At 43.6% G+C, this 57,671-nt stretch carries 54 protein-coding genes and 2 tRNA genes (1 of these 56 only partly in view); 50 read left to right on the top strand and 6 right to left on the bottom strand.

Annotated features, from left to right (window positions below; translation table 11 throughout):
- From pheS to D8797_RS05975, 8 genes are all read left to right on the top strand, one after another.
- Positions 1 to 837, top strand: the 3' portion of a protein-coding gene (pheS, locus tag D8797_RS06010) for a phenylalanine--tRNA ligase subunit alpha (RefSeq protein ID WP_125373518.1). Its footprint begins 210 nt before the window's first position; the window shows 837 of its 1,047 coding nt (coding positions 211-1,047); the start codon falls outside the window, past its left edge; its stop codon occupies positions 835 to 837.
- Positions 838 to 1,004: 167 nt separating this feature from the next.
- Positions 1,005 to 1,517 (top strand): GNAT family N-acetyltransferase, encoded by a 513-nt coding sequence (locus D8797_RS06005; protein ID WP_125373517.1) that lies wholly within the window; start codon positions 1,005 to 1,007, stop codon positions 1,515 to 1,517.
- Positions 1,518 to 1,665: 148 nt separating this feature from the next.
- Positions 1,666 to 4,071, top strand: coding sequence for a phenylalanine--tRNA ligase subunit beta (gene pheT / locus D8797_RS06000; protein ID WP_125379682.1), 2,406 nt, complete (start codon positions 1,666 to 1,668; stop codon positions 4,069 to 4,071).
- A gap of 114 nt (positions 4,072 to 4,185) precedes the next feature.
- Positions 4,186 to 4,908 (top strand): hypothetical protein, encoded by a 723-nt coding sequence (locus tag D8797_RS05995; protein WP_125379649.1) that lies wholly within the window; start codon positions 4,186 to 4,188, stop codon positions 4,906 to 4,908.
- Between the two features lie 26 nt (positions 4,909 to 4,934).
- Positions 4,935 to 5,327 (top strand): YbgA family protein, encoded by a 393-nt coding sequence (locus tag D8797_RS05990; protein ID WP_125379648.1) that lies wholly within the window; start codon positions 4,935 to 4,937, stop codon positions 5,325 to 5,327.
- A 184-nt stretch (positions 5,328 to 5,511) separates the two neighbouring features.
- Positions 5,512 to 5,943 (top strand): SP_0198 family lipoprotein, encoded by a 432-nt coding sequence (locus D8797_RS05985; RefSeq protein WP_125379647.1) that lies wholly within the window; start codon positions 5,512 to 5,514, stop codon positions 5,941 to 5,943.
- Positions 5,944 to 6,214: 271 nt separating this feature from the next.
- A complete protein-coding gene (locus D8797_RS05980) occupies positions 6,215 to 7,276 on the top strand; it encodes an ABC transporter permease (protein WP_185780852.1) in 1,062 nt (353 codons plus the stop codon).
- Positions 7,277 to 7,942 (top strand): ABC transporter ATP-binding protein, encoded by a 666-nt coding sequence (locus tag D8797_RS05975; RefSeq protein ID WP_125379646.1) that lies wholly within the window; start codon positions 7,277 to 7,279, stop codon positions 7,940 to 7,942.
- 106 nt (positions 7,943 to 8,048) lie between these two features.
- Here the strand turns inward: D8797_RS05975 and D8797_RS05970 are convergent, their stop codons facing one another.
- The 3 genes from D8797_RS05970 to D8797_RS05960 all read right to left on the bottom strand — a co-directional run bounded on the left by D8797_RS05970 (position 8,049) and on the right by D8797_RS05960 (position 10,446).
- Entirely contained in the window at positions 8,049 to 8,234 is a 186-nt protein-coding gene (locus D8797_RS05970) for a hypothetical protein (protein WP_125379645.1), read from the bottom strand.
- A gap of 1 nt (position 8,235) precedes the next feature.
- Positions 8,236 to 9,609, bottom strand: a complete 1,374-nt coding sequence (mnmE, locus tag D8797_RS05965) for a tRNA uridine-5-carboxymethylaminomethyl(34) synthesis GTPase MnmE (protein ID WP_125379644.1) — start codon at positions 9,607 to 9,609, stop codon at positions 8,236 to 8,238.
- Positions 9,610 to 9,828: 219 nt separating this feature from the next.
- A complete protein-coding gene (locus D8797_RS05960; RefSeq protein WP_185780851.1) occupies positions 9,829 to 10,446 on the bottom strand; it encodes a CD20-like domain-containing protein in 618 nt (205 codons plus the stop codon).
- A gap of 226 nt (positions 10,447 to 10,672) precedes the next feature.
- Here D8797_RS05960 and rpiA point away from each other — a divergent pair, with 226 nt between their 5' ends.
- From rpiA to cas6, 9 genes are all read left to right on the top strand, one after another.
- Entirely contained in the window at positions 10,673 to 11,350 is a 678-nt protein-coding gene (gene rpiA / locus D8797_RS05955) for a ribose-5-phosphate isomerase RpiA (protein ID WP_125379643.1), read from the top strand.
- A 13-nt stretch (positions 11,351 to 11,363) separates the two neighbouring features.
- A complete protein-coding gene (locus D8797_RS05950) occupies positions 11,364 to 12,575 on the top strand; it encodes a phosphopentomutase (protein WP_125379642.1) in 1,212 nt (403 codons plus the stop codon).
- A gap of 26 nt (positions 12,576 to 12,601) precedes the next feature.
- Positions 12,602 to 13,414 (top strand): purine-nucleoside phosphorylase, encoded by an 813-nt coding sequence (locus tag D8797_RS05945; protein WP_125379641.1) that lies wholly within the window; start codon positions 12,602 to 12,604, stop codon positions 13,412 to 13,414.
- Between the two features lie 361 nt (positions 13,415 to 13,775).
- Complete coding sequence (gene deoD, locus D8797_RS05935) at positions 13,776 to 14,483, top strand: purine-nucleoside phosphorylase (protein WP_125379639.1); 708 nt, start codon at positions 13,776 to 13,778, stop codon at positions 14,481 to 14,483.
- Positions 14,484 to 14,485: 2 nt separating this feature from the next.
- Positions 14,486 to 15,262, top strand: coding sequence for a Gbs1250 family HEPN protein (locus D8797_RS05930; RefSeq protein WP_125379638.1), 777 nt, complete (start codon positions 14,486 to 14,488; stop codon positions 15,260 to 15,262).
- The gene (locus D8797_RS05925; RefSeq protein WP_125379637.1) at positions 15,255 to 15,992 is read left to right on the top strand and encodes an NAD-dependent protein deacylase; all 738 of its coding nucleotides are present in this window, start codon (positions 15,255 to 15,257) and stop codon (positions 15,990 to 15,992) included. The genes D8797_RS05930 and D8797_RS05925 overlap by 8 nt, the downstream gene beginning before the upstream one ends.
- A gap of 50 nt (positions 15,993 to 16,042) precedes the next feature.
- Positions 16,043 to 17,062 (top strand): CRISPR-associated endonuclease Cas1, encoded by a 1,020-nt coding sequence (gene cas1 / locus D8797_RS05920; protein WP_125379636.1) that lies wholly within the window; start codon positions 16,043 to 16,045, stop codon positions 17,060 to 17,062.
- Entirely contained in the window at positions 17,049 to 17,375 is a 327-nt protein-coding gene (gene cas2 / locus D8797_RS05915) for a CRISPR-associated endonuclease Cas2 (RefSeq protein ID WP_125379635.1), read from the top strand. Before cas1 ends, cas2 begins: the two co-directional genes overlap by 14 nt.
- Before the next feature lie 514 nt (positions 17,376 to 17,889).
- Positions 17,890 to 18,624, top strand: coding sequence for a CRISPR-associated endoribonuclease Cas6 (gene cas6 / locus D8797_RS05910; RefSeq protein WP_125379634.1), 735 nt, complete (start codon positions 17,890 to 17,892; stop codon positions 18,622 to 18,624).
- 108 nt (positions 18,625 to 18,732) lie between these two features.
- Here cas6 and D8797_RS05900 read toward each other — a convergent pair whose 3' ends face one another.
- Positions 18,733 to 19,641 (bottom strand): LysR family transcriptional regulator, encoded by a 909-nt coding sequence (locus D8797_RS05900; RefSeq protein ID WP_005589634.1) that lies wholly within the window; start codon positions 19,639 to 19,641, stop codon positions 18,733 to 18,735.
- A gap of 110 nt (positions 19,642 to 19,751) precedes the next feature.
- On the opposite strand from D8797_RS05900, the gene D8797_RS05895 reads away from it, so the two are divergent.
- The 5 genes from D8797_RS05895 to D8797_RS05875 all read left to right on the top strand — a co-directional run bounded on the left by D8797_RS05895 (position 19,752) and on the right by D8797_RS05875 (position 24,530).
- On the top strand, positions 19,752 to 20,567 hold the full coding sequence (locus D8797_RS05895; protein ID WP_125379632.1) for a hypothetical protein: 816 nt from the start codon (positions 19,752 to 19,754) through the stop codon (positions 20,565 to 20,567).
- 144 nt (positions 20,568 to 20,711) lie between these two features.
- On the top strand, positions 20,712 to 21,557 hold the full coding sequence (locus D8797_RS05890) for a hypothetical protein (protein WP_125379631.1): 846 nt from the start codon (positions 20,712 to 20,714) through the stop codon (positions 21,555 to 21,557).
- A gap of 27 nt (positions 21,558 to 21,584) precedes the next feature.
- Positions 21,585 to 22,559: a hypothetical protein gene (locus tag D8797_RS05885; protein WP_125379630.1), complete on the top strand. Its 975-nt coding sequence runs from the start codon at positions 21,585 to 21,587 to the stop codon at positions 22,557 to 22,559.
- 213 nt (positions 22,560 to 22,772) lie between these two features.
- On the top strand, positions 22,773 to 23,579 hold the full coding sequence (locus D8797_RS05880; RefSeq protein WP_125379629.1) for a dihydroorotate dehydrogenase electron transfer subunit: 807 nt from the start codon (positions 22,773 to 22,775) through the stop codon (positions 23,577 to 23,579).
- 12 nt (positions 23,580 to 23,591) lie between these two features.
- The gene (locus D8797_RS05875) at positions 23,592 to 24,530 is read left to right on the top strand and encodes a dihydroorotate dehydrogenase (protein WP_125379628.1); all 939 of its coding nucleotides are present in this window, start codon (positions 23,592 to 23,594) and stop codon (positions 24,528 to 24,530) included.
- A 448-nt stretch (positions 24,531 to 24,978) separates the two neighbouring features.
- Here the strand turns inward: D8797_RS05875 and D8797_RS05870 are convergent, their stop codons facing one another.
- Positions 24,979 to 25,257, bottom strand: a complete 279-nt coding sequence (locus tag D8797_RS05870; protein ID WP_125379627.1) for a hypothetical protein — start codon at positions 25,255 to 25,257, stop codon at positions 24,979 to 24,981.
- Positions 25,258 to 25,694: 437 nt separating this feature from the next.
- On the opposite strand from D8797_RS05870, the gene pyrF reads away from it, so the two are divergent.
- The 7 genes from pyrF to nt5e all read left to right on the top strand — a co-directional run bounded on the left by pyrF (position 25,695) and on the right by nt5e (position 33,582).
- Positions 25,695 to 26,387 (top strand): orotidine-5'-phosphate decarboxylase, encoded by a 693-nt coding sequence (pyrF, locus tag D8797_RS05865; RefSeq protein ID WP_125379626.1) that lies wholly within the window; start codon positions 25,695 to 25,697, stop codon positions 26,385 to 26,387.
- A 68-nt stretch (positions 26,388 to 26,455) separates the two neighbouring features.
- Positions 26,456 to 27,085: an orotate phosphoribosyltransferase gene (gene pyrE / locus D8797_RS05860; protein ID WP_125379625.1), complete on the top strand. Its 630-nt coding sequence runs from the start codon at positions 26,456 to 26,458 to the stop codon at positions 27,083 to 27,085.
- 112 nt (positions 27,086 to 27,197) lie between these two features.
- Positions 27,198 to 28,724 carry a glycosyltransferase-like membrane protein gene (locus D8797_RS05855; RefSeq protein WP_125379624.1) on the top strand — a complete coding sequence of 509 codons (1,527 nt, stop codon included), beginning with the start codon at positions 27,198 to 27,200 and terminating at the stop codon, positions 28,722 to 28,724.
- Between the two features lie 59 nt (positions 28,725 to 28,783).
- A complete protein-coding gene (locus D8797_RS05850; RefSeq protein WP_125379623.1) occupies positions 28,784 to 29,437 on the top strand; it encodes a uracil-DNA glycosylase in 654 nt (217 codons plus the stop codon).
- An 8-nt stretch (positions 29,438 to 29,445) separates the two neighbouring features.
- On the top strand, positions 29,446 to 29,910 hold the full coding sequence (locus tag D8797_RS05845) for an NUDIX hydrolase (protein WP_002904550.1): 465 nt from the start codon (positions 29,446 to 29,448) through the stop codon (positions 29,908 to 29,910).
- 12 nt (positions 29,911 to 29,922) lie between these two features.
- Positions 29,923 to 31,191, top strand: a complete 1,269-nt coding sequence (locus D8797_RS05840) for a dihydroorotase (RefSeq protein WP_125379622.1) — start codon at positions 29,923 to 29,925, stop codon at positions 31,189 to 31,191.
- 141 nt (positions 31,192 to 31,332) lie between these two features.
- Complete coding sequence (nt5e, locus tag D8797_RS05835) at positions 31,333 to 33,582, top strand: cell surface ecto-5'-nucleotidase Nt5e (protein WP_125379621.1); 2,250 nt, start codon at positions 31,333 to 31,335, stop codon at positions 33,580 to 33,582.
- Between the two features lie 181 nt (positions 33,583 to 33,763).
- On the opposite strand, the gene plsY is transcribed toward nt5e, so the two are convergent.
- Complete coding sequence (gene plsY / locus D8797_RS05825; RefSeq protein WP_125379620.1) at positions 33,764 to 34,408, bottom strand: glycerol-3-phosphate 1-O-acyltransferase PlsY; 645 nt, start codon at positions 34,406 to 34,408, stop codon at positions 33,764 to 33,766.
- 222 nt (positions 34,409 to 34,630) lie between these two features.
- Between plsY and parE the strand changes: the two genes are divergently transcribed.
- The 21 genes from parE to D8797_RS05710 all read left to right on the top strand — a co-directional run bounded on the left by parE (position 34,631) and on the right by D8797_RS05710 (position 57,529).
- On the top strand, positions 34,631 to 36,574 hold the full coding sequence (gene parE, locus D8797_RS05820; RefSeq protein WP_125379619.1) for a DNA topoisomerase IV subunit B: 1,944 nt from the start codon (positions 34,631 to 34,633) through the stop codon (positions 36,572 to 36,574).
- Positions 36,575 to 36,678: 104 nt separating this feature from the next.
- Entirely contained in the window at positions 36,679 to 37,497 is an 819-nt protein-coding gene (locus D8797_RS05815; protein WP_125379618.1) for an aminoglycoside 6-adenylyltransferase, read from the top strand.
- A 335-nt stretch (positions 37,498 to 37,832) separates the two neighbouring features.
- Complete coding sequence (gene parC, locus D8797_RS05810; RefSeq protein ID WP_125379617.1) at positions 37,833 to 40,283, top strand: DNA topoisomerase IV subunit A; 2,451 nt, start codon at positions 37,833 to 37,835, stop codon at positions 40,281 to 40,283.
- A gap of 139 nt (positions 40,284 to 40,422) precedes the next feature.
- The gene (locus D8797_RS05805) at positions 40,423 to 41,448 is read left to right on the top strand and encodes a branched-chain amino acid aminotransferase (protein WP_125379616.1); all 1,026 of its coding nucleotides are present in this window, start codon (positions 40,423 to 40,425) and stop codon (positions 41,446 to 41,448) included.
- Positions 41,449 to 41,541: 93 nt separating this feature from the next.
- Positions 41,542 to 41,772 (top strand): DUF2969 domain-containing protein, encoded by a 231-nt coding sequence (locus D8797_RS05800; protein ID WP_015604623.1) that lies wholly within the window; start codon positions 41,542 to 41,544, stop codon positions 41,770 to 41,772.
- Positions 41,773 to 41,822: 50 nt separating this feature from the next.
- Positions 41,823 to 41,903, top strand: a tRNA-Tyr gene (locus D8797_RS05795).
- A gap of 9 nt (positions 41,904 to 41,912) precedes the next feature.
- A tRNA-Gln gene (locus D8797_RS05790) sits at positions 41,913 to 41,984 on the top strand.
- A 163-nt stretch (positions 41,985 to 42,147) separates the two neighbouring features.
- Positions 42,148 to 43,350: a 30S ribosomal protein S1 gene (gene rpsA / locus D8797_RS05785; RefSeq protein WP_015604624.1), complete on the top strand. Its 1,203-nt coding sequence runs from the start codon at positions 42,148 to 42,150 to the stop codon at positions 43,348 to 43,350.
- A 151-nt stretch (positions 43,351 to 43,501) separates the two neighbouring features.
- Positions 43,502 to 44,239 (top strand): matrixin family metalloprotease, encoded by a 738-nt coding sequence (locus D8797_RS05780; RefSeq protein WP_185780849.1) that lies wholly within the window; start codon positions 43,502 to 43,504, stop codon positions 44,237 to 44,239.
- Between the two features lie 4 nt (positions 44,240 to 44,243).
- A complete protein-coding gene (locus D8797_RS05775; protein WP_125379614.1) occupies positions 44,244 to 44,609 on the top strand; it encodes a hypothetical protein in 366 nt (121 codons plus the stop codon).
- Positions 44,610 to 45,034: 425 nt separating this feature from the next.
- Positions 45,035 to 45,868, top strand: a complete 834-nt coding sequence (locus D8797_RS05770; RefSeq protein ID WP_125379613.1) for a PRD domain-containing protein — start codon at positions 45,035 to 45,037, stop codon at positions 45,866 to 45,868.
- Positions 45,869 to 45,892: 24 nt separating this feature from the next.
- On the top strand, positions 45,893 to 46,210 hold the full coding sequence (lacF, locus tag D8797_RS05765; protein ID WP_125371058.1) for a PTS lactose transporter subunit IIA: 318 nt from the start codon (positions 45,893 to 45,895) through the stop codon (positions 46,208 to 46,210).
- The gene (locus D8797_RS05760) at positions 46,210 to 47,916 is read left to right on the top strand and encodes a lactose-specific PTS transporter subunit EIIC (protein ID WP_125379612.1); all 1,707 of its coding nucleotides are present in this window, start codon (positions 46,210 to 46,212) and stop codon (positions 47,914 to 47,916) included. The genes lacF and D8797_RS05760 overlap by 1 nt, the downstream gene beginning before the upstream one ends.
- A gap of 231 nt (positions 47,917 to 48,147) precedes the next feature.
- The gene (gene lacG / locus D8797_RS05750) at positions 48,148 to 49,554 is read left to right on the top strand and encodes a 6-phospho-beta-galactosidase (protein WP_125373480.1); all 1,407 of its coding nucleotides are present in this window, start codon (positions 48,148 to 48,150) and stop codon (positions 49,552 to 49,554) included.
- 237 nt (positions 49,555 to 49,791) lie between these two features.
- A complete protein-coding gene (locus D8797_RS05745) occupies positions 49,792 to 51,687 on the top strand; it encodes an ABC-F family ATP-binding cassette domain-containing protein (RefSeq protein ID WP_125379679.1) in 1,896 nt (631 codons plus the stop codon).
- 267 nt (positions 51,688 to 51,954) lie between these two features.
- Complete coding sequence (locus D8797_RS05740; RefSeq protein ID WP_125379611.1) at positions 51,955 to 52,836, top strand: hypothetical protein; 882 nt, start codon at positions 51,955 to 51,957, stop codon at positions 52,834 to 52,836.
- 16 nt (positions 52,837 to 52,852) lie between these two features.
- Positions 52,853 to 53,737 carry a hypothetical protein gene (locus D8797_RS05735; protein ID WP_125379610.1) on the top strand — a complete coding sequence of 295 codons (885 nt, stop codon included), beginning with the start codon at positions 52,853 to 52,855 and terminating at the stop codon, positions 53,735 to 53,737.
- An 83-nt stretch (positions 53,738 to 53,820) separates the two neighbouring features.
- Complete coding sequence (locus D8797_RS05730; protein WP_125379609.1) at positions 53,821 to 54,684, top strand: Rgg family transcriptional regulator; 864 nt, start codon at positions 53,821 to 53,823, stop codon at positions 54,682 to 54,684.
- Positions 54,685 to 54,762: 78 nt separating this feature from the next.
- Positions 54,763 to 55,965, top strand: a complete 1,203-nt coding sequence (locus D8797_RS05725; RefSeq protein ID WP_125379608.1) for an MFS transporter — start codon at positions 54,763 to 54,765, stop codon at positions 55,963 to 55,965.
- Between the two features lie 417 nt (positions 55,966 to 56,382).
- Positions 56,383 to 56,787, top strand: coding sequence for a PaaI family thioesterase (locus D8797_RS05715; RefSeq protein ID WP_125379607.1), 405 nt, complete (start codon positions 56,383 to 56,385; stop codon positions 56,785 to 56,787).
- Complete coding sequence (locus tag D8797_RS05710; RefSeq protein WP_125379606.1) at positions 56,768 to 57,529, top strand: HAD family hydrolase; 762 nt, start codon at positions 56,768 to 56,770, stop codon at positions 57,527 to 57,529. Before D8797_RS05715 ends, D8797_RS05710 begins: the two co-directional genes overlap by 20 nt.
- The last annotated feature ends 142 nt before the right edge of the window (positions 57,530 to 57,671 follow it).

Genomic DNA, 57,671 nt, shown 5'->3' with positions numbered 1-57,671 from the left:
GATGTGCTGAATGCGGCCTTTGAAGAAGCAGCTCAAATCTTGGAAGAGCAGAAAGTCGCAGCCCAGCTGACCAATGATGCCTTGGATGTGACCCTGCCTGGCCGTAAGATTCCAGCTGGAAATCGCCATATTTTGACCCAAACGAGTGAAGAAATCGAAGATATTTTTATCGGTATGGGCTATCAGGTCGTGGATGGTTTCGAGGTTGAGTCAGACTACTACAACTTTGAGCGGATGAACCTGCCTAAAGACCACCCTGCGCGGGATATGCAGGATACCTTCTACATCACAGAAGAGATCCTCTTGCGTACTCACACATCTCCTGTCCAAGCTCGTGCGATGGATGCCCATGATTTTAGCCAAGGGCCACTTAAGATGATCTCTCCGGGACGTGTTTTCCGTCGCGATACAGACGATGCGACTCACTCTCACCAGTTTCACCAGATTGAAGGTCTGGTCGTAGGGGAAAATATCTCTATGGCTGATTTGCAAGGAACCTTGCAGCTGATTATTCAAAAAATGTTTGGTGCGGATCGTAAGATTCGTCTGCGTCCATCTTACTTCCCATTCACAGAGCCATCTGTCGAAGTGGATGTCTCTTGCTTTAAGTGTGGTGGTGCCGGCTGTAATGTCTGCAAGAAGACTGGCTGGATCGAAATCATGGGAGCTGGAATGGTGCACCCAAGTGTCTTGGAAATGAGTGGCATTGATTCAGAGAAATATTCTGGCTTTGCCTTTGGGCTTGGTCAAGAGCGGGTGGCTATGCTTCGCTATGGTATCAACGATATCCGTGGCTTCTACCAAGGCGATGTGCGTTTTTCAGAGCAATTTAAGTAAGAAGCTTAGAATAGAACTTATTTTGAACAATCCCATCACGAAAAGCCTGATTAGCAATGTTTGCGGACTTGAAATGCATGGGAAAGAGGCTCATCAGTATTACTAGCTTATAAGACAATTTTAGCTAGGAATATCGCTCACAGCCGCTTCTGAGAAAGGAGTGCCCTATGTTAGTTAGAGTTCAGCCAGAAGATCTGGATATTTTGCGGGAGTTACAAGTACAGACCTACCAAGAAACTTTTGGTCCTTTCATCAAGCAAGAAGATTTGGAACATTATTTTTCCCATGAGCTGGCGCGTGAAAGGCTGGCGCGGGAGTTGGCGAATCCTGAGTCTGAGCATTATTTTGTACTGGACAAGGAGCAAAAGATCGCTGGTTTTCTCAAGTGTAACTGGGGGCAGGCTCAGACAGAGCAAGAGTTGGAAGATTCCTTTGAAATTCAACGGATTTATGTGCTTGCCTCTCATCAGGGCCTCGGCTTGGGCAAGGAAATGTTTGAATTCGCCCTAGCAGAAGCTGAGAAACGTGGTTTTAGCTGGGCTTGGCTAGGCGTTTGGGAAAGAAATTTCAAGGCGCAGAACTTTTACTTTAAATATGGCTTTGAGAGGTTTAGCCAGCATGAATATATCACTGGTGACACGGTCGATATTGACTGGCTTTTAAGGAAGAAATTAAATTAAAAAGACGATAACATCGCTGTTTGCTGTTTATTGGGCTTTTAGTGGAAACAGAAATTTATAGAGAGGAATCAAATACGACCGAAAATTGAATGGACTGGCTTTGTCTATGAAGTCAGAGTTGGTTCTGGTTGGTCGTAAAATCATACATATGTTAGTTAGTTATAAATGGTTAAAAGAACTGGTTGATTTGGATGTGACGAGCGCCGAGCTGGCGGAGAAAATGTCCACAACTGGTATTGAAGTAGAAGGAGTCAGCTCGCCAGCCGAAGGTCTTTCGAAAATTGTTGTCGGAGAAGTTCTGAGCTGTGAGGATGTACCTGAAACTCACCTGCACCTCTGTCAGGTCAATGTCGGAGAAGAGGAGCCTCGTCAGATTGTCTGTGGAGCACCGAATGTTCGCGCAGGTATCAAAGTTATGGTAGCTGTACCAGGCGCTCGAATTGCAGATAATTATAAGATTAAAAAAGGAAAAATCCGTGGGCTAGAGTCACTGGGTATGATTTGTTCACTCGGTGAGCTGGGAATTTCGGATTCTGTTGTGCCAAAGGAATTTGCGGATGGCATTCAAATTTTGCCAGATAATGCTGTACCAGGAGATGAGGTTTTCCCTTATCTGGATTTGGACGATGAGATTATCGAGCTTTCTATCACGCCAAACCGGGCTGATGCTCTGTCTATGCGTGGGGTGGCTCATGAAGTGGCAGCTATCTACGATAAGCCTGTTCATTTCAAAGAATTTCCTTTCACTGAAGGGGATAAAGAGGCTGCGGCTAGCTTGTCTGTTTCCATTGGGAGCGAAAAAGCACCGTTTTATGCAGCTCGTATTTTGGACAATGTGACCATTGCTCCGAGTCCTCAGTGGCTGCAAAATCTCCTCATGAACGAAGGGATTCGTCCGATTAACAACGTAGTGGACGTGACCAACTACATCTTGCTCTACTTTGGTCAGCCCATGCATGCCTTTGATTTGGACACATTTGAGGGTGACCAGATTATCGTGCGGGAAGCGCGTGCTGGTGAGAAATTAGTGATGCTGGACGGCGAAGAGCGTGAGCTGGAAGTCGGTGATTTAGTTATCACTGTGGCAGATAAGCCAGTGGCTTTGGCTGGTGTCATGGGCGGAGCAGCCACCGAAATCTCTGATAAGTCGACTCGTGTCGTTCTGGAAGCGGCTGTCTTTGATGGCAAGTCAATCCGTAAGACAAGCAGCCGTCTGGGCTTGCGTTCCGAGTCTTCTTCACGCTTTGAAAAAGGGATTAACCTGGCAACAGTAACCGAAGCTCTGGATGCTGCTGCGAGCATGATTGCTGACTTGGCAGGTGCAATTGTTCATGCTGGCATTGTCCAAGCAGGACACTTAGATACGACTGACAAGCAGGTTTCGACTAGCCTTTCTGATGTCAACCGAGTTCTGGGAACAGATTTGACTTATGCAAATATTGAAGATATTTTTCGTCGTCTAGGCTTTGGTCTTAGCGGATCTGCGGACTTATTCACAGTCAGCGTGCCTGCTCGTCGTTGGGATATCAGTATTCCAGCAGATCTTTACGAGGAAATTGCTCGTATTTATGGCTATGACCGCTTGTCAGTTTCCCTACCTCAAGATGCTGGAACGGCTGGCGAATTGACGGCCACTCAGAAGCTACGTCGCAAGGTTCGGACGGTGGCTGAAGGAGCAGGTCTGACAGAGATTATTTCCTATGCCTTGACCACGCCAGAAAAAGCTGTCGAATTTACGCTTAATCCTACGAATCTGACTGAGCTTATGTGGCCTATGACAAGGGAGCGCAGTGTTCTTCGCCAAAATATGCTCTCAGGCATGTTGGATACTGTCAGCTACAATGTTGCTCGTAAAAATAAGGATTTGGCCCTTTATGAAATTGGGAAAATCTTTGAACAAACAGGCAATCCGAAGGAAGAATTGCCTAACGAAATCAATAGCTTTGCCTTTGCCCTAACTGGCTTGGTAAGTGAAAAAGATTTCCAAACGCCAGCGACTCCTGTGGACTTCTTCTACGCTAAGGGAGTGGTTGAAGCGCTCTTTGACCGTCTAGGATTAGAAGCTGATTATCAAGCAACTGACCAGCTTAAGAGTCTGCATCCAGGTCGGACAGCGCTGATTTCGATCAAGGGTCAGCCAGTGGGCTATGTTGGGCAGGTTCATCCAGTGACGGCCAAGGCTTATGATATCCCAGAAACCTATGTGGCAGAGCTTAATCTGACGGCTATTGAGGCGAGTCTTGAGCCAGAACAGCCTTTTGTAGAAATCACCAAATTCCCAGCTGTTACTCGCGATGTGGCCTTGTTGCTCAAAGCAGAGATCAGCCACAGACAGGTGGTGGAAGCGATTCAAGCTGCCGGAGTGAAACGTTTGACGGATATCAAGCTCTTCGATATCTTCTCAGGTGAAAAGCTGGGTGTCGGCCTCAAATCTATGGCTTACACACTGACCTTCCAAAATCCAGAAGACAGCCTAACCGATGATGAAGTAGCTAAATATATGGACAAAATCCAAAAATCCTTGGAAGAAAATGTCGGCGCAGAAGTGCGCTAGTATATACAAAGAGAAGCAGTCCTTTGGGCTGCTTTTGACTATAAAAGAGCTTTATAAAAGTCTTGATTTATGGTATTCTAGTCTCAATAAAGATTTTACAGAAAGAATATTTTAATGGAATATAAAAGAAGTTATGCAGCTGAAATTGTAGCTATTATTATTGTTATTATTGGAACCTTCATATTCATTGGAGTAATGCAATCACCAAATAGTAGTGGTGGGAACCACAGTGATCGCTTAGAACAGCTAGAGTCTGAACGAAAAGATGCAAAGTTGAATGAAAGCCCGATGACTATTGAAAAAGCCAAAACCTTGGTTAATTCGGATTTTGCACCTGAGAATGAAACACCAGAAGAGGAAGAAAAAAGGCTACAAGCTTTTGTAGAGACCTATAATAAACAATTAAAGTCCGAACAAGCTTCTATCCGAAGAGAAAAGGAATCTGAGCAAGAAATTCTCAATCAAAATAATGAATATGTGGGCCCAATTCTAATTGGTGCAGGTATTATAGTTACTATTTTAGGTGTTTCGGCTTATAAGAAAGCTCATGAGCCTGCAGCTTTTACTATTTCTGATGATAAGATTGATGTTAAACCCTCTGTTTTCCAAGATATAAATCACATTAATTTAACAAATATTAAGCAAATCGAGTATGAAATTAGACGTGCTTATTCTAAAAATTCGAGATCAACTTATCGCATACTTTATTTTAAAGACGAAGAAGGAAAAATACTGGAAGAGATTGACTTAAATAATCTTGCTGATGCTGATTTCAATACCATTCATAGAGAAATTAGTAAGCGAGCTCCACATATTGAATGGATTTTTCCGGAATAAAAGGAAAGATTGTAGGAAAAGTAATCATGGAAAATGTAAGACAAATCTCCCAATGTCAGACTCTTTGGGCTAAAAATAAGTATCTGGTGCTCAGTCATTCCAGTAAGATCTATCTGGAAATCCGTCAGTATCTGAAAAGCGATTTGGTGGAAGCAGCACATGTTCAAGACTTGATTGATCAGGCGGTAGCCCTGCCTGAAAATCGCGGTCAGGTCTGCAATGCCTTTCAGCATGTTTGGGGCTATTTTAAGAAAAAAGCCAGCCCAGCTGAAAAAGAAAACTTTATGCTATTTTTAGAGCGATACCAAGCAGGTCAGGTGGAGCAGGAGGTTTTGGTAGAAGCTGTAAAAGATTTGCTTCGAAAGTACCCCAATCCCTATCTGCAGAATTCTACTCTGTTATTTGGTGATAAGGCATAAGGCTCGGCCATCAAGGATGACTAGCTTTGATCCTCTAGAAGAAGCAAGAAATTCTACATCTCCAGTCAAGTTAGGCTGGAGAATTTTCTATTTTTAGATAAAAAAATGCTATATGATTGACAAACAAAACAGACAATTGTAGAATATAATTATAAACTACAAATGTAGAAAATGAGAAAGCAATATGACTGTTTCAAAAAAGGCGTTTATCGGTATTCTATCTCTGACAGCAGCAGTTTTATTGACTGCTTGTTCAGGCAATGCTAATCAGGGAGGAAATGCTAACTCATCACAAAATACCCAAAGCCAAACATCACAGCCTGCGCAAGAACAGAATTCTTCATCCAATGCAGGTCAGACCAGCAATCTAGACGGACGCTACCAAGCAACTGACCATGATGGAGACCAGCATGTCCTAGAAATCAATGGTTCGACTGGTACTTGGACTGAAACTGAGGTCGATGGCAGTAAGGAAATCAAGCAGATACAAGTAGATGCAGCGAAGCAGAGACTAATTGTCGGTGACGATGTCAAAAGCTATCGTCAAAATGGCAATCAGCTGATTGTGGACGAATTGGATGATGATCCAGACACTCTGACCTTTAGCAAGCAATAAGGCGATTTTCAATCTGCTCTGGGAAAGAGAAAGTGCAAGTCAGATAGCGGTCGAAACCTAGAGAAAAGAAACAAGGCAAGCTTCGGTATATGAACTGAAGCCCTTGTTTCTTTTTATTTTATGAATTTCTTTCAAGGAATGTTTCTTACTTAGGGAATCGCTATACGACTTAGTGATTTTCGCCTGAATCTAGTCATTATTAGTCTCATATGTTTTTCTAGCTTGCTTCTTTATGATATAATGATCTTTAATATCTCAAAGGAGGACAGCTTTGTTTTTAGCTTTTAAAGAGATTGTCTACAGCCGTGGACGCTATCGTTTAGTGGTTGCTGTGGTCTTTCTCATTACCTATATGGTTTTCTTTTTGTCTAGTCTTTCTGTCGGTTTGGCTAGGCTCAATCGCTTGGCTTTGGACCAATGGCAGGCTGAGTCAATCGTCTTGTCAGAGTATGCCAATAAGAATCTGGTTGCTTCGACTCTAAAGGAAGAGGAGTATAGTAGCCTGCTTCAAGGGGACTCAATTGCGGCTTTGGGACAGACGGCAGCAGTGGCCAATTATGAAGATGGGACGGATAAACTCAACGCTCAGGTTTTCGGTCTTTCTTGGGATAGTTTTCTGGCACCAGATATTATTGAGGGACGTCCTGTTGAGAATGCTCATGAAGTCATTGCGGATAAGCGTCTGCAGCAAAAAGGTGTCAAACTAGGCGACCAGCTTCAGCTCAATGGCAGTGAGCGCCTCTATCAGGTTGTTGGTTTCACAGAGGATAATAGCTTCTTTACGCAACCTGTAATTTTTATGGATCTAGATGATTTCAGGGAATTAAAGTACGGCTCTAGTCAGGTTAAGAATATCAGCGCACTTGTGGTCAAAGATAGTCAAAAGATTGAAGAAACTGGGCTTAGTCAGCTTTCTATGAGTGATTTTATAGAAAATATCCCTGGTTATCAGCCTCAGGTTCTGACTTTTTCCTTTATGATTGGGGCCATGGTTCTGATTACCTTTTTAGTATTGGGAATTTTCATGTACATTATCACCATTCAGAAGACCCAACTTTACGGTATTATGCGTGCCCAAGGGATTGCCAGTGGGAAGATTATTGCTTCTATTTTCTGGCAGATTTTCATCCTATCCACTCTGGGAATCAGCTTAGCTGTCTTGGCTCTCTTGGGAACCCAGCTAGTCTTGCCGGCTTCTATGCCTTTTTATAGTGACTGGCGAGCTTATGCTGGATTGATTGTCCTGATTGTTTTCATGTCGCTGGCCGGCGGGCTCTTGTCCATTCACCGGGTTCTGAAAATTGACCCTATCACAGCGATCGGAGGTGAGTAAATGTCAATCATAGAACTAAAAGGAGTTACAAAAGAATATGGCCAGGGGCATACGCTGGTCCAAGCCCTGAAACCAACTGATTTCCAACTGGAAGCAGGGCAGTTTGTAGCTATTATTGGGCCCTCAGGCTCGGGTAAAACAACTTTTCTGACCTTGCTGGGGCATTTGCAAACTCCTTCAAAAGGACAGATTCTGCTGCATGGGAAAGATACTTCCCAGCTCAAGGAAAAGGAACGAGCTGCTCTACGCTTCAATGATTTTGGCTTTATTTTGCAGGCTTCCAATCTCATACCTTTTTTGAAAATCGAAGACCAGTTCCAGCTGATTGACCGCTTATCTAAAAAGGAAAGGACAGATCTGGACAGTCTGATTGAGCTGCTAGACCTAAAAGACACGCTCAAGCAGTATCCCAAAGAATTGTCCGGCGGAGAACGGCAGCGGGCTGCTATCGCTAGAGCGCTTTACAATAGCCCTGATATTATCTTGGCTGATGAGCCGACAGCTAGTCTGGATACAGAGCGGGCTAAGCGCGTGGTTCATCTGCTCAAAGAAGTGACTCAAAAATTCAACAAGAGCGTGGTCATGATTACCCATGATACCCGCCTACTGGACGAGGTTGACAAGGTCTATGAAATGCAAGACGGAGTGCTGACTCAAGTCCGATGAAGATGTAGCCAAACAAAAAATAGTTTGGGACAAGGAGAGTGCCTCGCTTCATGATTAGGCAAATATTCAGTTAGATTAAATAGACAAACAAACACGGTTCTGTTTTTCAAGAACCGTGTTTCATTTTCTTCGCTTTTTGGTGATTTTCAGGATTTATTTTGGTGGTTCGGGCTTTGTGGAGGAGAAGCTCCAGCCAGCTACGTTCTTGGATGCGTTCTCTGACCTGTCCATTTTTTCGACTTTCTAAGTATTCGCCCAGATTTTTTGCTTTGATAAACTCTGTGATTCCCATATTATTTTCCTAGGCAGAATTGGCTGAAGAGCTGGGTGATGAGTTCGTCTGGTGCGGCGTCACCAGTGATTTCGCCAAGGATTTCCCAAGTGCGGGTCAGATCGACTTGGAGGAGATCCACAGGCATGCCTAGTTCCAGTCCCTGATTGACGGCTTGCAGGCTTTCGACTGCCTTTTCGATGAGAGAGATGTGGCGGGCATTGGACAGATAGGTGGCGTCTTGCTCGACAATTCCAGCATTCTCAAAGAAGAGCTGATTGATGCGATCCTCGATTTTATCAATATTTTGGTTGTGGAGGACGGAAATCTTGATGGCATTTGCTGGCAGCTGATCCAGTTCAATCCTCTCTTCAAGGTCAGTTTTGTTAAGCAGGACGATGCGATTGCTGTCTTGGCTGATTTCAAGCAATTGTTTGTCTTGGTCAGTTAGTTGCTCGCTGGCATTGAGAACCAAGAGAACCAAGTCAGCTTCCTGCAAGGCTTTTTTAGAGCGCTCAACGCCAATCTGTTCCACAAGGTCATCCGTTTCCCGAATCCCTGCAGTATCAATGAGCTTAAGCGGTACGCCGTTGATATTGACATACTCCTCGATCACATCACGAGTCGTCCCCTCGATATCGGTCACAATGGCCTTGTCCTCACGCAAAAGATTGTTGAGGAGGCTGGATTTGCCAACATTAGGTCGACCGATGATAGCAGTCGAAATCCCTTCGCGAAGAATCTTGCCGCGTCGAGCAGTTTTGAGGAGATGGGTCAGAAGTTGCTCGAATTCAAGTGTTTTTTCACGAATGATTTCCGTCGTTGCTTCCTCAACATCGTCGTATTCAGGATAATCAATATTGACCTCTACCTGAGCCAGTGTATTGAGGATTTCCTGACGGGTGCTATTGATAAGGTCGGAAAGAGAGCCGTCCAACTGCTTGACAGCATTGTTCATAGCTTTATCTGTCTTGGCCCGGATGATATCCATGACAGCCTCAGCCTGAGTCAAATCCACGCGCCCATTGAGAAAGGCCCGCTTGGTAAACTCGCCAGGCTCTGCCAGTCTAGCCCCCTCGCGGATAGCCAGCTGCAGTATTTCATTAGTCACTGCAATCCCGCCGTGGGTGTTGATCTCGATGATATCCTCGCGCGTGAAGGTTTTAGGAGAGCGCATAGCGCCTACCATGACCTCATCCAGAATCTCCTGATTTTGAGGGTCAACGATATGGCCGTAGTTGAGTGTGTGGCTGGCCACTTTGCTTAGGTCCTTGCCTTTAAAGATTTTTTTGGCAATAGCAAAGCTGTCCGTCCCGCTTAGTCTGACGATACCGATGGCTCCTTCCCCAAGAGGGGTCGAAATCGCAGCGATGGTATCAAATTCTCGTGTTATCATGTATATCCTTTCTGAAAATCTATTTTGCAAACATCTGTCCCAAATTCATCCAAAAAGTTTTTGAGATTTGTGCATCATTTTGTCCTTGCTTTGCATGGATTAATAAGTATAGTGGGAAAGTGGTAGTTAAATCCTTGTGTCTTAGTAAAATGCGATTGATGGCTAGAGTTCTTTCCAATATTGGTAGAAGATAAATAGCTGTCGGGTAGGAAATTTATGTTATTCTAAACCTGTTCCTATCTTGCTAGTCAGTAGGAAAGAACCATCTTCGTTTTTTGAAAAAGTTAGGATGACAGCTTGATATTTGCTTCCTCCTGGTAAGTAGGTGATGGTTTTTATTTCAGAGCCGCTGACAGTGGAAGTGGTTTCGTCAGTTGGTTTGCCGTGGTCGCGAATGACGTCGTCGTATTTTGTTCCGCCTGCACCTCTTTTCAAAATATCACCCTCTTTGAGTGCATCAAATTCTGCTTTTGTCCATGTAAACTTCGTGTTTTCTTCTTTTTCCTTTTCTTCTTCTCTTTCTGACGAATCAATATAGGAACGATAAGAGCTCGAAAGAGTATCAAACCTTTTTCCCATCTCATTGAACATACGGGAATAGAATGATAGAGTGACCAGTGCGATGATTAAGGAGAAAAAGGAAATGACAGAGCCAATTATAGCCAAAGTTTTCGGTTTCTTTTGGTTAACAATGAGACCGATAATAGCCAGGATAAGAGCAATAGTACCGATAAAAAAAGATAGATAATTGATGATTGGTATCCAGGAGCCAAGTAAAGCGATTGCTCCAAAGACAATGGCTAAAATACCTAAAACTTTATTTTCTTGCTGCATCATAACAACCTCCTCAGATTTTCTATAGCTTACTACTTGAAATATGTATTTCTTTTAGTAATTTACCTATCTTCATTGTAGCGTAAAATAGAACTAGGAGCAAGATTTTAAGGAGATTTTCGTAAAATGAAGCACTGTTAAAATGCGATGAACCGTTTAAAGAGCTGAAAACACTTTCAAATTTCAAAGAATTGTGATATACTAAACATAGTTGATTTGAGGAGGTGCTATGGAAACTCTAAAGAAACTAGCAGGCATCAAGGCTGCTGAATTTGTCGAAGACGGGATGGTGGTCGGTCTGGGAACAGGTTCGACTGCTTACTATTTTGTCGAGGAAATTGGTCGACGTATCAAAGAGGAAGGCTTGCAGCTTACTGCAGTCACAACCTCTAGCGTGACTAGCAAGCAAGCAGAAGGCTTGGGCATTCCGCTGAAATCCATTGATGAAGTGGATCAGGTCGATGTGACCGTTGATGGAGCTGATGAAGTGGATCCTCAGTTCAACGGCATCAAAGGCGGAGGCGGAGCCCTGCTGATGGAGAAAGTTGTCGCGACCCCTACCAAGGACTACATCTGGGTGGTTGATGAAAGCAAATTGGTTCAAAAGCTAGGTGCTTTCAAGTTACCAGTCGAAGTAGTGCAGTATGGTGCGGAGCAAGTTTTCCGTCGCTTTGCTGAGGCAGGCTACAAGCCAAGTTTCCGTGAAAAAAATGGTCAACGTTTTATCACGGATATGCAGAACTTCATTATTGATCTAGATTTAGGTGTAATCGAAAACCCAGTCGAATTTGGCCGAGAATTAGATCATATTGTGGGCGTTGTTGAGCATGGACTTTTCACCAAAATGGTCAACAAGGTGATCGTCGCCGGTCAAGGTGGCGTAAACATTTTAGAAGCAAATAACTAGAAAAGAGGTTTTCATGTCAAAATTTAATCGTATTCACTTAGTCGTTATGGACTCAGTCGGAATTGGGGCAGCACCAGATGCTAACAATTTTGTTAATGCAGGGGTGCCAGATGGAGCTTCCGATACGCTGGGACACATTTCTAAAGCAGTCGGTCTAGACGTGCCAAATATGGCTAAGCTGGGCTTGGGCAATATCGAGCGTGAGCAAGCGCTGAAAACTGTACCAGCTGAGGAAAATCCAAGTGGTTACTATACTAAATTAGAAGAAGTTTCTTTAGGTAAAGATACCATGACAGGCCACTGGGAAATCATGGGCCTGAACATTACCGAGCCTTTTGATACTTTCTGGAATGGCTTCCCAGAGGAAATCTTGACTAAAATTGAAGAATTTTCTGGACGTAAGGTTATTCGTGAGGCTAACAAACCTTATTCTGGCACGGCAGTTATTGACGACTTCGGGCCTCGTCAGATGGAAACTGGCGAATTGATTATCTATACTTCTGCAGATCCAGTGCTTCAAATCGCAGCTCATGAGGAGATTATTCCTTTAGATGAGCTCTATCGTATCTGCGAATACGCTCGCTCTATCACCTTGGAACGACCTGCGCTTCTGGGACGGATCATCGCTCGCCCTTATGTGGGTGAGCCAGGTAACTTCACTCGTACAGCCAATCGCCATGACTATGCAGTTTCTCCATTTGAGCCAACTGTTTTGGATAAGCTCAATGAAGCTGGTATTGATACATATTCAGTTGGTAAGATTAACGACATCTTCAACGGTGCAGGTATCAACCACGACATGGGCCACAACCAGTCCAATAATCATGGTGTAGACAATTTGGTTAAGGCTATCCAGTCTGATGACTTCAAGTATGGCTTCTCATTTACCAACTTGGTAGACTTCGATGCTCTTTATGGTCACCGTCGTGATCCGCATGGTTATCGTGATTGTCTGCAGGAGTTTGACGCTCGCTTGCCAGAAATCATTGAAAACATGCGTGAAGACGACTTGCTCATGATTACCGCTGACCACGGTAACGATCCGACCTATGCCGGAACGGACCATACTCGTGAGTACATTCCGCTCTTGGTCTTTGGTAAATCCCTCAAGGGGAACGGTCACTTGCCTGTCGGACATTTTGCGGACATTTCAGCCACCATCGCTGACAACTTCGGTGTGGATAAGGCCATGATTGGTGAAAGCTTCTTGGACAAATTGGTATAAGCATAAGAGAGTGAGGAAAATATTTTATGACAACATTATCTGAGAAAATCAAAGCAACGGCCGCCTTCTTGAAAGAAAAAGGTATGACAGAGCCTGAATTCGGCTTGATCCTGGGATCTGGTTTGGGAGAATTGGCTTCTGAAATTGAAAATGCCGTTAGTCTTGACTATGCGGATATTCCAAACTGGGGTCGCTCAACTGTCGTTGGCCACGCTGGAAAATTAGTCTATGGAGACTTGGCAGGCCGTAAAGTCTTGGCACTGCAAGGTCGTTTCCATTTCTATGAAGGAAATCCATTAGAAGTCGTTACTTTCCCAGTGCGTGTGATGAAGGCTCTTGGTGCGACTGGTGTTATTGTGACCAATGCTGCCGGTGGTATCGGCTATGGCCCTGGTACGCTTATGGCGATTACTGACCACATCAATATGACGGGTCAAAATCCTTTGATTGGTGAAAATTTGGATGAATTTGGTCCACGTTTTCCTGACATGTCTAAATCTTATACACCAGAATATCGTGCAACTGCTCATCAAGTCGCTGATAAGCTTGGCATTAAGCTGGATGACGGTGTCTATATTGGTGTTACCGGTCCAACTTACGAAACGCCAGCAGAAATCCGTGCTTATAAGACACTCGGAGCAGATGCAGTTGGCATGTCTACTGTTCCAGAAGTCATCGTGGCTGCCCACTCAGGCTTGAAAGTGCTTGGAATTTCATGCATTACCAATCATGCTGCTGGGTTCCAAGAAGAGCTTAATCACGAGGAAGTGGTTGAAGTAACAGAGCGTGTCAAAGGTGATTTCAAACGACTACTTAAAACCATTCTTGCTGAATTGTAAGAAAATAAAATATTAAACTAAGGATAGGTAGAGCGCGTGTTTTGATTTGAACACGAGCGGAAAACTATCTTTCAAAAAAATACAGAAAGGAAGGGCTAACTGTATTCGCTGAACTGAATACGGGCGGAGAACTGTGTAAAAAAGATAAACTTTCTAGCATCTGCGATGCGTCGTCAATTTCCTATTTTTACTTGGTTCTCTGTCGCTATCCTGAATCTAAAAAAAGAAAGGTAGAGCGAAGTGTTCAGATTTGAACACGAGCGGAAAACTCGGAAAATAGATAATCTGACTGAGAAATCAGGATTTCTCGTCAGATTCCTAATTTTCAGTCGTTTTCTTGTCGCTCTTTGTATCATAAATTATGTCTATCCATATTGCTGCTAAACAAGGTGAGATTGCTGATAAAATTCTCTTGCCGGGGGATCCTCTTCGTGCCAAGTTTATTGCGGAGAATTTTCTTGAAGATGCTGTTTGTTTTAACGAAGTGCGGAACATGTTTGGTTACACTGGTACTTACAAGGGTCAGCGGGTTTCTGTCATGGGAACGGGTATGGGAATGCCGTCTATTTCCATCTATGCGCGTGAGCTGATTGTTGACTACGGTGTGAAAAAGCTGATTCGTGTGGGAACGGCTGGCTCGCTCAATGCAGATGTTCACGTTCGTGAATTGGTTCTGGCTCAAGCGGCTGCGACCAACTCAAACATTATCCGCAATGACTGGCCTCAGTATGATTTCCCGCAGATTGCCAGCTTTGATTTGCTGGACAAGGCTTATCATATCGCCAAAGACTTGGGCATGACGACCCATGTCGGAAATGTCTTGTCATCAGACGTTTTCTATTCGAACTATTTTGAGAAAAATATCGAGCTGGGTAAGTGGGGCGTGAAAGCTGTTGAAATGGAAGCTGCGGCCCTTTACTATCTGGCTGCCCAGCACCAAGTAGAGGCCCTAGCTATCATGACCATTTCTGATAGCTTGGTCAATCCTGACGAAGATACGACAGCAGAGGAACGCCAAAATACCTTCACCGATATGATGAAGGTTGGTCTGGAAACCTTGATTGATTAAGCATGAATCTAGATTTAAAAGAGGAAATTCTCTTTGCGATTTCCCGTTATGACTATGCTTATGCCTATAAACTGGCGCAGAAGTTGATGGGAAGTTCCTCGATTGTAACCAGCCTGTTGGCTATTCTGGCAGAGCGAAGAGAGCTCAATATTCTGCCAGCCATGGATGAAGAGTTGAAGACTGCCTTGCAGACGCAAAGCGGTTTTCAGCTTTTTTGTCATACCGATTTGGCTGATGAGCAGCTGGCCAACTATCTCTATGATTTGGAAGCCAAGCTGCGCAATGAGCAGATTATTGACTTCGTTCGGGCGGTCAGTCCAGCGATTTATCGGATTTTCATGCGCCTGATAAAGCTGGAAATCCCTGATATTGAGCACTTTATCCATAATTCTCGTGAAGCCAGCTATGACCGTTGGAAGTTTGAACGGATGCGGGAGTCGGATTATGCTGCTTTACAGGTCTTTCATGCGGAAAGCACGGTCAATTCATCCAGTTTGACAGAGTTGATTTTGCATTTGGATCTGCCGGAGTCTGTCAGGGAAGAGGTCAGACAGCTGCGGGAATTGGAGAAGTCAGTCCGAAATCCGCTGGCTCATCTGATTAAGCCCTTTGATGAGGCGGAATTATATCGGACAACCGGCTTTTCCTCCCAGTATTTCATGGAGATTTTGGTGGACTTGGCTCGCTTCACAGGGATTGTCTACGATCGGGAACATTTTTATTTTGATGAGGCAAACCGCTTGGTTAGAGCTTTATTGACAGGAGAGGAAAATGGATAAAATACAGCAGTTGCAAGATATGATTGACCAAAGTCAGAATATCGTCTTTTTCGGTGGGGCGGGTGTCTCGACCGAGTCTAATATCCCTGATTTTCGTAGTTCGGATGGGATTTATAGTGTTAAGCTAGGTCGGCATTTTACAGCAGAGCAGCTAGTTTCGCATACCATGTTTGAGCGCTATCCGCAGGAGTTTTTCGACTTTTACAAGAAATACCTGCTCTATCCAGATGCCAAGCCCAATGCGGCTCACGCCTATCTGGCTCATCTGGAGAAGATCGGCAAGCTCAAGACTGTGGTGACGCAAAATATTGATAGCCTGCACGAAATGGCTGGTTCAAAAAATGTCCTCAAGTTGCACGGCAGTGCGGATAGAAATTTCTGTCTAGATTGTCAGCGATTTTACGATTTGAAGGCATTTCTAGCTCTGCCTGGAACGGTGCCCTACTGCCCTGACTGCGGCGGCGTGATCAAGCCTGATGTGACCCTCTATGAAGAGCCCTTGGATATGGAGACCTTCCAGCAAGCCGCGCAGGCCATTCATCAAGCCGACCTGCTGATCATCGGGGGCACTTCCTTGGTGGTCTATCCAGCAGCCAGTCTCATCCAGTACTTTGCTGGCAAGCATCTAGTCGTTATCAACAAGACTAGTATTCCACAGGACAAGCAAGCTGACCTCGTCATCGAAGGCAAGATTGGGGAAGTGTTTGCGCAGTTGAGACAGGAAGACTAAAAGAGTTTTTCAATGGGAAAGTTTATTTGTGAGAGATATTTAGGATTTTTATGGCTGATTTATATATTCAACATTCGTCTTGTAGCTTGTCGGTGAGGGAGCAGCGTGTGCTTGTGAGAAACGAGGAGCAGATCCTTTTGAAGGAGATTTCTTTTAATCTGATTGATAATATCTTGGTCTTTGGTAATGCTCAGCTGTCTACTCAGCTACTGAAAGCCTTGGCTAATAGGGACATTTTTGTGTTCTATTTCTCGAGCAAGGGCGAATTTCTATTTTCCCTTGATTCCTTTAGGAAGGAAGATTTTGAAAAGCAGCGCAGTCAGGCTCGGGCTTCTTTTGACTTGGACTTTTGCTTGGGCATTGCTCGGAAAATCGCTGCGGCCAAGATCGGAAATCAGCTCAATCTGCTCCAAGCTTTTGACGAAAATGACTTGCTGGACCAGGAGGATTTCAAACACTTTAGTGATGGGATGGTACATATCGAGCAAGCGAGAAGCATCGCGGAAATTATGGGAATCGAAGGAAGACTGGCTAAATCTTACTTTTACCTCTTGAACTTACTGGTCATTGATGGCTTTCATTTTTCTGGTCGGAGTCGCAGGCCAGCTCTGGACAAGTTTAATACCCTGCTAAACTTTGGCTACTCCATTCTTTATTCTTGCTTTATGGGCTTGATTCGCAAAAATGGTCTGAGCTTAGGCTTTGGAGTGATGCATCAGCCACATAACCATCATGCTGTCTTGGCGAGTGATTTGATGGAGGAATGGCGGCCGGTGATCGTGGATGATACGGTGCTGGGGCTGATCAATCGTCAGGAGATTCTTGAAGAGCATTTCATTGAGAAGGAAGATGGTATCTTTTTGACGCCTGAAGGGATCGAAATCTTTTCTCGGGCTATGAGGGAGAGGATCTTGGAGATTCATCACTATGTCGAGCTGGATAAAAACCGCTACACTTTTCTATACGCGGCTGATCAGCAAATCAAATCCTTGATCCGGAGCTTTGAAGCCTTGGATCCAGCTGAGTATGTGTCGAGCTATACGGGAGGAGGGAAAGATGGTCTTCTTTAATCTTGATGATGATGAAAAAGAGTTTGCCAGAAAGAAAACGAAATTTTGTCTGGTCATTTATGATATCGTGAGCCATAAGCGACGCCTGAAGCTATCAAAGCTTTTAGAAGGCTATGGTGTGAGGGTTCAGCGTTCCTGCTTTGAGCTGGCTCTTGATAAGCTGGACTTTGACTGCCTTGTGAGGGAGCTGAGGGCCTTTTATCAGGCAGAAGAAGGGGACAATATCATTATCTATCTGGGGCACAAGGAAGAAAGGGTTGTTTTTAATCCATATAATGGCGCGGAGTTGATAGACGATATTTTGTTCTTTTAAGCTTTGATTTCTGGGCTAGGCATGGTATAATGAGGTTAGGGTTTAACTAGTTTTTAGGGGACACAAGATGTAGTGGTGGGGCTTCTGCGCATCTGTACAAGATATGGCGTTAGACCCCCCCTAAACCTCGAGAGGGGACGGAAACTGATCCAATTCATCAAAGGTTTTTACAGATATTTCGGTTAGACCCCCCTAATCCTCGAGAGGGGACGGAAACCGAGTACCACTCTCAGCACTTGAACGTTCCTTGTTAAGTTAGACCCCCCAAATCCTCGAGAGGGGACAGAGTGGATGGGGGCTTGTTTACTTTCCCTCAGCTTCTTACTTTGCCAAGACAGAAGGATGTTGACTGTTAAATATCGTTTTTTCAAATACTTCAAAAAATATTGACAACGCTTTTAAAACTTGATATACTAAGCTTAGTAAATCATAATCGTTCTAAAGGGCGCCATGAAATCGGTGAAACATTCTTTTGCCTTTTTCGGGCGCTTTTGCAGTATGGAGAGGTGACCGTGTGAAGAAAGTAGAGTTACATCTATCAAAGACAAGACTAAAAGATGAAGAATTGATCAGTAAGCTGCAGGGCTTTTTGATGGCAAGCATTTCGCCAGACTTTGCGACCTTTCTACATGAGCAAGAGACCAATCCCTACTCAATGAATCTGAGCTCCAGGCGCGATGAATCGGTGTGGGTTGTCAATTTGCTTTCAGAAGAGGCGGAACAGCAAATGCTAGCTCCTTTATTAAACTTAGAAACCATCAAGCTAGAGAGCTATGCTGAGGCAATCCTTGTTAAAAAGGTGGAAATCCACTCTTTATCCCAGCAGACCTTGCTGGATATTTACCAAGATGATGCTGCTTCCCACCTGATACGGGTGCATTTTTATACGCCAACGACCTTTAAGCGACAGGGGCAGTTTGTGCTATTTCCAGACACGCGTCTGATCTTTCAAAGTTTGATGCAAAAATACAGTCGACTGGTGGAAGGAAGAGCGGAAATCGAAGAGGAGACCCTACAGTTTTTAGCAGACTATAGCCAAATCACGAGCTATCATCTAAAAAGTCATTATTTTCCAATTCATGGACGAAAATACCCCGCCTTTGAAGGCAGGGTGACGATTCAGATAAAGGGAGCATCCACACTAAAAGCTTATGCACAGATGCTCCTAAGATTCGGTGAGTATGCCGGAGTCGGCACAAAGTGTAGCCTAGGAATGGGAGGGATGAGAATTGAAGAAAGAAAAGATTGAGTGATTCTAACCTTCCTCCATCTGATAGACCTGAAGGGAAAACAAGTTTCAAAAACAGAAAAAATACCTAGATCCTGCAGTAAGCTGCCTGCTTCTAGGTGTTTTGCTTTATTTATCAAACTGTACTTCCTCAATCAGATACTCGATAAAGCGCTCGCCCATCTTGGACAGGCTGGCTTTTTCGTGCTGGATATAGACCAGCTCGATCGGGTCATCGATGTCCAGTGGAATGGAGACGATATTATCACCGTTGAGGTTGCTGTTGAGAATACCGGTCGCAATCGTGTAGCCATCCAAACCGATCAAAAGGTTAAATAAGGTTGCACGGTCGCTGACGACGATAGATTTTTTGTGGTGCTCCTGAGAGAGAATTTCCTCAGAAAAGTAGAAGGAGTTGTGAGTCCCTTGGTCATAGCTGAGATAAGGGAAATCTTCCAAATCTGACAGTTGTACCAGCTTTTTCTTGGCCAGCGGATTGGACTTGCTGACAAAGATATGGGGCTGTGCTGTGAAGAGGTGGGTCGCAATCAGATGGCTATCATCCAGCATTTTAGAGAGGACATCACGGTTGTAACTATTGAGGAAGAGGACACCGATCTCGCTGCGGAAGTTCTTCACATCATCAATGATTTCCCAAGTCCGAGTTTCCCGCAGAAAGAGCTCGTATTTCTCCATGTCGCTTTTTTTAAGCAGGGAAACAAAGGCGTTGACTACAAAGGCATAGTGCTGGGCAGAGACGCTAAAAAGCTCGCGGTGGGCGACAGGATTTTTGTATCGCTCTTCTAGAAGCTGAGTCTGCTCCACCACTTGGCGGGCATAGGAAAGAAACTCCATGCCGTCCTTGGTCAAGGTAATCCCTTTGGGATTGCGAATGAAAATCTCGATGCCCATTTCATTTTCCAAATCTCGCACAGCGTTGGATAGACTTGGCTGGGTGATAAAAAGTTGCTTGGCAGCTTCGTTCATGCTGCCGGTCTCGACGATTTTGATAATGTAGTGTAATTGTTGAATTCTCATAGGTCTATTTTATCACAAACTGGGGATTTTTTCCTGATAAATCAGAAGTTTAGAAAATGTTTGCTTGCTAAAGTTTCCTATGCTAAAATGAAGGAAATAAGGAGGGTGATATGGCCAAAGATGATGACTATAAAAATCGTTCGGTAGGGCTACCCATCACTATTTTTATAGTATTTTTGACAATTTGCTTAATGATTCCACTTGGGAAGGTGATGATCATGTGGGGGCTTAAATCCGCTTATGAGGGACTTGGGCGAAGCAGCATGTCTTCATCTGTTCGTCAAAAGTCATCAGAGGAGTTTCTGTTAGAGGAGAAAGTTGTTGATAGAGAAAACTCTCGTTTTACATGGACAACTGATGACATCCTCAATATGCAAATTAAGGATACTTCTGCTGGTCAAAACGGAGCTTCTCTGGATCAAATCCTTGAAAAGCATGGCAAGGCTTCAAGCTTTTTTTATACTGAGAGCAATGGAAATATTGAATTAAGCTATACAAGTGAGATTACTCAAGGCCATCATAGTCATCTAAGTTTAACATTTGAAAAAGATGGAACAAGCTATCATCTCATTAGCAAGAGCGCGAATATTCTTAATGAGGCCTATCCAACTTTGCCTCAGGGAGATAGTCCCCATCTCTGGACAAAGGATGAAGTTGCAGGTTTACAAGTTCGTGACGAGAGCACAGGCAATCTTGGTATGTCCTACGATGAAATCATTCAATTATTTGGCCTACCTAGAGAATCTGAAGTTTTTATTTCTCACTTGGATGCGGTAGATAGTCAGCATATTGGCTTGGAACTCCAATACTTAACTTCAGATGAAAGATATAATAATGAATGGGTTCATTTAATCTTACACCGTCAAGAAGATGGCGTCTTTCGGTTGACGACAGTTACTAGTCATATCGATAGAAGAGAAAGATAGGAGGACTTATTGCCTCCTTAGGCAGCCAAAGCAAGCAGAAAAGACGGGGAATTGTGCTTTCTTCTGTATAAACAGACTGAAGTACATTTTGCAATCTCGATCTATTCGTGATATGATGAGTTTTTAGACTGATAAGGAGTAGTAATGAAGAGACAAGAAGATTCGTTTGAAGATATTGCTTTTGAGTTAGAAAAGCAAACCTATAAGTCCAAGTTTTTACCAGTCATGGTAGTAGCTATTGTTGTATTTTCTCTCATTGGAACAGTTTTTTTGACACTTTCTCTATCCGGAAAAAGCAAAGCCAAGCAGACGCCAACTCCGTCTAGCCAGATTAGTTCGTCATCAAATAGTTTGGAAGATGAGAAAGCTGAAGCAGAACAATTCGCTAAAAGTCTTATTGTTTCTCCAGAAAAAAGCGGTCCCTTTCTTTGGACAGTTGAAAAGGCAGTCGCGCTTCCCATAAACAAATACAAGGGCGGAGCCGTCTTGGAAGATATTTTAAAGGAATTTGGGAAACCGGTTCAAGGTGGGGCTTGGATTGATTTTTTGCCAAATCATAAAGTTCAAAAACATATTCGCCTTATCTGGGAATCGAAAAATGGTAGTATGGGCTATGTATCTTTAACCTTTGCTCAATTTGATGGTGTCTATAAGCTCATTTCAAAATACCATTTTAGCCTTTCAAGTGATAAAATTCATGTGGATAACAATCCTAAAAGATCCTTTTTATGGACGCAAGCATACATCGATAGTCTTGTTATTGGTGCTAGAGAAGGAACAGCTAAAGGTACACCATATGATGAGATTGTTTTAAAAGTCGGCTTACCTCTATATCAGACGATTTCTGGAGACGACAATCAACTGAAGATGCGGGTTGATTATGTTAATCCAGATTCTTGGCAAAATCCAGAACAATTGAAAAGAGTTCATTTAGAATTCTACAAGCAAGGAGATGGTAGATGGCGTTTGGTGTCTAAAGAAAGTGAGTAAACTAAATCGATAAGAAAGAGGAGGAAAATGAGGAGGAGTAGCAAGAAAAAACGTGATCTTCATTCGTTTAGAGAGATCAAAAAAGACCTTTATCGTCAACAAAAGCTAAAACGAGAAGAGCTCAGAATGATGACGATGAAGGAGGAGAAAAAAAGAATTAGCTTGGCTTTTACCCTTCTTTGTTTGGCAATCTCTTTTGCTTTGTTCTTTGGCTTCTATTATTTATCGCAACAGGTTCCTAATAAAGCTGAACTGAAGTACAAATATGACGATAGAGCCTCGTCAGTTAGTAGAGATAGCTCGGCTAGTCAGCAAAATGATGATGAATCAAAATTGACCCAAGAACAAAAGGAACTGAAAAAGAAAATTGTTGAGGAAGATGAAGATAAGTTTGCTTTTAATTGGACGTTAGACAATTTTGTAGAGCTAAAGCGAGTTAAGGGAGGATGGGGCAATCATCCAACTTTAGAAGAAGTCATTGCGAAATACGGTAAGGCTTCAGATGTGAGTTTTGCTAAAAAAGAAGTGACACTGACTTATAAGACAAGAATTATAGATGTTCCGAGATATGGCGCGTCGGGACATCCTCAGGAAATCAGTTTGAGCTTTTATGACCCTGATTCAAATGGGAAGACCTACTATTTGATAAATAAAAGTGCAGTATATTTAGATGACAGTAGATATCTTCCAGCGACAAAAGATGAATTTGTCTTTAAGTGGAAATCAGAAGATATGGATACATTAAAAATAGGTGATTGGCGGTATGGCAAAGGCGGGATGACTTATCAAGAGGTTGTTGAGCGTTTTGGATTGCCTTCACATACAAATATTTCGGGAAGTGATACAGATTATAGTCCGTTAACATTGCAAGTGAATTATATTAATATTCGTCGTTCAAATACAGAACGGAAAAGTGACAGGGTGTCCTTGAATTTTAGAAGACAGGAGGATGGCAGTTTTTGTTTGGCAGATGTAACAAGCGAATTTGACAAGAGCTGGTAAGACTGTAATTCCTTGGAGAAAATTTGAAAGTTCTAATGTTTTTTCTATCTTGACAATCCTTATCGCTAACGATATAATGTTTACAATTTAACCTTTAATCAAGTCCAGTGAGGCTGCAAGGTAGGAAAAACGGTATAAGAGGCAATTTGACTGCCTTGTTTTTTGCGAAACCTTGCTGCGGCGAGGTTTTTTCTTGTAGAAAGTGAGGTTGTCATGGTTAGTGACAGTTGTAAAAAGAGATTTGGCAAGATTATGATGGAGCAAATGGAGCTGCTGGAGCAGGTAGAAATTGCGCCTCAGATTTTTTCGATGCGCCTGAAAGGCCAGATGGTGAGCCAGATGCAGGTCGGGCAATTCCTGCATATTCGAGTGCCAGATGATAGCAAGTTGCTGCGGCGGCCGATTTCCATATCGGAGATTGATCGGGAGCAGCAAATCTGCCGGATTATTTATCGGGTCGAAGGTGGCGGGACGGCCATTTTCTCTCAGCTTCCTGTCGGTAGCTATCTTGATGCCATGGGACCTCAGGGAAATGGCTTTGATTTGTCTCCGGTAGAAAAGGGCGGCAAGGTCTTGATTATTGGTGGTGGTATCGGTGTGCCTCCTCTCTTACAAACGGCCAAAGAACTGCATGCTAAGGGAGCCCAGGTTACAGCAGTATTAGGCTTTGCCAATCAATCTGCTGTTATTTTGGAAGGAGAATTTCGTGAGTGTAGCCAGTTGTTTATCACTACAGATGATGGGACTTATGGTCAAAAGGGCTATGTATCAACGATTGTTGAGGAGCTGACAGAAGAGTTTGCTGCAGTCTATTCTTGTGGAGCGCCCGGTATGCTCCAGTATGTGGATCGGAAATTTCATAACCATCCCCATGCCTATCTATCGATGGAGTCTCGCATGGCTTGTGGCATGGGCGCCTGCTATGCCTGCGTCGTTCATGTAGCAGGCCAGGATGAAGCGGTCAATAAGCGGGTTTGTGAAGACGGTCCAGTTTTTGAGACTGGGACTATCGTGCTTTAGGAGGATAAGGAAATGACTGAAAATCGTTTGAAAATTTCTCTGCCAGGCTTAGAGCTGAGAAATCCAATCATTCCAGCTTCAGGTTGTTTTGGCTTCGGTCAAGAGTATGCCAAATACTATGACTTGGATCTACTGGGCTCTATCATGATCAAGGCGACGACGCAACATCCCCGCTTTGGCAATCCAACGCCCCGTGTGGCTGAGACGCCAGCTGGTATGCTCAATGCTATCGGTCTCCAAAATCCAGGGGTCGATGCCGTTTTGGCTGAAAAACTTCCTTGGCTGGCTCAGCACTATCCAGACTTGCCAATTATTGCCAATGTGGCTGGTTTTTCCAATGAAGAATATGCTTGTGTATCTGGAAAAATCTCTCAAGCTCCCAATGTCAAGGCGATTGAGCTCAATATTTCCTGCCCCAATGTGGACCATGGCAATGCGGGGCTTTTAATCGGGCAAGTTCCCGAGCTAGCCTATGAAGCAGTAAAAGCAGCAGTTGCTGCCTCTCAAGTCCCAGTCTATGTCAAATTGACCCCCAGCGTAGCAGATATTACCCAAGTAGCCAAGGCGGCAGAAGATGCGGGCGCGAGCGGACTGACCATGATCAATACCTTGGTGGGAATGCGTTTCGATCTGAAAACGAAGCGGCCAATCATTGCCAATGGAACGGGTGGTATGTCTGGTCCAGCTGTCTTTCCTGTGGCTCTCAAGCTGATTCGTCAGGTTGCGCAGTTTACCAAACTACCAATCATTGGCATGGGCGGAGTTGACTCGGCAGAGGCAGCGCTGGAGATGTTTATCGCTGGTGCATCAGCTATCGGCGTCGGAACAGCGAATTTTACCGACCCGTATGCCTGCCCTAACATTATAGAAAACTTGCCGCAAGTCATGGATAAATATGGCATTGAAAACCTAGAAAGCTTAAGAAAAGAAGTCAGAGAAAATTTACTTTAAGCCTTAGCACGTGTCCTAAGTTTTGAGAATTGAATATTAAACACAAGAGAACGTGAAATATAGTTCTCTTTTTGCTTTCCATCAATACTTAAGGAGGAATTTATTAATGAAATCAAAACAAACGAAATTGAACGATTAGACAAAATTGCCTCAGTGCTTGAAGATTATCAGTGTAATAGTCCCGTTGCTATTAAGGTTGCTAAAATTGTTTTTGAGGGGATTATCTGTTTGTCCTACACTTATTGTTAGAGAAATTGAAAAGTAGGCGGTCAAGATTCCAATCGATCATAAAGGATTGAAAGAAAAATTTGCTAATATCGTTAGTTAAAGACTTTATTCAATTTAGAGACTTGATAAAAATACTCATGCAAGGATACGAATCCCAACTCCTAAAAAGGAAAGAGAAGAGGATTTTGAAGTAAAATAAATAAGGTTGAGAAGCTCAACCTTATTTATTTTTGGGCATTGTTTTAAAATATTCATCAGTAAAAATGATTTCTTCGGAGGTATCACTTTTTGTGAGAACTGTAATATCTTTTAAATCAAGATTAAGAAGTTTACAAGCTGTTTGATAATCATTATAATTCCAAACACCTGCTGTTTTGCTTCCGCCTATTGTTTCAAAAACAATTGCAGGCTCACCATTTCTTTCGACGAGATAAACATTGTATTTTTGAAATGCATGAGGAACAGTATTTGATTCAAATTCAATTTGTAGAGGCTTCATAAAAAGCTCCATCCTTTCTTTGTTATATTTATATAATAACACAAAACATTTTCTAAAGCAATTTTAATATAAACAAGAGTCTTTGAAGTATGCCCTATTGTTCACTTTCCTTTTTAGCCATTTCATTGGCTTTTAAAGATGGACAATATAAAATCGTAAAAAGTTATCAGTTTCGGTCTTATTTAAGTTCTGTTAATGATTTTTTCATTTCTCAGAAAGTCAGATACATAAAAAGCTCCATTTTCTCTTGACAAACTTCCTAGTAAATTATAGAATGTTTAAGATAAAACCTTTAAAGAAGTCCAGAGAGGCTCTAAGGCGCATACGTTTAAAATGGCAGATTTTGCCACATTTTCGTGTAACCTTGCTCTCGGGCAAGGTTTTTTCTATGATTGTAATCATCTTTATAGTAAGTAACAAGCAAGGAGAAAAACTGCATGCGTGAAGAACGTCCTATTATCGCCCTAGACTTTCCATCTTTTGATGATGTCAAAAACTTTCTGGAGCATTTTCCTGAAGATGAAAAACTGTACGTCAAGATCGGCATGGAATTCTTTTATGCCATTGGTCCAGAAATTGTGCATTATCTGAAAGGCTTGGGACATAGTATTTTCCTCGATTTGAAATTGCACGACATCCCTAATACTGTGCGTTCAGCTATGTCTGTTTTGGGAACATTTGGCATTGATATGGTGACAGTTCATGCGGCTGGTGGCGTTGAGATGATGCGGGAGGCAAAAAAGGTCCTCGGCGACAATGCGAAGCTAGTGGCGGTGACCCAGTTGACTTCGACCAGTGAAGAAGATATGCGAGACTGCCAAAATATCCAAACAACCGTGCAAGAATCGGTTGTCAATTATGCCAGAAAAGCCAAGGAAGCTGGGCTGGATGGAGTTGTTTGCTCAGCTTTGGAAGTTGAACTGATCAAGGAAGCTACGGCGGACGATTTTCTTTGCGTGACGCCGGGGATTCGGCCAGCAGGTGCTGAAATCGGTGACCAAAAGCGGGTTATGACACCGCAGGAAGCCCATCAGATTGGCAGCAATTATATTGTGGTTGGTCGTCCGATTATTCATGCTGAAAATCCTTGGGATGCCTATCACGAGATTAAGAAACAGTGGAACAGCTAAGTAAGAATTTCAAATGAAACCGTCATAGGAAACGAATAGCTTAAAAATAGATGTATAAGGAGTAAAAAATGACTTTAGCCAATGATATTGCACGCGACTTGTTGAAAATCAAAGCGGTTTACTTGAAACCGGAGGAGCCTTTTACTTGGGCTTCTGGGATTAAATCACCGATTTACACAGATAACCGAGTGACTTTGGCCTACCCAGAGACTCGGACTTTGATCGAAAATGGCTTTGTTGAAAAAATCCGTGCTGAATTTCCAGATGTGGAAGTGATTGCGGGCACGGCGACGGCGGGCATTCCTCACGGTGCTATCATTGCCGACAAGATGAATCTGCCTTTTGCCTATATCCGCAGCAAACCAAAAGATCACGGGGCGGGCAATCAGATTGAAGGTCGAGTGGCTCCTGGTCAAAAAATGGTTGTGATTGAAGATTTGATTTCCACTGGTGGCTCTGTCTTGGATGCTATTGCGGCAGCCAAGCGTGAAGGAGCAGATGTGATCGGTGCCGCAGCAATCTTCACCTACGAATTGCCAAAGGCGGATAAGAACTTTGCGGATGCAGGCGTGAAGTTGATGACTTTATCAAACTACACAGAACTTATCCACTTGGCTGAGCAAGAAGGCTATATCAATGCAGAAGGATTGACTTTGCTGAAGAAGTTTAAAGACGATCAAGAAAACTGGCAAAATTAAGAAGGTACGAGGAGGCGGGACTAGCATGTTCCTGTCTCCTTTTTAGGATTTACTTGGCCTCTGCTCACTTTTTAAAATAGCAAAAAGTGCCTGATTTTGTTATAATAAAGCCATGTCTAAGATTTATCATATCACTTTTTTGATTCTGCAAAAAATCATGCTGGTATTGAGTCTTCATTGGCTGTTTACAGCTATTTTTCATGTGTCGCAGTTAAGTAGCTTGGCTCTGATTTTGTTTGGAGTCTTGGCAATCCTAGCGAATCGCTATCGGTTTCAGCTTAAAAAGTCTTATCATTTTCTCATGAGGCACAAGCTTGCCATTGCTTTAGCTGCTCTCCTTTTTCAGCTCATCATGCTCCTATCGGCTGAGCTTTTGATTAGACGGGACGCAGCGGTGGTTTTCACAGGGGCTTTCAAGTACCTGAAGGAGTCCTCTATTTCCAGCTACCTGACGCGCAATCCTAATAATCTGCCCCTCTTTCTCTATGAGCGTTTCTTCTTTAATCTCTTTGGCGAAGCAGCTCTTTGGATTATGCAGGGACTCAATCTTTTTTACGTCAATATTGCGTCTTGGATCCTCTACAAAGGCTGTCAGCGATACTTTTCGCAGGCTACAGCAGATGCAGTTTTTAGCCTTTATGTGGCCTTGGTCGGATTTTCGCCTTACTACATGTCCATGTACACAGACATTCCTCCCTTGCCTTTGATTAGTCTACAAATTTTTCTAGCTTTTAGTTTAATTGAAAATAAGGTAAATAGTCGCCAAATCATTGCTAGAAGCCTTTTATTAGGGATTCTGACCAGTCTTGCCTTTTTGATTCGTCCGACAGTGATGATTCTGTTGATTGCTGTTTTTGGAGTTTTGTTTTTGAGACAAAACTGGAACAAGTTTTTCTTGACTGTGGCGGCCTTTGCTCTAAGCTTTTCGGCAGGCTATCTTCCGCTTCATTATGGCCTAGCCCACCAGACAGAAGTGCCGATCATCCAAGGCGAAGGACTGGCCAAAGGGCCACTGCTGTTCATCAATCTGGGCCTAACCAATATCGGTCACGATCAGGAAGACATGAAGGAAGGGCTCTTGCAATACGTGGAACCTGACAAGCGGGCTGACTACAATAACGGCATGTTTGCCAGGGAAAATGTCATCAAAGAAATCAAGCGCCGTCTGAAAGAATACACTCCGCTGACCTTTCTACAGCACCTGTATTATAAACACTCTTTGACGGTTGCTGAAGGAAACTTGGGTTGGCTCTATCGCAGTGTTGAAAATGAAAAGACACCTTATATTTCACCGCTTTATGAGTTCACAAAAGACAATGCATTCGCCCAGTTTATCCGTGATTTCTTCCTCAATTCTGATAAGAATAGTTTTCGTTTTTATTCGCTGCTCAAGCAGGCAGTTTGGATTATTATGGCTTTGGGGCTTGTCTTTGCCCTTTGGAAATACCGACCAAATGATTCCTTGAATTTCTTAATTTTGGCAGTCTTTGGCGGTCTGCTCTTTCTGCAGATTTTCGAAGGAGGCAAGACGCGATACCTGATTCAGTTTTTGCCACAGATTCTGATTTTGTCAGCTGTGGGATTGACTCAATATCCGCTCGACTTGACTCGTATGAAATTTTGGGAAAAGAAGGTCTAACTAGACTTGTCAGCTTAGTTGCCCATAGGTATGGAATGTAAAATAAAAAGGAGACAGATATGCAGCATTCAGCTTGGCACGCTTTGATTAAGGAGCAGCTGCCAGAAGGTTATTTTGCAAAAATCAATCATTTTTTAGACGAAGTGTATGCTTCGGGAACCATTTACCCACCTCGGGACAAGGTTTTTAATGCGATTCAGACGACGGATTTATCGGATGTTAAGGTGGTTATTTTAGGGCAGGATCCCTACCACGGACCGAGACAGGCACAGGGCTTGAGCTTTTCTGTTCCTGATGATATTCCGGCTCCGCCTTCTTTGCAGAATATTCTCAAAGAGCTGGCAGATGATATCGGAGTTAAGGAGTCGCATGATTTGACTTCATGGGCTGAGCAGGGTGTTCTCTTGCTCAATGCTGGTCTGACAGTGCCTGCTGGCCAGGCCAATGCGCATGCCGGCTTAATCTGGGAGCCTTTTACAGATGCGATTATCAAGGTCGTCAATGCAAAGTCGGATCCAGTTGTCTTTATACTCTGGGGTTCTTACGCCCGCAAGAAAAAAGCCTTGATAAGCAATCCTCAACATCTGATAATCGAGTCGGCTCACCCAAGTCCGCTGTCTGCCTACCGTGGCTTCTTTGGCAGCAAACCTTTTTCACGAACCAATGATTTTTTAGTGTCTAAGAGCTTGGAGCCAATCGATTGGTTAGCATAGGAGGTAGTATGGTTCAGTTAGCAACAATTTGTTATATCGATAATGGGCGGGAATTTCTCATGCTGCACCGCAACAAAAAGCCCAACGATGTTCATGCTGGGAAATGGATTGGAGTCGGTGGCAAGCTAGAGCGAGGAGAAACCCCGCAGGAATGCGCGGCACGAGAGATTCTAGAGGAAACAGGTCTAAAGGCCAAGCCTGTCCTAAAAGGTGTTATTACTTTTCCAGAATTCACTCCAGACTTGGACTGGTACACCTATGTTTTCAAGGTGACGGAGTTTGAGGGGGAACTGATTGACTGCAATGAAGGGACTTTGGAATGGGTGCCCTATGATCAGGTTTTATCTAAACCAACCTGGGAAGGCGATCATACCTTTGTTGAGTGGCTTCTAGAAGACAAGCCTTTCTTTTCAGCAAAGTTTGTTTATGATGGTGATAAACTGCTCGACACGCAGGTCGATTTTTACGAGTAAAGGAGATAAAAAATGCTACTAATCAAGAATGGCCGTGTAATGGATCCTAAGTCTGGTCTGGATCAAGTGTGCGATGTGCTGGTGGAGGGCAAGAAAATTGTCAAAATTGGCCAAAATCTGGAAGTGGCTGGTGCCCAAGTCCTAGATGCTAGTGGTTTGGTCGTTGCCCCCGGTCTGGTTGACATTCACGTTCATTTTCGGGAACCGGGTCAGACTCATAAGGAAGACATTCATACAGGAGCTTTGGCAGCGGCAGCGGGCGGCTTCACAACGGTCGTTATGATGGCCAATACCAATCCGACCATTTCTACAGTTGAAACGCTGCAGGAAGTGCTGGAGTCGGCTAGTCGTGAAAATATCCATATCAAGTCCGTCGCGACCATTACTGAGAATTTCGATGGTCAGCATTTGACAGACTTCAAAGATCTCTTGGCAGCTGGTGCAGTAGGTTTCTCAGATGACGGAATTCCGCTGACTAACGCTGGGATTGTCCGCCAAGCCCTGATCGAAGCACGTAAAAACGATACTTTTATCAGCTTGCATGAGGAAGATCCTAATCTCAACGGCATCCTTGGTTTCAATGAACATATTGCCAAAGAGCATTTTCATATCTGTGGCGCGACAGGTGTGGCAGAATACAGCATGATTGCCCGCGATGTCATGATTGCTTATGATGCCAAGGCTCATGTCCATATCCAGCACTTGTCCAAGGCTGAGAGTGTAAAGGTAGTGGAATTCGCTCAGAAGCTAGGTGCTCAAGTCACCGCTGAAGCAGCACCTCAGCACTTCTCTAAGACAGAAGCATTGCTATTGACCAAGGGCAGTAATGCTAAGATGAATCCGCCTCTGCGCTTAGAATCGGACCGTCTGGCCGTTATCGAAGGGCTCAAGTCTGGTGTTATTTCTGTCATTGCAACGGACCATGCTCCACATCACGCTGATGAGAAAAATGTTGAAGACATCACTAAAGCACCTTCTGGTATGACTGGCCTTGAGACTTCGCTTTCTCTGGGGCTGACCTACTTGGTAGAGGCAGGGCATCTTAGCCTCATGGAGCTCTTGGAGAAGATGACAGTCAATCCAGCTAGTCTCTACGATTTTAATGCTGGTTTTCTAGCCGAAGAAGGCCCTGCTGATATCACTATTTTCGATCCTAAGGCTGACCGTCTGGTTTCCGACCATTTTGCCTCCAAGGCAGCTAATTCACCTTTTGTTGGCGAAGAGCTGAAAGGACAAGTCAAATATACCATCTGCGATGGAGAAATCGTCTTCCAAGCCTAGCAGACATTCATATAAAATCAACGTTCCATTTCATTTTGGAACGTTTTTCGTATTAAGAAGAAGGATTCCTTGAAAAGGCATTCCCTTTTTACAATAAAAACAGTATAATAGTAGAAAAAACATAGACTGGAGCTTTTATTTATGAAAAAGAAGCATCTTATTTTACCTGTTTTGTCTACAGTTCTGTTGGCACCTGCCTTTTTGGACCATCAAGTTGCTGCGGATGAGGTTCAGCCAGCAACTGCTGTGGCAAATGTGAACGAACCAGCTCAAAAACCGGCTGAAACGGATTTGGCGCAAGCAGGTGGAGTTTCTGCCGATGAAGCTAGCGTCAATGCGGCCATCGCAGCTAATGCTCAAGATGTATTAGGAGCGTCTGACGCAAGCTTGCCTGAAGCTACCATTCTTCATACAAACGATGTGCACGGTCGTATCGTCGAAGAAAAAGGTGTTATCGGAGATGCCAAACTCGCAACGGTTATCAAGGAAGAACGTGCAAAAAATCCTCAAACGCTGGTCGTAGATGCAGGAGATGCTTTCCAAGGTTTACCAATTTCTAACAGCTCCAAAGGGGAAGAACGCGCGAAGATCCTCAATGAAATCGGCTATGATGCTATGGCGGTCGGAAACCATGAATTTGACTTTGGTTTGGATGAGGCTAAAAAATATAAAGAAATCCTTAATTTCCCACTTCTCAGTGCTAATACCTATGCCAATAATGCCCGTGTGTTCCAAGCATCAACTATTGTGGACAAGGATAAGAATGTAGAAGGTGATGAATTTGTCGTGATCGGGGTGACCACTCCTGAGACAGCTACCAAAACGCACCCCAAAAATATTCAAGGTGTGACTTTTGCGGATCCAATCACAGAGGTTAATCGGGTGATTGACGAAGTTGAAGCGCGTGCAGCAGCTGAAGGCAAGACTTACAAAAACTATGTTGTTCTGGCCCACTTGGGTGTGGATACGACGACACCAGTTGAATGGCGCGGTTCTACCTTGGCTGAAGCCCTTTCTAAAAATGCTAAGCTGAAGGGCAAGCGGGTTACAGTGATTGACGGCCATTCTCACACAGTAGAGTCCACTACTTACGGTGAAAATGTGACCTACAACCAGACTGGTAGTTATTTGCACAATATCGGTAAAGTTACTTTCAAGGCCAACCAACTTCTGGGCAATCCTCAGCAAATCCCAGCTGCAACAGCTAAAAAAGCGACTCCAGACCCAGTTGTAGCAGAGATGGTCAAGAAAATTAAGGAAAAATACGATGCAGAAAATGCCAAGGTAATCGTGGCTAATAGCCCTGTTGAGCTTAACGGTGACCGTGAAAATGTCCGCGTTCGAGAAACCAATCTGGGGAATGTGGTAGCAGATGCCCTTTACAAATATGGACAAACAGGCTTTGCCAACAAAACAGACTTGGCTGTGACCAACGGTGGTGGCCTACGAGAAACGATTGCCAAAGATAAGCCAATCACTAAGGGAAATGTCATCGCTGTATTGCCATTTGGAAATACCATTTCACAAATCAAGGTAACAGGTCAGAATATCGCAGATATGTTTGCCAAATCTTTGGGCTCCATTCTGCAAGAAAAAGATGGAAAACCTGTCTTGGATGAAAACGGCCAACCATTGCTAGAGCCAAGCGGCGGTTTCTTGCAAGTTTCTGGTGCTAAAGTTTACTATGACACAACTCTGCCAGCAGAAAAACGGATTCTTCGCATTGAAATCAAAAACAAAGAAACAGGTGCTTATGAAGCCCTTGACCTGGCTAAGACCTATTACCTGACAACCAATGACTTCCTAGCAGCTGGTGGTGATGGTTATACCATGCTGGGTGGTGCGCGTGAGGAAGGTCCATCTATGGACGTGGCCTTTGCAGAATATCTGGAAAGTGCAGATTTGACAGCCTATGCAGCAATCAATCCAAATTCTCGCACGATTTCGATGTCTGCTAGCAAGGATACAGATGGAGATGGTTACACAGATATCGAGGAAATCCAGCAGGGCACTGATCCAAAAGATGCCGCTTCTAAGCCTGGACAAAGCAATCTAGCAAATCCTACCAATCCAACGAACCCAACTAATCCGGCAGCGCCAACTGGTCCAACAAGACCAAGCAATCCAGTAGTTCCGAGCCAGCCTAATCATCCGGTTGTGCCTGAGACAAAACCACAAGAAGAACCTTCTGTTGAGAAGCCAATTACAGCTCAGCCAGCAGCTAATAAGGCGACTTATCAAGCTCCAGCACAGGTTCGCCCGACAGAAGTAGCAAGCAAACAAGGAACTCTTCCGAAAACAGGAAGCAAGAATCCTTTCCTTCTTTCCCTCTTCGGACTGGTTCTGGGAACCTTAGGCGTATCAAGCCTGAAAAAAATTCAAAAAGATTAAAAAAATGAGGCTGGGACAAAAGTCCTAGCCTCTCAATTGTTTTTTTGGATTGTCGAGCAAGACGCAGTGGTTGAGTGGGCTCTATTACGCTGAGTTCATCAGCATTTACAGCCCTACTCAACTGTGCGGAGGTGAGACGACGAAATCGAATTCTAACGAATTACCGATTTCTGTCCCACCCTCATTTTTTTGGATTTTGCTTGGTCAAGTTGATGCCCCAAGGGATTAGGTTTTCAGTTCTATCTCGAATTCGCTGGATATTGTCCCGATGACGAAGGATGATAATGGCTGCTAAGAGAATGATAATCAGGGTAAAGAGGAAATCATAGCTAGGTAGGATAAAGCCTAAAGCAGGGAAAATCAAGACAGACAGGATAGCCACGCTTGCAGAAACCACGCTGGCGAGGGAAATCATACTTCCCAGATAGAGAGTCGTCACAAAGACCAATATCAGATAGATAAAGAAAGCGGGTGAGAAGCCCAGAACGGCTCCAGCACTGGTCGCCACGGCTTTGCCGCCCTTGAAGCCAGCAAAGATTGGAAAGGTATGGCCAATCACGGCTAAGAGACCAAAAATCAGTGGTGAAATCCCTTCAATATGTAGGAAAAGCGGCAGCAGCGTTGCCAGTGTACCTTTGAAAAAGTCAATGGCAAAAGTGGCAGTGCCGGCCGTCTTACCCAAAATCCGGAAAGTATTGGTCGTACCAGTATTGCCACTGCCGTATTCGCGGAGGTTCTTTTTAAAGAAAATCTGCCCAATCCACAAACCTGTTGGAATGGAGCCCAATAAATATGCTAGTAATAATCCAAGTATCGTGTTCATCATGATTTTATTATACCATGATTTGGAACTTGGACAAAGGACTATGATAAGAATATTTTAAGTGAATTGTCTAGTCTGACGCCTGCAGCTAAGCTGCCTTTCTTCAAAATCACTTAAAATCCAGATTCTATCAGCCTTTAAAGGGTATTTTGTAGAAAAAAGCTTTGCAAAATTTATCAAAAACTTGTAAGATAATAAGGATGACTATCATGCAGGAGGTTCCTTGTGGCAAAAAAGGAAATCAATATTAACAATTACAATGACGATGCCATTCAGGTATTAGAAGGGTTGGATGCGGTCCGAAAACGTCCAGGGATGTATATCGGATCGACCGACGGAGCGGGACTCCACCATCTGGTCTGGGAGATTGTGGACAATGCTGTCGATGAAGCCCTGTCAGGCTTCGGTGACCGGATTGATGTGACCATCAACAAAGACGGCAGTCTGACTGTCGCAGACCACGGACGCGGGATGCCGGTCGGCATGCACGCTATGGGCATTCCCACGGTTGAAGTCATTTTCACAGTTCTCCACGCCGGCGGTAAGTTCGGCCAAGGTGGCTATAAGACCTCGGGTGGTCTCCACGGTGTAGGTTCCTCTGTTGTCAATGCCCTGTCCAGCTGGCTGGAAGTGGAAATCACTAGGGATGGGACTGTTTACAAGCAGCGCTTTGAAAATGGCGGAAAACCAGTCACTACGCTCAAGAAAATCGGCACGGCTCCTAAGTCCAAGTCTGGAACCAAAGTGACCTTCATGCCGGATGATACGATTTTTTCAACGACGGATTTCAAGTACAACACTATTGCTGAGCGGCTTAAGGAATCAGCCTTCCTGCTCAAGAATGTCCGCCTGTCGCTGACCGATGCGCGGACTGGCGAAGAAGTAGAGTTCCACTATGAGAATGGGGTCGAAGACTTTGTCAGCTACCTCAATGAAGACAAGGAAACCCTGACGCCTGTCCTCTATTTCGAGGGCGAGGAGAGTGGCTTCCAAGTTCAGGTGGCTCTTCAGTACAACGACGGCTACTCCGACAATATCCTGTCCTTTGTCAATAACGTCCGCACCAAGGATGGCGGTACCCATGAGACGGGACTTAAGACCGCTATTACCAAGGCTATGAACGACTATGCCAGAAAGACGGGCCTGCTCAAGGAAAAGGACAAGAATCTGGAAGGCTCAGACTATCGTGAGGGTCTGGCCGCTGTCCTGTCCATCCTGGTCCCAGAAGAACACCTCCAGTTTGAAGGCCAGACCAAAGACAAGCTGGGCAGCCCTTTGGCTCGTCCAGCCGTGGACTCCATCGTCTCTGACAAGCTGACTTTCTTCCTACTGGAGAATGGTGAGCTGGCTTCCAATCTTATCCGCAAGGCTATCAAGGCCAGAGATGCTAGAGAAGCGGCCCGCAAGGCGCGTGACGAAAGCCGAAATGGCAAGAAGAATAAGAAAGACAAGGGCTTGCTGTCTGGTAAGCTGACTCCAGCCCAGTCCAAGAACCCAGCCAAGAACGAACTCTATCTGGTCGAGGGAGACTCTGCCGGTGGCTCTGCCAAGCAAGGCCGTGACCGTAAGTTCCAAGCTATCCTGCCGCTGCGCGGTAAGGTTATCAATACTGCAAAGGCTAAGATGGCGGACATTCTCAAGAACGAAGAAATCAACACCATGATCTACACGATTGGAGCGGGTGTTGGGACAGACTTTACCCTTGAGGATGCCAACTATGACAAGATCATCATCATGACCGATGCGGACACCGACGGTGCCCATATCCAGACCTTGCTGCTGACCTTTTTCTATCGCTATATGCGCCCGCTGGTCGAGGCCGGCCGCGTCTATATAGCCCTGCCGCCTCTCTACAAGATGTCCAAGGGCAAGGGCAAGAGCGAAGTCGTCGAGTATGCCTGGACCGATGGCGAGCTGGATGACCTGCGCCGCAAGTTTGGCAAGGGAGCCATGCTTCAGCGCTACAAGGGTCTCGGTGAAATGAACGCTGACCAGCTCTGGGAGACAACCATGAATCCCGACACCCGCACCCTCATCCGTGTCACTATCGAAGACCTGGCCCGCGCCGAACGCCGTGTCAATGTCCTCATGGGTGACAAGGTCGAACCGCGCCGCAAGTGGATTGAGGATAATGTCAAGTTTACGTTGGAAGAAACGACGGCGTTTTAGTAATACTTTATCCCTATATACTATTTTCTGAATTCATTAGCATTTAATTACTAATGTTTCATAACTTATATAATTTAAGTGTTTTCGTGAAAGGTGTGATTCCCGTGAGAACTGAACCTGAAATGTTAGATTTAATTTTGCAAACTGCAAAAGCGCTACAAGTCAACGCTGTCGCCATGTCCGGCTCACGGACAAACCCAAAGGCTCCCAAGGACGAGTTCCAAGACTATGATGTGGTCTACATTGTGGAGAATTTGGATGGTCTGGTGGCTGACCTTGCTTGGTTGGACCAGTTTGGCAAGCGCATGATTGAGCAGCATGTCCTACTTGACCATCGCCGCCTCTATCTCATGCTCTTTGAAGATGGCAATCGGATAGATTTGACCCTTTGCCCAAAGGAGCACATCAAAGAGTGGGTGGATAGCGAAGCGGATTTCACGGTGCTGGATGACCCTCAGGGGCTGTTTGCACCTTATGCGCCGACACCCAAGCGCTATTGGACGACATCAGCCAGTGCGACTGACTTTGACAAATCCTGTAATGAATTTTGGTGGGTCTCAGCCTATGTGGTCAAGGGCATTCATCGAAACCACCTGGTCTATGCGACGGATCATCTGTATGGAATCTGCCAGCAAGAATTGCTCAGGCTTTTAGCTTGGCAAGTGGCAGCAGGTAAGGGAACTGTCGATGTTGGCAAGAACTACAAGTACCTCTTTCATTATTTGCCTGCTGAGAAAGAGAAAGAGTTTACAGCCTTGCTTGACTTTTCTGACCAGAAAAGCCTCACCAAGTCTCTCTTAGCTACCATGGACTTTTTCCACAAAGAAGCCCAAGCCTTCTCTCTCAAAACCGGCTTCTTTTATGATAAAGAAACTGCAGAGAAGATGATTGAGTATGCTGAGGCAAGACTTCCCAATCACTGACTAAATAAAGAACGTAATTTAAAACATTAAACTACAGAAAGGATAGTTTGGTTATTTATAGTAACTGACTTCCTTTTTTCACAAAAATACTCTACATTCTTTGAAAGGAGTTGAACACGCCCTAAATACTGTGTGAAAACTCCTTATTACTAGATAAAATATATGTTTTAAACATTTTAAACTACAGAAAGGATAGTTTAGTTACTTATAGTAACTGAACACGGGACTAATTTCTTAGGAAAAAAGATAAATCGCTTGGGGTTCATCGAACCCTGCATCGATTTCCTATTTTTCTACAGAAATTTTCGGCAAGCCGAAACGTCCCTTTGTATCTTATGAGTAACATTCAAAACATGTCCCTTGAGGACATCATGGGAGAGCGCTTTGGTCGCTATTCCAAATACATCATTCAAGAGCGGGCCTTGCCAGACATTCGCGATGGCTTGAAGCCTGTCCAGCGCCGTATTCTTTATTCCATGAATAAGGACGGCAACACCTTTGACAAGGGCTACCGTAAGTCTGCCAAGTCTGTCGGGAACATCATGGGGAATTTCCACCCCCACGGTGACAGCTCCATCTACGATGCCATGGTTCGCATGTCTCAGGACTGGAAAAACCGTGAGATTCTCGTTGAGATGCACGGGAACAATGGTTCCATGGACGGTGATCCACCAGCGGCTATGCGTTATACTGAGGCTCGTCTGTCTGAGATGGCTGGCTATCTTTTGCAGGATATCGAGAAAGATACCGTTCCTTTTGCTTGGAACTTCGACGATACCGAGAAGGAGCCGACTGTTCTGCCGGCAGCCTTTCCTAATCTTTTGGTCAATGGAGCAACTGGGATTTCTGCTGGTTATGCGACGGATATTCCACCTCATAATCTAGCCGAAGTCATTGACGCGGTTATCTATATGATTGACCATCCGTCGGCCAAGGTGGACAAGCTCATGGAGTTTCTGCCTGGACCTGACTTCCCGACAGGAGCCATTGTCCAAGGTCGTGATGAGATCAAGAAAGCCTACGAGACTGGTAAAGGTCGCGTCGTGGTGCGCTCCAGAACTGAGATTGAAAAGCTGAAGGGCGGAAAAGAGCAAATCGTTATTACCGAGATTCCTTATGAGATTAATAAGGCTGTCTTGGTCAAGAAAATCGACGATGTGCGGGTCAATAATAAGGTGGCTGGCATTGCTGAGGTGCGGGACGAGTCTGACCGAGACGGTCTTCGCATTGCCATCGAACTCAAGAAAGACGCCAATACCGAGCTGATTCTCAACTACCTCTTTAAGTACACCGATTTGCAAGTTAATTACAACTTCAACATGGTGGCGATTGACAATTTCACGCCACGTTTGGTGGGGATTGTACCAATCTTGACTAGTTATATTGCCCACCGCAAGGAGATTATTCTGGCTCGCAGCCGCTTTGACAAGGCTAAGGCTGAGAAACGGCTCCATATCGTGGAAGGATTGATTCGGGTTATTTCCATCTTGGACGAGGTGATTGCCCTGATTCGTGCTTCAGAAAACAAAGCAGACGCCAAGGAAAATCTGAAAGTCAGCTATGATTTCACTGAGGAGCAGGCTGAGGCTATCGTCACTCTCCAACTCTACCGTTTGACCAATACAGACGTAGTGGTTCTGGAAGAGGAAGAAGCAGAGCTGCGCGAGAAGATTGCCATGCTAGCAGCTATTATCGGTGATGAGCGCACCATGTATAATCTTATGAAGCGTGAGCTTCGCGACGTCAAGAAGAAGTTTGGCAATCCGCGTCTCAGTGAGCTGCAGGATACGGCAAACACCATCGAGATTGATACAGCTAGTCTGATTGTTGAGGAAGAGACCTATGTCAGCGTGACACGTTCTGGCTATATCAAGCGGACCAGTCCGCGTTCTTTCTCTGCTTCGACCCTAGAGGAGATGGGTAAGCGTGATGATGACCGACTGATTTTCGTCAGCCCAGCCAAGACGACTCAGCATTTATTGATTTTCACCAGTCTGGGAAATGTTATTTATCGGCCTGTTCATGAGCTGTCAGATATCCGCTGGAAAGAAATCGGGGAACACCTCAGCCAGACTATCAGTAACTTCGATACCAAGGAAGAGGTTATCTATGCAGAATTGTTGGACAGCTTTGAGGAAGGCACTTACTTTGCAGTGACCAAGCTGGGCCAAATCAAGCGTGTAGAGCGCAAGGAGTTCAGTCCTTGGCGGACCTACAAGTCCAAGTCACTCAAGTTTGCCAAGCTGAAAAATGAAGACGACCAAGTCATTGCTCTGGCGCCGATTAAGCTGGATGATGTTATGCTTGTGACCAAGAATGGCTATGCCCTGCGCTTCAATATTGAGGAAGTTCCTGTCATCGGAGCTAAGGCAGCTGGGGTTAAAGCCATCAATCTCAAGAAGGACGATGTTCTAGCGGCAGCCTTTATCGCCAACACAGACTCGCTCTACCTCCTGACTCAGCGTGGTTCGCTCAAGCGTATGGCAGTCGCAGATATTCCTGTTACTAGTCGAGCAAATCGCGGTCTTCAAGTTCTGAGAGAGCTTAAGACCAAGCCCCATCGTGTCTTTGCAGCTGGACCAGTCTATGGCGAAGCAGTGGACTTCGACCTCTTTACTACTGAAGCAGAAGCCAGCGAGGAGCAGATTTTGCAGGTGCTTTCTAATAAAGGAACTTCCTATGAGATCAATCTAGCTGATCTTAGTCTGTCTGAGAGAACTAGCAACGGCAGCTTTATTTCTGATACTATTTCAGACGAAGAAGTCTTCTCAGCTTACATCAAGTAATCATCAAACCAGTTCACAAGAGCTGGTTTTTTAAAAAATAAATTTTCAGAAAATTGAAAATAATGATTGAATTTTTCAGAAAAAGGTGTACAATAGGGAGTATCTATAAATTGAAAGATAAGAAAAAGAGGAAAAGACTATGACAGTAAATCTTGATTGGGAAAATCTTGGCTTTTCATATATGAAATTGCCCTATCGCTATATCGCTTATTATCGGAATGGTCAGTGGGAGGAAGGCAAGCTGACAGAAGATGCGACCCTGCATATTTCTGAGTCTTCACCAAGTCTTCACTATGGTCAGCAGGCTTTCGAAGGTCTAAAGGCTTATCGTACCAAGGATGGCAGTGTCCAGCTTTTCCGTCCAGATGAGAATGCTAAACGCCTGCAACGCACATGCGATCGTCTCTTGATGCCACAAGTTTCAACTGAAATGTTTGTGGAAGCTTGTAAGGCTGTTGTCCGTGCCAATGAAGAATATGTACCACCATATGGAACAGGGGGAACTCTCTACCTTCGTCCCCTTTTGATTGGTATTGGAGATATCATCGGGGTAAAACCAGCAGAGGAGTATATTTTTACCATCTTTGCTATGCCAGTCGGAAACTACTTCAAGGGTGGTTTGGTTCCAACTAACTTCTTGATCCAAGATGAATATGACCGTGCAGCTCCACATGGTACAGGTGCTGCTAAGGTGGGTGGTAACTACGCAGCTAGTCTTCTACCAGGTAAGATGGCTAAGTCTCGTAACTTTTCAGACGTTATCTACCTAGATCCGTCAACTCATACCAAGATTGAAGAAGTCGGATCAGCCAACTTCTTTGGAATTACAGCAAACAATGAATTTGTGACTCCGCTTAGCCCGTCCATTCTACCGTCTATTACCAAATATTCTTTGCTTTACTTGGCAGAACACCGCTTGGGCTTGACGCCAATTGAAGGTGACGTTCCGATTGATAATTTGGATCGCTTTGTCGAAGCAGGAGCTTGTGGTACGGCAGCAGTTATTTCGCCAATCGGAGGTATCAAGCATGGCGATGATTTCCATGTGTTCTATAGCGAGACAGAAGTTGGGCCAGTGACTCGCAGACTCTACGATGAGCTGACTGGTATCCAATTTGGTGATGTGGAAGCCCCAGAAGGTTGGATTGTAAAAGTAGACGAATAACTTAAAGAGCCTTTTGAGGCTCTTTTTATTGAGGAAATCACTTGCCAGCTTTGCTATTTTTGTGTAAAATAGAAACTTGAAAGAGGTAGAAGAATGAGTAAAAAAGATAAAAAAATTGAGATTCAGATTGCGGATAGTAAGGTGAAGCTTGGCGCTGATCAATTTGATGGCTACACCCTTTCTATTGGGAAAAAGGTCATTGGCGAGATTGCTGAGTTTGACGGCCAATTTGCTATTGTCAAGAATGGAAATGTTGAAAGTTTATATAAAAAGCTTGAAAAAGCGGTGGAAACTTTGATTGAAACCTACAATTTAGGAAAATAAGGGCTTGCGCTTTTATTAGATTAATGATATAATTGATATCGTTGATTGTCGGAGAGATAGCGAAGAGGCTAAACGCGGCGGACTGTAAATCCGCTCCTTCGGGTTCGGGGGTTCGAATCCCTCTCTCTCCATTTCATCATTGGGGTATAGCCAAGCGGTAAGGCAAGGGACTTTGACTCCCTCATGCGTTGGTTCGAATCCAGCTACCCCAGTTCTTAGGTAATATATCAGATAAAGGATAAAATATCGTCGGATATTTTATTTCTTTATAGGGTGGAAAACGGTAAAAGATAAATCAATGTCGTTTGCGGGTGCTTAGGAAAATAATTATAAGTATGTCAAGTAGTATACTTGATTGTTGGAGGATTTTTTTAGATGAATGAATTTGAAGATTTGCTAAACAGTGTTAGCCAAGTCGAGCCAGGTGATGTCGTTACTGCTGAAGTATTGACAGTGGATGCTAACCAAGCTAATGTTGCCATTGCTGGTACTGGTGTTGAAGGGGTTTTGACTCTGCGTGAGTTGACAAATGATCGTGATGCTGACATCAATGACTTTGTAAAACCAGGTGACACACTTGAATTGCTTGTTCTTCGTCAAGTAGTAGGTAAAGATACAGATACAGTTACTTACCTAGTATCTAAAAAACGTTTAGAAGCTCGCAAAGCATGGGACAAATTGGTTGGTCGTGAAGAAGAAGTTGTTACTGTTAAGGGCACTCGTGCTGTTAAAGGTGGACTTTCTGTTGAGTTTGAAGGACTTCGTGGATTTATTCCAGCTTCAATGCTCGATACTCGTTTCGTTCGCAACACTGAACGTTTTGTAGGTCAAGAATTTGATGCTAAGATCAAAGAAGTAGATCCAAAAGAAAACCGCTTCATCCTTTCACGTCGTGAAGTTGTAGAAGCAGAAGCTGCAGCAGCGCGTGCAGAAGTATTTGGTAAATTGAATGTTGGTGATGTTGTGACTGGTAAAGTTGCTCGCATCACAAGCTTCGGTGCTTTCATTGACCTTGGTGGTGTTGATGGCTTGGTTCACTTGACTGAACTTTCTCACGAACGTAACGTTTCACCAAAATCTGTTGTTTCAGTTGGTGACGAAATCGAAGTGAAAGTTCTTGATTTGAACGAAGAAGAAGGCCGCGTGTCACTTTCACTTAAAGCTACAACTCCTGGACCATGGGACGGTGTTGAACAAAAACTTGCTGCTGGCGATGTAGTTGAAGGTACAGTAAAACGTTTGACTGACTTCGGTGCTTTTGTTGAAGTATTACCAGGTATCGATGGCTTGGTTCACATCTCACAAATTTCACACAAACGTGTTGAAAATCCAAAAGATGCTCTTAAAGTTGGTCAAGAAGTAACTGTTAAAGTTCTTGAAGTGAATGCTGCTGCTGAGCGTGTATCACTTTCTATCAAGGCTCTTGAAGAGCGTCCAGCTCAAGAAGAAGGCCAAAAAGAAGAAAAACGTCAATCTCGTCCACGTCGTCCACGTCGTCAAGAAAAACGTGACTTCGAGCTTCCAGAAACTCAAACTGGATTCTCAATGGCTGATCTTTTCGGTGATATCGAATTGTAATTTACTTAAGAAGAGGCTGAGTTTCTCAGCTTCTTTTTTCGTCTTTTCAAGTGGGAGTTTGCATCCGAGTCACTTATTGCGATACTTGCTCTTTATGCATATTCAGTTTTATTTAAGCGAAAGATGCTAGACTAAATCTCTCGTGCATTCTATGAGAAAGGAGCCTACCGTGAAGTTTATTTTCAATTCTATTAGATTCATAGTTCGCTTGGTTTGGCGGCTCATCTGGGGGCTTATTTGGTCTGTGGCACTTAGTTTCCTTGTTCTTGTAGGTGTTTTTTATTTTACTACTTCGACAGAGACGGGGGCAGAGGGATTATCGCAGGCTCTTCGAACTACTGTTACTCAAGTGGATCAATTCTTAACGCATCAAGGACTTTCCACTGGTTTTCAGACTAGTGAGGGAATTCAGTCCCATCAGCTGACAGATGAGCATGCAACAACAGGGGCTCGTTGGGATCAGCCAAGCGCCACAATTTATATCGATACAAATAATGAAACCTTCCGTTCAGCCTATCAGGAGGCCATTGATTCTTGGAATCAAACAGGTGCCTTCACCTTTCAAATCATCAATGACAAAGACAAGGCGGACATTGTTGCGACAGAGATGAACGATGGCAACGTCAGTGCAGCTGGTGAAGCTGAGTCGCAGACCAATCTCCTCACCAAACGATTTACTCATGTGACTGTTCGTCTTAATAGTTACTACCTGCTGGACAGTCGCTATGCTTATTCTCATGAGCGAATTGTCAATACAGCAGCGCACGAATTGGGCCATGCTATCGGATTAGACCATAATGAGGAGGAATCAGTGATGCAGTCGGCAGGCTCATTTTATAGTATTCAGCCGATAGATATCCAGGCTGTAAAAGACTTGTATCAATCATAAAGGTATGCTAAAATCGATTTTTAATATTATTAGACGCTTCCCAGAGCAAGTTTTCCTTTTTCTTTTTAATTCAGGCATTTTTGCTTGGCTGTGGAAAAGCGGCAGCGACATTGCTAACCAGCTAGGCGTGACAGCAGCTTGGAAAACTCATGTTCCAGCGCCCATTCAGGCCTTCTTTGGCGAGAATGTTGAGACGGTTCAAGGATTTTTCCAGCATTCAGCCATTATGTGGTTGATTGGTTCCATGATTATTCTTTGGATCGTTCGTTTTGTCAAAGGGATGATAAAGCTAAGTCTCTTTGTTTTGATTGTTTTGTTGGGCATTTACTTGGTCATGCAAAATCAAGAAGTTCTAGGGAGTTTTCTGTAAACTACAAGCAATTTATAGAAGAAAAAAACTTATGACATGAAGAGGCTTAATTGAGCGAGAGCAAGTTTTTCATGGCAAGTTCAGTGCAAGCTTTCCAAGAAGTTTGTAGAAGGTCTTGTACTCTCTGATATTTCCTTAGACATATTTTTAAGCAAAAAATTTCGTGTGGACAAGCTTGCAACAGTACTAAATCCTTACTAAAAAAGTGAGATTCTAAAAAATATTTAAAAAAAGCAAAAGAAAGGGTTTACATTCACATTTTGATGTGCTATAATGAAACCATAAATTGAATAGGGTGAGCGTTACTAAGTTGGATTAGGCGTGACCGCAAATGAATTGGAAGAGGCAAGTTCTCTTGTGTTTTTCCGTTTGTTTGCGGTCATTTTTATTTCACGAAGGCTCAAGAAAATGATAAGGAGGGAACTATGTATCGAATTATACTTCCTATGAATAACAATGTTGCTCTAGCCAAACATGAAAATGGTGAAGAGGTTGTTCTGATTGGTAGTGGGATAGCATTCAATAAGAAAAAGGGTGATCCTGTTCTGGAAAGTAAGATTGAGAAAGTCTTTCGTATGAGAACGGAAGAGTCCAAGGAAAACTTTGTGGCCTTGCTCAAAGATGTGCCACTGGACTTTATCACAGTGACCTATGATGTGATTGACACGCTTTCCAAGAAATACCATTACCCAGTCCAGGAGTATATCTATGTCACACTGACGGACCATATCTACTGTTCTTATCAAGCACTTCAGCAGGGGCGGTACAAGGAGAGTGACCTGCCAGATGCTTCAGGTAAATATCCCACTCCTTATCAAATCGCGCAAGAAGCAGTGGCTATTTATCGGGAACGACTCTTAGAAGCATTTCCAGACGATGAAATAAACAGAATCGCCTATCACTTTATCAATGCAGAAGGGGTCTCCAGTCCAGCAGGTCAGGGTCATTTGGATCAGCGGAAGGAAATTCTAGCGGCTGTAGAAGAAGAGCTGAGAAAGCAGGGAATTAAAAGAACATCGGAGAATAGCAACTTCTATGACCGATTTATGATTCATCTCAATTACTTCTTAGATTACTTAGACAGAAGCCGAGATGACAACGTTTCACTGTTAGAAATGGAAAGTCAGATTAAATTGACCTATCCCAAAGCTTATCAAATCGGAAGTAGTCTTTATGAGATTATTGCCCAGAAAACTGGAATAGACTTATATCATAGTGAGCGAGTTTATCTGGTATTACATATTCAACGATTATTATAAGGAACATTAAAAGGAGGATCTATCATGAATAGAGAAGAAGTAACATTACTTGGTTTTGAAATCGTAGCCTACGCAGGTGACGCTCGCTCCAAGTTGCTGGAAGCACTAAATGCAGCTCAGGCTGGAGAATTTGACCGCGCAGAAAGTTTGGTGGAAGAAGCCAATGCTTGTATTGTCGAAGCGCACCATGCTCAGACCAGCCTTTTGACCAAAGAAGCTGCTGGTGAGGACTTGGCTTATAGCGTGACGATGATGCACGGCCAAGACCACTTGATGACAACCTTGTTGCTCAAGGATTTGATGAAACACATGATTGAACTATATAAAAGAGGAGTAAAATAATGAACAAACTCATCGGACTTATTGAGAAAGGGAAGCCTTTCTTTGAGAAGATTTCTCGGAACATCTATCTCCGTGCTATTCGGGATGGCTTTATCGCCGGTATGCCAGTCATCCTCTTCTCATCTATTTTTATCTTGATTGCCTATGTGCCAAATGCGTGGGGCTTCCACTGGTCTAAGGATATTGAAACTTTCTTAATGACCCCTTATAGCTATTCAATGGGGATTCTGGCTTTCTTTGTGGGTGGGACCACTGCCAAGGCTTTGACGGACTCTGTCAATCGCAGCCTGCCTGCTACAAACCAGATTAACTTCTTATCTACTATGCTGGCTTCTATGGTCGGCTTCCTCCTCATGGCAGCTGAGCCTGCCAAAGAAGGTGGCTTCCTGACTGCCTTCATGGGAACAAAAGGTCTTTTGACAGCTTTCATCGCAGCCTTTGTGACGGTTAATGTCTACAAGGTTTGTGTAAAAAATAATGTCACCATCCGCATGCCAGAAGAAGTTCCACCAAATATTTCCCAAGTATTTAAAGACTTGATTCCATTTACTGTTTCAGTCGTTCTGCTCTACGGTTTGGAACTGCTTGTTAAAGCAAGTCTGGGAGTAACGGTTGCTGAATCCATAGGAACGCTTCTAGCTCCACTCTTCTCAGCAGCTGATGGCTATCTGGGAATCACGCTTATCTTTGGTGCTTATGCTTTCTTCTGGTTCGTGGGAATTCATGGTCCGTCTATTGTTGAGCCTGCTATTGCTGCCATTACTTATGCCAATATCGATGCCAACTTGGCCTTGCTTCAAGCTGGTCAGCATGCGGATAAGGTCATCACTTCTGGTACTCAAATGTTCATCGTTACCATGGGTGGTACTGGTGCGACCTTGATTGTTCCATTCCTCTTCATGTGGATCTGTAAGTCCGAGCGTAACCGTGCGATTGGACGGGCATCTGTTGTCCCAACTTTCTTTGGTGTTAATGAGCCCATTCTTTTTGGTGCTCCAATCGTACTGAATCCGATATTCTTCATTCCATTTATCTTTGCACCTATCGCAAACGTATGGATTTTCAAATTCTTTGTTGATACTTTAAACATGAACTCCTTCTCAGCCAACCTTCCTTGGGTGACACCTGGACCTCTGGGAATTGTGCTGGGGACCAACTTTCAGCTTCTGTCTTTTGTACTAGCAGCCCTTCTTGTCGTAGTGGATGTGATTATTTACTATCCATTTGTCAAGGTTTATGACGAACAAATTCTAGAAGAAGAACGTTCTGGCAAAGCTAACGATGCTCTTAAAGAAAAAGTAGCAGCCAACTTTAATACTGCTAAAGCGGATGCTATCCTTGAAAAAGCAGGAGTGGATGAAGAAGCTCCTGCTCAAAACAATATTAGCGAAGAAACCAATGTTCTGGTGCTCTGTGCAGGCGGTGGTACTAGCGGATTGCTGGCCAACGCTTTGAATAAAGCAGCAGCTGAATACAATGTTCCTGTCAAAGCAGCAGCGGGCGGCTACGGTGCTCACCGTGAAATGCTGCCTGAGTTTGATCTCGTTATCCTGGCTCCTCAAGTTGCCTCCAACTTTGAAGACATGAAGGCCGAAACTGATAAATTGGGTATCAAGCTAGCTAAGACTGAAGGTGGCCAATACATCAAACTAACGCGTGATGGCAAAGGAGCACTGGCCTTCGTTCAGGAGCAATTTAACAACTAAATCTGTTTATTTGAGATGAAGCAACTTGATAGAGAGTGGGACAGAAATCGGTAATTCGTTAGAATTCGATTTCGTCGTCCCACCTACGCACAGTTGAGTAGGGCTGTAAAAGCTGATGAAATCAGCGTAGTAGAGTCCACTCAACCACTGCGTCTTGCTCGATAATCCAAAGACAATTGAGAGGCTAGGACTTTTGTCCCACTCTCCAAATGTTATTGAAAGGAAAATAAGATGATAAAAACCTTACCTAAAGATTTTATTTTCGGTGGTGCAACAGCAGCCTATCAAGCTGAGGGAGCAACCCACACAGATGGGAAGGGGCCTGTTGCCTGGGATAAGTACCTAGAGGATAACTACTGGTACACGGCAGAACCTGCCAGTGACTTTTATCACAAATACCCTGTGGATCTGAAATTGGCTGAAGAGTATGGCGTCAATGGGATTCGGATTTCCATTGCTTGGTCGCGGATTTTCCCGACAGGCTATGGCGAGGTCAATCCAAAAGGTGTGGAATTTTACCATAATCTTTTCGCAGAATGTCACAAGCGGCATGTGGAACCCTTTGTGACTCTTCACCATTTTGATACGCCAGAGGCTCTTCATTCAAATGGAGATTTCCTCAATCGGGAAAATATTGAGCACTTTGTGGATTATGCAGCTTTCTGTTTTGAAGAATTTCCAGAAGTTCGCTATTGGACAACTTTCAATGAAATTGGTCCCATTGGTGATGGTCAGTACTTAGTAGGAAAATTCCCCCCAGGTATTCAGTATGACTTGGCCAAGGTTTTTCAATCCCATCACAATATGATGGTCTCACATGCCCGTGCTGTTAAGCTCTATAAGGACAAGGGTTACAAGGGTGAAATCGGTGTCGTTCATGCACTTCCGACAAAATATCCTTACGATCCAGAAAATCCAGCAGATGTCAGAGCAGCAGAGTTAGAAGATATTATTCATAACAAGTTCATCTTAGATGCGACTTATCTGGGGCACTATTCAGATGTAACTCTGGCAGGAGTAAACCATATCCTTAAGGTCAATGGAGGCCAGCTGGATCTACGAGATGAAGACTTTGCAGCTCTAGAAGCAGCTAAAGACCTTAATGATTTCCTTGGCATCAACTACTATATGAGTGATTGGATGCGCGACTTTGAAGGTGAAACAGAAATTATCCATAACGGAAAAGGCGAAAAGGGAAGCTCCAAGTACCAGATTAAGGGGGTAGGTCGCAGAGAATCTCCAACCCATATTCCGAAAACTGATTGGGATTGGATTATCTATCCGCAAGGTCTTTATGATCAGATCATGCGGATTAAGAAAGATTATCCCAACTACAAGAAGATCTATATCACTGAAAATGGTCTGGGTTATAAAGATGAATTTGTGGACAATACGGTTTACGACGATGCTCGTATTGACTACGTCAAGCAGCATCTGGAAGTTTTATCCGATGCGATTGCGGATGGGGCTAATGTCAAGGGCTATTTTATTTGGTCTCTGATGGATGTCTTTTCTTGGTCTAACGGTTATGAAAAACGCTACGGCTTATTCTACGTAGACTTTGAAACGCAGGAGCGCTATCCGAAGAAATCCGCTCACTGGTATAAGAAACTAGCTGAAACACAAATGATTGAATAAAAAATAAAGCCGTTAGAGTTGAGCTCTTTCGGCTTTTTTGGGTATGCTAATCCATAGAAGTCTGATTTAATGGTAGGCGGAGCTTGGTGCTCAATCACTGAGCTGGACTTGCTGGTCTGAGTGCTTGCGGAAAAATTTAAAATTCTCCTTTGAATTGGCTTGAGAGACAGACAGTTTGGATTTCATTTTTTATGACAGCCAATGGCTCTGTACTTGGAAATCTGCTATAATGGTCTTATGATTATTTTACAAGCAAACAAGATTGAACGCTCTTTTGCAGGGGAGCTACTTTTTGATAATATCAACCTGCAGGTGGATGAGAGTGACCGGATTGCACTGGTCGGTAAAAACGGAGCTGGCAAGTCAACCCTGCTCAAGATTTTGGTGGGCGAGGAAGAGCCGACTTCTGGTCAAATCAATAAAAAACGAGACTTATCCTTGTCCTATCTGGCTCAGGACAGCCGCTTTGAGTCGGAGAATACCATCTATGACGAGATGCTGCTGGTCTTTGATAGTCTGCGTCAGCAGGAAAAACGCTTGCGGCAGATGGAGCTGCAAATGGGAGAATTGTCAGGGGAAGACCTGACTGCTCTCATGAACCAGTACGATCAGCTGTCAGAGGACTTTCGACAAAAGGGGGGGTTTACCTATGAGGCCGATATTCGAGCGATTTTAAATGGCTTCAAGTTTGACCAGTCCATGTGGCAAATGAAGATTTCTGAGCTGTCGGGCGGGCAGAATACCCGTCTGGCTCTGGCCAAGATGCTCTTGGAAAAGCCAGAGCTGCTGGTCTTGGACGAGCCAACTAACCACTTGGATATCGAGACCATTGCTTGGCTGGAAACTTACTTGATTAACTACAGCGGTGCCCTGATCATCGTCAGCCACGACCGCTATTTCCTAGACAAGGTTGCGACCATCACGCTGGACTTGACCAAGCATTCCTTGGATCGCTATGTGGGCAATTACTCTAGCTTTGTGGTCCAAAAGGAGCAGAAGCTGGCTACTGAAGCCAAGAACTATGAAAAGCAACAGAAAGAAATCGCTGCGCTGGAGGACTTTGTCAATCGCAATCTGGTTCGGGCTTCCACAACCAAGCGGGCTCAGTCCCGCCGCAAGCAGCTGGAAAAGATGGAGCGTTTGGACAGACCGGAGACCGGCAGTCGATCGGCTAATATGACCTTCAAATCTGATAAAGTTTCGGGCAATGTTGTGCTGACCTTGGAAGATGCAGCTATTGGCTACGGTGAGGAAGTCCTGTCGGAGCCGATTAACCTTGATATTCGCAAGTTTAATGCGGTAGCTATTGTCGGGCCAAATGGGATTGGAAAGACGACCTTGATTAAGTCACTAATCGGTCAAGTGCCCTTCATCAGAGGCAAGGAGCAGCTGGGAGCTAATGTGGAAGTGGGCTACTATGACCAGACCCAGAGCAAACTGACTGCCAGCAATACGGTACTTGACGAGCTATGGAATGACTTCAAGCTGACGCCAGAGGTCGAGATTCGCAATCGCTTGGGTGCCTTTCTCTTTTCAGGTGACGATGTCAAGAAATCGGTCGGCATGCTATCGGGTGGAGAGCGGGCGCGTCTACTTCTAGCTAAGCTGTCTATGGAAAACAACAACTTTCTCATCCTAGACGAGCCGACCAACCACCTGGACATTGACAGCAAGGAAGTGCTGGAAAATGCCCTGATTGACTTTGACGGCACCCTGCTCTTTGTCAGCCATGACCGTTACTTTATCAATCGCGTGGCCACCCAGATCATCGAACTCTCTGAGACAGGCTCTACACTTTATCTGGGTGATTATGACTACTATCTTGAGAAAAAGGCAGAGCAGGAGGCCCTGCGTGAGGAGACTGAGCAGACTAGCCCTGACAAGCCAGCACCTGCCAATGACTATCAGCTTCAAAAGGAAAACCAGAAAGAACAGCGCCGGCTTGCCCGCCGCCTAGAACAACTGGAAGCGCAAATCGAGGATTTGGACAGCCAGATCAGTCAGCTTCAGGAAGCCATGCAGACAACCAATGACGCTGGCGAACTCATGGAGAGCCAGCAGCAAATTGACCAGCTGACCGCTGCCCAAGAAGAAGCCATGCTGGAATGGGAAGAATTGGCGGAGAAGGTGTAGGAGTATGCAGTTTCTGTGAGAAATGAGCTTGTCAGGGCTCGAAATGCTTAATTTCACATGTGAAATCAGTCGAAAAAGTGCAAAAACCGAATTTTCTTATGCTACATCTTTCGTTTTTGTAGAAAAAAATTTGATTTTTTCTGAAGACTCATCTCGCCTAGAGTAAGTTTTAAACTTTCTCATGCGTGCTGAGTCCTTTTTAGGAGACGCTGTTAAGGCTGTCTCGAACGGGTAAAAATCTATGACATCTGGGTTTGGAGATTAGAAATGAAAAAGAAATCGATTTTTAAGGCTAGTTTTGAAGAGAGTTTAAATCTGGAAGATGATGGATTTTTACAGTATCAATTGAAGGAACAAAGTAAAAAAGTGTCTAACCTCCCTAGAAATGTATTTGACTATTTCAAAAACGCTCTTTTATATGGTATATTGACACTTATTTTTCCGATTGGCTTCAACTTTTTATTATTGGCTTTTTCAACAATGCTTTATAGTAGTGATCCAAAAGATTTAGCCTTACCCATTTCTAATCATAATTTTTTGACGGCTCATGTTTATGTAATCGGGTTATTTATATGGCTTCTCTTCGTTCTAATTGGTAAATTTATCAAACCATTTTTTATCCTTCCATATAGGACTCATTTTCATGTTATAACGTTTTTGATTTGGTTTGTTATAGAGTTCGACCTCGCTGCTATTGGTTTAGCATTACCATTTCTAACAATTTTAGGGATTTTTGCTATTGGTTGTATTCTTTTAGCCTTAATTTATTGGATGTTAAGGATAGAACTTAAAAGTTTGAAAAAACGAATTTATGGAGAAATAAAGTCTGCTACTTTACAAGATAAGATTGCTAAGGGAATTGCTATTTATGGAGCAGGTCTATTGGGCTTAGGTGTGATTGTTAATTCTATTTTTAAAGCTTTTTCTATTAGTTTTTCACATTCCGTAACTGTTTTTGGTCTCTTCATATGTTGGATTTTGTTAAACATTGGTTTAATTGCAATGCTTATTTTTATGGAATTTCCTTATTTCCTTTATGCTTACTATAAATGGAAATATCCTGAAGAATACCGCAAGTGGGAAGGCAAATCTGTGGAAGAGTGGTATGGGAAAAAATATTTAAAAAAACACAAGGAGTTATTAAAATAGGATTTGGGTGAAAAGTATGAAGAAATCAATTTTTAAAGCCAGTTTTGAAGAGAGTTTAAATTTGGAAGATGATGGGTTTTTACAGTATCAGAAACAAGAATACTATAATAAACTTGGGAAAGCCTTTAAGAAAGGGAAACCTTCCTTTTGGTTTGGTATTCAAGCTTTTATTCTTAGTCTGTTGGTTCCGATAGGTGTAAATTTCATGCTATTCGTTTTGGCGATGTCCTTACATGATTCTGATCCTAAAGATTTAAGATTACCGATTTCTCAGTATCCTTTGCTAACAGTCGAGCTTTATTTAATTTGCTTGTTAATTTGGTTGTTATTGGTATTAATGGGTAAATTCTTTAAACGGACGTTTATTCTTCCTTATCGTTATCGCTTTCATATTGTAACCGCTATGATATGGTTTATGTTTGAATTTAATTTGCTGGCCATAACAATGTCGTTACCTATATTAACAACATGGGGGATCTTGGTATTTTTTGGACTTCTAGCATTCTTGGCTTATGTAATGTTAAGAACGGAGCTTAGAAGTTTGACAAAACGAATGTATGGAGAAAATCAGTCCCCCACCTTACTTGATAAAATTGCTAAAGGCCTTGCTATTTATGGAGCAGGTATATTGGGCTTGGCTGTGATTGTTAATTATATTTTCAAAGCTTTTTCTATTAATTTTTCATCTTCCATAACTGGTTTTGGTCTCTTTATATTTTGGGTTCTGTTAAATATTGCTTTAATCGCCATGATTGTATTTATGGAGTTTCCTTTCTTTTTAGAAGGCTACTACAAATGGAAATACCCTGAAGAATACCGCGAGTGGGAAGGCAAATCAGTGGAAGAATGGTATGGAAAAAAATATTTAAAAAAACACAAGGAGTTATTGAAAAATAGGTAAAAAGAACGATTGGTGCGGATATAGAGATAAGTGAACAGACTTTTTAGCAAAACAGCAATTAAAGGAATTGAAGTGGTAAACAAATGGAAGATTTAGGCAAAGTTTTTCGTGATTTTCGTTTAAATGGGCATTATTCTTTGAAGGAAGCGGCTGGTCGGGTTTGCTCGACCTCTCAGCTATCTCGTTTTGAGCTGGGTGAGTCGGATATGACTCTCTCGAAATTTTTAGATCTTTTAGATAATATACATGTGACCCTTGAAAATTTTATGGACAAGGCTCGGAATTTCCAGCAGCATGAGCACGTGGCCATGATGAGTCAGATTATCCCTCTTTACTACTCAAATGACATCAAGGGATTTCAGGACTTGCAAGCGGAGCAGTTGGAAAAGGCCAAGGTCAGCAAGTCGCCCCTTTACTATGAGCTGAATTGGATTTTGATGCAGGGCTTGATTTGCCAGCGTGACAGTCAGTTTTGTATGCAGCAGGAAGATTTGGATAAGGTGGCCGATTATCTCTTTCAAGTAGAAGATTGGACTATGTATGAGCTTATCCTCTTTGGCAATCTCTACAGCTTCTATGATGTGGACTACGTCTACCGTCTGGGTAAGGAAGTTATGGAGCGAGAGGAATATTACAAAGAAATCGGTCGCCATAAGAGATTGGTCTTGATTCTAGCTCTCAATTGTTACCAGCATTGTTTGGAAAGTCGTTCTTTTGACAAGGCAAGTTACTTTGAGGCTTACGTAGAGAAGATTATTGGCAAGGGCATCAAACTCTATGAACGCAATGTATTCCTCTATCTCAAGGGTTTTGCGGCTTATCAGAAGGGACAGAAGAAGCAAGGAATCAAGCAAATGCAGGAAGCCATGCACATCTTTGAAGTGCTGGAACTACCTGAGCAAGTCGCTTATTATCAAGAGCATTTCGATAAGTTTGTAAAAGTATGATTTCCCAAATATGGGAAAAATAAAGGACCTCCCTCTATTCCTGATACAATAGTTTCAGAAATGGAAGGAGGTATTTTTATGAATCGACATGCTGCACAGCTGATTACACGGGCTGCTATTAATAAAATTGGAAACATGCTCTATGACTATGGAAACAGCATCTGGCTTGCTTCTTTGGGAGCTCTGGGACAGACGGTCTTGGGCATTTATCAGATATCAGAGCTAGTCACTTCCATCTTATTCAATCCTTTGGGTGGAGCTATTACGGACCGCTTTTCCAGACGTAAGGTACTGATGGTAACGGACTTGATTTGTGCTGGACTTTGTCTGCTGATTTCCTTTATCTCTAATGACCAGCTCATGATTGGGGCGCTGATTTTTGCCAATGTGGTTCAGGCTATAGTCTTTGCCTTTTCTCGGCCGGCTAATAAATCCTACATTACAGAGATTGTGGACAAGGAAGACATCGTGGCCTACAATTCTCATCTGGAATTGGCCTTGCAGGTTATCAGTGTCTCAGCTCCAGTTCTGTCTTTTATCGTGATGCAGTATGCAAATCTGCGCGTGACCCTTCAGCTGGATGCCCTTAGCTTCTTTCTGGCTTTTGCCTTGGTTTACTTTCTGCCTAATCATGAGCCAAGCAAGCAGCAGTCTCCCATCAATCTTGGCAATATCCTGAGAGATATCAAGGAAGGCTTAGTTTATATCCGCCAGCAAAAGGAAATCTTCTTTCTGCTCTTGGTAGCTTCTGCCGTCAACTTTTTCTTTGCGGCCTTTAATTACCTGCTGCCTTTTACCAATCAGCTCTACAGTAAGACAGGCTCTTATGCAACTGTTCTGAGTTTGGGTGCTATAGGCTCAATCATTGGAGCTATTCTAGCCAGCAAGGTTAAGGCCAGTATGGGAATTTTACTTGTAGCCCTGCTATTGACCGGTGTTGGAGTCGCAGTCATGGGCATCTCTGCCTTGCTACCAGTTCATCCATATTTCTCCTATTCTGGTAATCTTATCTGCGAGCTCTTTATGACTGTTTTCAACATTCATTTCTTCAGCCAGGTTCAGACCAAGGTGGACAAGCAGTATCTAGGACGAGTTTTCTCGACTATCTATACGTTGGCAATTCTTTTCATGCCACCTGCGACTTTCCTGATGACGCTGCTACCGAGTGTCCGCACTCTTTCCTTTCTTCTGATTGGTCTAGGGGTGATAGGACTGGCTTTGATTTCCTTCTTTTATCAAAAGAGAATAGAAAAAACTGGAGAGTGGGACAGAAATCGGTAATTCGTTAGAATTCGATTTCGTCGTTCCACCTCCGCACAGTTGAGTAGGGCTGTAAAAGTTGATGAAATCAGCGTAATAAAGCCCACTCAACCACTGCGTCTTGCTCGACAATCCAAAGACAATTGAGAGGCTAGGACTTTTGTCCCAGCCTCGATTTTAATCTTTTGTATTGCAAGTTTTCAGCTTATTCTTTGACCAATAAGCTGGGTTCCAATGAGAATTTTTAAAGTCATTACTACCCTAATTTGGCTTAGAACTTTATTTTTAAGCTACCATCCCAATCGGCTGATAAATTAGTAGTGCAAGGTGTTTGAATCGTTGGTGGAAAAAATTTTCCATTAGAATATGAATATAATCATTGTTCCTTTCTAGCAAAAGTAGTATGATGAAGTAAAAGCAAAATAAACGGAGTGAGGAATGAAAGATTTTCATTTTGATGCGATTTCAGCATTTGAAAACTATAAAATTGAGGAGGTCAAGGACGGCCATGTTTTAGTAACGACAGAGGTCGTCCCCTCTTCGTTGAATTACTATGGCAATGCGCATGGAGGCTACCTGTTTACTTTGTGCGATCAGATTAGTGGTTTGGTCATCATTTCGCAAGGTGCTGACGCCGTGACCTTGCAATCTTCCATCAATTATCTAAAAGCGGCCAAACTAGGCGATACTCTGAGCATTGAGGGGAACTGTATCCATACCGGACGGACAACTAGAGTGGTGGATGTGGATATTGTCAATCAAGATGGAAAGAATGTCTGCAAGGGGACCTTTACCATGTTTGTCACTGGCGAAAGGGGCGAAAATGCACAAGTTAGAATATAAACATTATCTTTTTGACTTTTACGGAACACTAGTAGATATTCGGACTGACGAAGATGATCCGATTTTATGGTTGTATCTTTCCCGCATCTATGCAGCATATGGAGCCGATTATCAGCCAGAAGACTTGAAAAAGAAATATGGACAATTGGTAGTAGAGCAAGAAAGCAGGATAGCTCAAGAGAAAGACGTTGCCTATCCAGAGGTTGATTTGGTGGCGGTTTTCATTCAGCTTTTGCAGGAAGCTCCAACTAAGCATGAAACCCAGACTCCGCTTCCTGACTTGCAGGCTTGGGGAGAGCAGCTGGCCGTAACGTTTCGGAGTTTGTCCCGTCGTCAGCTCCATGCCTATCCCAATACCCTGAAAGTTTTAAAGGCTATTAAGGACCAGGGGGGTGATATTATATTGCTATCCAATGCTCAAAGGGCTTTTACAATGCCAGAAATTGAATTGACGGGTTGTGCCGATTATCTGGACAAAGTTTATATTTCTTCGGATTATCAGATCAAAAAACCACAAGCAGAATGGTTAGAACTCGTACTGGAGGAGAATCGGTTCAATCCAGAAGATACGGTGATGGTTGGCAATGATTTTTCTACGGATATGGATATTGCTCAAGCTGTTGGGATTGATGGCGTTTTGCTGAACACCTTCCCATACTCAGCTGCAGAGGTAAACAAGCTTAATAAATGCAAGGCCAGAGTCATTACGGATATAGAAGAACTGCTGGAGAATAGGAAGTAAAGGATGCTACGAGGTCTTTGAATGATTTATTCACAGCCAAAACTGTGGATAACTCGTAGAAACATTACGATTTGATGAAAAATTGTGGATAACCTTTATTAATTTGCTTTCTTATGATATAATAGCCCATATAAATAAAAAT

The organism is Streptococcus cristatus (assembly GCF_003944225.1).
Lineage (GTDB): Bacteria > Bacillota > Bacilli > Lactobacillales > Streptococcaceae > Streptococcus > Streptococcus cristatus_K.
Note: the sequence above shows the minus strand (reverse complement) of the source record. Positions and strands in the feature narration are given on the sequence as shown.

Excerpts from the sequence above, each read along its gene's own strand:
- D8797_RS06005 (WP_125373517.1), top strand. The coding sequence starts at position 1,005 with ATGTTAGTTAGAGTTCAGCCAGAAGATCTGGATATTTTGCGGGAGTTA.
- pheT (WP_125379682.1), top strand. The coding sequence starts at position 1,666 with ATGTTAGTTAGTTATAAATGGTTAAAAGAACTGGTTGATTTGGATGTG.
- D8797_RS05995 (WP_125379649.1), top strand. The coding sequence starts at position 4,186 with ATGGAATATAAAAGAAGTTATGCAGCTGAAATTGTAGCTATTATTATT.
- D8797_RS05990 (WP_125379648.1), top strand. The coding sequence starts at position 4,935 with ATGGAAAATGTAAGACAAATCTCCCAATGTCAGACTCTTTGGGCTAAA.
- D8797_RS05985 (WP_125379647.1), top strand. The coding sequence starts at position 5,512 with ATGACTGTTTCAAAAAAGGCGTTTATCGGTATTCTATCTCTGACAGCA.
- D8797_RS05975 (WP_125379646.1), top strand. The coding sequence starts at position 7,277 with ATGTCAATCATAGAACTAAAAGGAGTTACAAAAGAATATGGCCAGGGG.
- D8797_RS05970 (WP_125379645.1), bottom strand. The coding sequence starts at position 8,234 with ATGGGAATCACAGAGTTTATCAAAGCAAAAAATCTGGGCGAATACTTA.
- mnmE (WP_125379644.1), bottom strand. The coding sequence starts at position 9,609 with ATGATAACACGAGAATTTGATACCATCGCTGCGATTTCGACCCCTCTT.
- D8797_RS05960 (WP_185780851.1), bottom strand. The coding sequence starts at position 10,446 with ATGATGCAGCAAGAAAATAAAGTTTTAGGTATTTTAGCCATTGTCTTT.
- rpiA (WP_125379643.1), top strand. The coding sequence starts at position 10,673 with ATGGAAACTCTAAAGAAACTAGCAGGCATCAAGGCTGCTGAATTTGTC.
- D8797_RS05950 (WP_125379642.1), top strand. The coding sequence starts at position 11,364 with ATGTCAAAATTTAATCGTATTCACTTAGTCGTTATGGACTCAGTCGGA.
- D8797_RS05945 (WP_125379641.1), top strand. The coding sequence starts at position 12,602 with ATGACAACATTATCTGAGAAAATCAAAGCAACGGCCGCCTTCTTGAAA.
- deoD (WP_125379639.1), top strand. The coding sequence starts at position 13,776 with ATGTCTATCCATATTGCTGCTAAACAAGGTGAGATTGCTGATAAAATT.
- D8797_RS05930 (WP_125379638.1), top strand. The coding sequence starts at position 14,486 with ATGAATCTAGATTTAAAAGAGGAAATTCTCTTTGCGATTTCCCGTTAT.
- D8797_RS05925 (WP_125379637.1), top strand. The coding sequence starts at position 15,255 with ATGGATAAAATACAGCAGTTGCAAGATATGATTGACCAAAGTCAGAAT.
- cas1 (WP_125379636.1), top strand. The coding sequence starts at position 16,043 with ATGGCTGATTTATATATTCAACATTCGTCTTGTAGCTTGTCGGTGAGG.
- cas2 (WP_125379635.1), top strand. The coding sequence starts at position 17,049 with ATGGTCTTCTTTAATCTTGATGATGATGAAAAAGAGTTTGCCAGAAAG.
- D8797_RS05900 (WP_005589634.1), bottom strand. The coding sequence starts at position 19,641 with ATGAGAATTCAACAATTACACTACATTATCAAAATCGTCGAGACCGGC.
- D8797_RS05895 (WP_125379632.1), top strand. The coding sequence starts at position 19,752 with ATGGCCAAAGATGATGACTATAAAAATCGTTCGGTAGGGCTACCCATC.
- D8797_RS05890 (WP_125379631.1), top strand. The coding sequence starts at position 20,712 with ATGAAGAGACAAGAAGATTCGTTTGAAGATATTGCTTTTGAGTTAGAA.
- D8797_RS05885 (WP_125379630.1), top strand. The coding sequence starts at position 21,585 with ATGAGGAGGAGTAGCAAGAAAAAACGTGATCTTCATTCGTTTAGAGAG.
- D8797_RS05880 (WP_125379629.1), top strand. The coding sequence starts at position 22,773 with ATGGTTAGTGACAGTTGTAAAAAGAGATTTGGCAAGATTATGATGGAG.
- D8797_RS05875 (WP_125379628.1), top strand. The coding sequence starts at position 23,592 with ATGACTGAAAATCGTTTGAAAATTTCTCTGCCAGGCTTAGAGCTGAGA.
- D8797_RS05870 (WP_125379627.1), bottom strand. The coding sequence starts at position 25,257 with ATGAAGCCTCTACAAATTGAATTTGAATCAAATACTGTTCCTCATGCA.
- pyrF (WP_125379626.1), top strand. The coding sequence starts at position 25,695 with ATGCGTGAAGAACGTCCTATTATCGCCCTAGACTTTCCATCTTTTGAT.
- pyrE (WP_125379625.1), top strand. The coding sequence starts at position 26,456 with ATGACTTTAGCCAATGATATTGCACGCGACTTGTTGAAAATCAAAGCG.
- D8797_RS05855 (WP_125379624.1), top strand. The coding sequence starts at position 27,198 with ATGTCTAAGATTTATCATATCACTTTTTTGATTCTGCAAAAAATCATG.
- D8797_RS05850 (WP_125379623.1), top strand. The coding sequence starts at position 28,784 with ATGCAGCATTCAGCTTGGCACGCTTTGATTAAGGAGCAGCTGCCAGAA.
- D8797_RS05845 (WP_002904550.1), top strand. The coding sequence starts at position 29,446 with ATGGTTCAGTTAGCAACAATTTGTTATATCGATAATGGGCGGGAATTT.
- D8797_RS05840 (WP_125379622.1), top strand. The coding sequence starts at position 29,923 with ATGCTACTAATCAAGAATGGCCGTGTAATGGATCCTAAGTCTGGTCTG.
- nt5e (WP_125379621.1), top strand. The coding sequence starts at position 31,333 with ATGAAAAAGAAGCATCTTATTTTACCTGTTTTGTCTACAGTTCTGTTG.
- plsY (WP_125379620.1), bottom strand. The coding sequence starts at position 34,408 with ATGATGAACACGATACTTGGATTATTACTAGCATATTTATTGGGCTCC.
- parC (WP_125379617.1), top strand. The coding sequence starts at position 37,833 with ATGAGTAACATTCAAAACATGTCCCTTGAGGACATCATGGGAGAGCGC.
- D8797_RS05805 (WP_125379616.1), top strand. The coding sequence starts at position 40,423 with ATGACAGTAAATCTTGATTGGGAAAATCTTGGCTTTTCATATATGAAA.
- D8797_RS05800 (WP_015604623.1), top strand. The coding sequence starts at position 41,542 with ATGAGTAAAAAAGATAAAAAAATTGAGATTCAGATTGCGGATAGTAAG.
- rpsA (WP_015604624.1), top strand. The coding sequence starts at position 42,148 with ATGAATGAATTTGAAGATTTGCTAAACAGTGTTAGCCAAGTCGAGCCA.
- D8797_RS05780 (WP_185780849.1), top strand. The coding sequence starts at position 43,502 with ATGAGAAAGGAGCCTACCGTGAAGTTTATTTTCAATTCTATTAGATTC.
- D8797_RS05775 (WP_125379614.1), top strand. The coding sequence starts at position 44,244 with ATGCTAAAATCGATTTTTAATATTATTAGACGCTTCCCAGAGCAAGTT.
- D8797_RS05770 (WP_125379613.1), top strand. The coding sequence starts at position 45,035 with ATGTATCGAATTATACTTCCTATGAATAACAATGTTGCTCTAGCCAAA.
- lacF (WP_125371058.1), top strand. The coding sequence starts at position 45,893 with ATGAATAGAGAAGAAGTAACATTACTTGGTTTTGAAATCGTAGCCTAC.
- D8797_RS05760 (WP_125379612.1), top strand. The coding sequence starts at position 46,210 with ATGAACAAACTCATCGGACTTATTGAGAAAGGGAAGCCTTTCTTTGAG.
- lacG (WP_125373480.1), top strand. The coding sequence starts at position 48,148 with ATGATAAAAACCTTACCTAAAGATTTTATTTTCGGTGGTGCAACAGCA.
- D8797_RS05745 (WP_125379679.1), top strand. The coding sequence starts at position 49,792 with ATGATTATTTTACAAGCAAACAAGATTGAACGCTCTTTTGCAGGGGAG.
- D8797_RS05740 (WP_125379611.1), top strand. The coding sequence starts at position 51,955 with ATGAAAAAGAAATCGATTTTTAAGGCTAGTTTTGAAGAGAGTTTAAAT.
- D8797_RS05735 (WP_125379610.1), top strand. The coding sequence starts at position 52,853 with ATGAAGAAATCAATTTTTAAAGCCAGTTTTGAAGAGAGTTTAAATTTG.
- D8797_RS05730 (WP_125379609.1), top strand. The coding sequence starts at position 53,821 with ATGGAAGATTTAGGCAAAGTTTTTCGTGATTTTCGTTTAAATGGGCAT.
- D8797_RS05725 (WP_125379608.1), top strand. The coding sequence starts at position 54,763 with ATGAATCGACATGCTGCACAGCTGATTACACGGGCTGCTATTAATAAA.
- D8797_RS05715 (WP_125379607.1), top strand. The coding sequence starts at position 56,383 with ATGAAAGATTTTCATTTTGATGCGATTTCAGCATTTGAAAACTATAAA.
- D8797_RS05710 (WP_125379606.1), top strand. The coding sequence starts at position 56,768 with ATGCACAAGTTAGAATATAAACATTATCTTTTTGACTTTTACGGAACA.